Annotated in this window: 54 protein-coding genes and 1 tRNA gene (2 of these 55 only partly in view); 27 read left to right on the forward strand and 28 right to left on the reverse strand. The window is 66.8% G+C overall.

The genetic code is table 11. The features are described from left to right. The 3 genes in view from ACX3O0_RS12810 to ACX3O0_RS12820 are tightly spaced (at most 1 nt apart) and all read left to right on the forward strand, a layout consistent with a single transcriptional unit that may run on beyond the window. On the forward strand, positions 1-154 hold the 3' portion of the coding sequence (locus ACX3O0_RS12810) for a class E sortase (protein ID WP_459107959.1). Its footprint begins 614 nt before the window's first position; the window shows 154 of its 768 coding nt (coding positions 615-768); its start codon lies off the left edge, out of view; it ends in the stop codon at positions 152-154. 1 nt (position 155) lies between these two features. Then, entirely contained in the window at positions 156-314 is a 159-nt protein-coding gene (locus ACX3O0_RS12815; protein ID WP_459107960.1) for a hypothetical protein, read from the forward strand. Next, on the forward strand, positions 311-949 hold the full coding sequence (locus tag ACX3O0_RS12820) for an anthranilate synthase component II (RefSeq protein ID WP_459107961.1): 639 nt from the start codon (positions 311-313) through the stop codon (positions 947-949). Before ACX3O0_RS12815 ends, ACX3O0_RS12820 begins: the two co-directional genes overlap by 4 nt. Before the next feature lie 23 nt (positions 950-972). Here the strand turns inward: ACX3O0_RS12820 and pknB are convergent, their stop codons facing one another. The 7 genes from pknB to ACX3O0_RS12855 are packed head-to-tail and all read right to left on the reverse strand — an operon-like array spanning position 973 to position 9,738. Further along, on the reverse strand, positions 973-2,676 hold the full coding sequence (pknB, locus tag ACX3O0_RS12825; RefSeq protein WP_459089459.1) for a Stk1 family PASTA domain-containing Ser/Thr kinase: 1,704 nt from the start codon (positions 2,674-2,676) through the stop codon (positions 973-975). A 54-nt stretch (positions 2,677-2,730) separates the two neighbouring features. Further along, a complete protein-coding gene (locus ACX3O0_RS12830; RefSeq protein ID WP_459107962.1) occupies positions 2,731-4,419 on the reverse strand; it encodes a protein kinase domain-containing protein in 1,689 nt (562 codons plus the stop codon). Next, positions 4,416-5,858, reverse strand: a complete 1,443-nt coding sequence (locus ACX3O0_RS12835; RefSeq protein ID WP_459089463.1) for a peptidoglycan D,D-transpeptidase FtsI family protein — start codon at positions 5,856-5,858, stop codon at positions 4,416-4,418. Before ACX3O0_RS12835 ends, ACX3O0_RS12830 begins: the two co-directional genes overlap by 4 nt. Positions 5,859-5,878: 20 nt before the next feature. Continuing rightward, complete coding sequence (locus ACX3O0_RS12840) at positions 5,879-7,288, reverse strand: FtsW/RodA/SpoVE family cell cycle protein (RefSeq protein ID WP_459089465.1); 1,410 nt, start codon at positions 7,286-7,288, stop codon at positions 5,879-5,881. Next, a complete protein-coding gene (locus ACX3O0_RS12845) occupies positions 7,275-8,516 on the reverse strand; it encodes a Stp1/IreP family PP2C-type Ser/Thr phosphatase (protein ID WP_459089467.1) in 1,242 nt (413 codons plus the stop codon). The genes ACX3O0_RS12840 and ACX3O0_RS12845 overlap by 14 nt, the downstream gene beginning before the upstream one ends. 4 nt (positions 8,517-8,520) lie before the next feature. Next, complete coding sequence (locus tag ACX3O0_RS12850) at positions 8,521-9,030, reverse strand: FHA domain-containing protein FhaB/FipA (protein ID WP_459089469.1); 510 nt, start codon at positions 9,028-9,030, stop codon at positions 8,521-8,523. Beyond that, positions 9,031-9,738 (reverse strand): FhaA domain-containing protein, encoded by a 708-nt coding sequence (locus tag ACX3O0_RS12855; protein ID WP_459089471.1) that lies wholly within the window; start codon positions 9,736-9,738, stop codon positions 9,031-9,033. Between the two features lie 155 nt (positions 9,739-9,893). On the opposite strand from ACX3O0_RS12855, the gene ACX3O0_RS12860 reads away from it, so the two are divergent. Next, positions 9,894-9,977, forward strand: a tRNA-Leu gene (locus ACX3O0_RS12860). A gap of 154 nt (positions 9,978-10,131) precedes the next feature. Here the strand turns inward: ACX3O0_RS12860 and ACX3O0_RS12865 are convergent. Then, positions 10,132-10,785: a hypothetical protein gene (locus ACX3O0_RS12865; protein ID WP_459089473.1), complete on the reverse strand. Its 654-nt coding sequence runs from the start codon at positions 10,783-10,785 to the stop codon at positions 10,132-10,134. Between the two features lie 102 nt (positions 10,786-10,887). Between ACX3O0_RS12865 and ACX3O0_RS12870 the strand changes: the two genes are divergently transcribed. Then, entirely contained in the window at positions 10,888-11,340 is a 453-nt protein-coding gene (locus ACX3O0_RS12870; RefSeq protein WP_459107963.1) for a CHRD domain-containing protein, read from the forward strand. A 24-nt stretch (positions 11,341-11,364) separates the two neighbouring features. Here ACX3O0_RS12870 and ACX3O0_RS12875 read toward each other — a convergent pair whose 3' ends face one another. Further along, positions 11,365-13,053 carry an ABC-F family ATP-binding cassette domain-containing protein gene (locus tag ACX3O0_RS12875; RefSeq protein WP_459107964.1) on the reverse strand — a complete coding sequence of 563 codons (1,689 nt, stop codon included), beginning with the start codon at positions 13,051-13,053 and terminating at the stop codon, positions 11,365-11,367. Between the two features lie 132 nt (positions 13,054-13,185). On the opposite strand from ACX3O0_RS12875, the gene merB reads away from it, so the two are divergent. Beyond that, on the forward strand, positions 13,186-13,863 hold the full coding sequence (gene merB / locus ACX3O0_RS12880) for an organomercurial lyase (protein WP_459107965.1): 678 nt from the start codon (positions 13,186-13,188) through the stop codon (positions 13,861-13,863). Positions 13,864-13,865: 2 nt separating this feature from the next. On the opposite strand, the gene ACX3O0_RS12885 is transcribed toward merB, so the two are convergent. After that, entirely contained in the window at positions 13,866-14,198 is a 333-nt protein-coding gene (locus ACX3O0_RS12885; protein WP_459107966.1) for a cupin domain-containing protein, read from the reverse strand. Positions 14,199-14,224: 26 nt separating this feature from the next. Further along, entirely contained in the window at positions 14,225-14,581 is a 357-nt protein-coding gene (locus ACX3O0_RS12890; protein WP_459107967.1) for a hypothetical protein, read from the reverse strand. Between the two features lie 146 nt (positions 14,582-14,727). Here ACX3O0_RS12890 and ACX3O0_RS12895 point away from each other — a divergent pair, with 146 nt between their 5' ends. From ACX3O0_RS12895 to ACX3O0_RS12925, 7 genes are all read left to right on the forward strand, one after another. Then, positions 14,728-17,706 carry an FtsX-like permease family protein gene (locus ACX3O0_RS12895; RefSeq protein ID WP_459107968.1) on the forward strand — a complete coding sequence of 993 codons (2,979 nt, stop codon included), beginning with the start codon at positions 14,728-14,730 and terminating at the stop codon, positions 17,704-17,706. Beyond that, entirely contained in the window at positions 17,703-20,468 is a 2,766-nt protein-coding gene (locus tag ACX3O0_RS12900) for an ABC transporter permease (protein ID WP_459107969.1), read from the forward strand. The genes ACX3O0_RS12895 and ACX3O0_RS12900 overlap by 4 nt, the downstream gene beginning before the upstream one ends. Continuing rightward, positions 20,465-21,466 carry an ABC transporter ATP-binding protein gene (locus ACX3O0_RS12905; RefSeq protein WP_459107970.1) on the forward strand — a complete coding sequence of 334 codons (1,002 nt, stop codon included), beginning with the start codon at positions 20,465-20,467 and terminating at the stop codon, positions 21,464-21,466. Before ACX3O0_RS12900 ends, ACX3O0_RS12905 begins: the two co-directional genes overlap by 4 nt. After that, on the forward strand, positions 21,463-22,170 hold the full coding sequence (locus ACX3O0_RS12910) for an ABC transporter ATP-binding protein (protein WP_459107971.1): 708 nt from the start codon (positions 21,463-21,465) through the stop codon (positions 22,168-22,170). Before ACX3O0_RS12905 ends, ACX3O0_RS12910 begins: the two co-directional genes overlap by 4 nt. A 243-nt stretch (positions 22,171-22,413) precedes the next feature. Continuing rightward, positions 22,414-23,472 (forward strand): type III polyketide synthase, encoded by a 1,059-nt coding sequence (locus tag ACX3O0_RS12915; protein WP_459089493.1) that lies wholly within the window; start codon positions 22,414-22,416, stop codon positions 23,470-23,472. Then, positions 23,469-23,984: an isoprenylcysteine carboxyl methyltransferase family protein gene (locus tag ACX3O0_RS12920; protein WP_459089495.1), complete on the forward strand. Its 516-nt coding sequence runs from the start codon at positions 23,469-23,471 to the stop codon at positions 23,982-23,984. The genes ACX3O0_RS12915 and ACX3O0_RS12920 overlap by 4 nt, the downstream gene beginning before the upstream one ends. 10 nt (positions 23,985-23,994) lie before the next feature. Continuing rightward, positions 23,995-25,113: an NAD(P)/FAD-dependent oxidoreductase gene (locus ACX3O0_RS12925; protein WP_459107972.1), complete on the forward strand. Its 1,119-nt coding sequence runs from the start codon at positions 23,995-23,997 to the stop codon at positions 25,111-25,113. A gap of 124 nt (positions 25,114-25,237) precedes the next feature. Here the strand turns inward: ACX3O0_RS12925 and ACX3O0_RS12930 are convergent, their stop codons facing one another. Then, a complete protein-coding gene (locus ACX3O0_RS12930) occupies positions 25,238-26,119 on the reverse strand; it encodes a bile acid:sodium symporter family protein (RefSeq protein ID WP_459107973.1) in 882 nt (293 codons plus the stop codon). 111 nt (positions 26,120-26,230) lie between these two features. Continuing rightward, positions 26,231-26,680: a MarR family winged helix-turn-helix transcriptional regulator gene (locus tag ACX3O0_RS12935; RefSeq protein WP_459107974.1), complete on the reverse strand. Its 450-nt coding sequence runs from the start codon at positions 26,678-26,680 to the stop codon at positions 26,231-26,233. 69 nt (positions 26,681-26,749) lie between these two features. Between ACX3O0_RS12935 and ACX3O0_RS12940 the strand changes: the two genes are divergently transcribed. Further along, positions 26,750-26,965: a hypothetical protein gene (locus ACX3O0_RS12940; protein WP_459107975.1), complete on the forward strand. Its 216-nt coding sequence runs from the start codon at positions 26,750-26,752 to the stop codon at positions 26,963-26,965. 119 nt (positions 26,966-27,084) lie between these two features. On the opposite strand, the gene ACX3O0_RS12945 is transcribed toward ACX3O0_RS12940, so the two are convergent. Together ACX3O0_RS12945 and nucS are read right to left on the reverse strand one after the other, a co-directional pair. Next, positions 27,085-27,741 (reverse strand): HAD hydrolase-like protein, encoded by a 657-nt coding sequence (locus ACX3O0_RS12945; RefSeq protein WP_459089503.1) that lies wholly within the window; start codon positions 27,739-27,741, stop codon positions 27,085-27,087. Positions 27,742-27,767: 26 nt separating this feature from the next. Continuing rightward, on the reverse strand, positions 27,768-28,463 hold the full coding sequence (gene nucS, locus ACX3O0_RS12950; protein WP_459089505.1) for an endonuclease NucS: 696 nt from the start codon (positions 28,461-28,463) through the stop codon (positions 27,768-27,770). A gap of 119 nt (positions 28,464-28,582) precedes the next feature. Here nucS and ACX3O0_RS12955 point away from each other — a divergent pair, with 119 nt between their 5' ends. Next, positions 28,583-29,536 carry a hypothetical protein gene (locus ACX3O0_RS12955; protein ID WP_459107976.1) on the forward strand — a complete coding sequence of 318 codons (954 nt, stop codon included), beginning with the start codon at positions 28,583-28,585 and terminating at the stop codon, positions 29,534-29,536. Positions 29,537-29,895: 359 nt separating this feature from the next. Beyond that, positions 29,896-30,102 carry a dodecin family protein gene (locus ACX3O0_RS12960; RefSeq protein WP_459089509.1) on the forward strand — a complete coding sequence of 69 codons (207 nt, stop codon included), beginning with the start codon at positions 29,896-29,898 and terminating at the stop codon, positions 30,100-30,102. On the opposite strand, the gene ACX3O0_RS12965 is transcribed toward ACX3O0_RS12960, so the two are convergent. Beyond that, positions 30,099-31,319 (reverse strand): MFS transporter, encoded by a 1,221-nt coding sequence (locus ACX3O0_RS12965; protein WP_459107977.1) that lies wholly within the window; start codon positions 31,317-31,319, stop codon positions 30,099-30,101. The two genes, ACX3O0_RS12960 and ACX3O0_RS12965, sit on opposite strands and share 4 nt — an antisense overlap. Before the next feature lie 19 nt (positions 31,320-31,338). Next, positions 31,339-32,658, reverse strand: a complete 1,320-nt coding sequence (locus ACX3O0_RS12970; protein ID WP_459107978.1) for an MATE family efflux transporter — start codon at positions 32,656-32,658, stop codon at positions 31,339-31,341. A 121-nt stretch (positions 32,659-32,779) separates the two neighbouring features. On the opposite strand from ACX3O0_RS12970, the gene ACX3O0_RS12975 reads away from it, so the two are divergent. The 7 genes from ACX3O0_RS12975 to ACX3O0_RS13005 all read left to right on the forward strand — a co-directional run bounded on the left by ACX3O0_RS12975 (position 32,780) and on the right by ACX3O0_RS13005 (position 39,034). Next, positions 32,780-34,816: a M13 family metallopeptidase gene (locus ACX3O0_RS12975; RefSeq protein WP_459107979.1), complete on the forward strand. Its 2,037-nt coding sequence runs from the start codon at positions 32,780-32,782 to the stop codon at positions 34,814-34,816. Beyond that, complete coding sequence (locus tag ACX3O0_RS12980) at positions 34,813-35,718, forward strand: serine hydrolase (protein WP_459089517.1); 906 nt, start codon at positions 34,813-34,815, stop codon at positions 35,716-35,718. The genes ACX3O0_RS12975 and ACX3O0_RS12980 overlap by 4 nt, the downstream gene beginning before the upstream one ends. Before the next feature lie 114 nt (positions 35,719-35,832). Continuing rightward, the gene (locus tag ACX3O0_RS12985) at positions 35,833-36,213 is read left to right on the forward strand and encodes a YtxH domain-containing protein (protein WP_459089519.1); all 381 of its coding nucleotides are present in this window, start codon (positions 35,833-35,835) and stop codon (positions 36,211-36,213) included. Positions 36,214-36,219: 6 nt separating this feature from the next. Further along, positions 36,220-36,618 carry a phage holin family protein gene (locus tag ACX3O0_RS12990; protein WP_459089521.1) on the forward strand — a complete coding sequence of 133 codons (399 nt, stop codon included), beginning with the start codon at positions 36,220-36,222 and terminating at the stop codon, positions 36,616-36,618. Between the two features lie 8 nt (positions 36,619-36,626). Continuing rightward, positions 36,627-36,863, forward strand: coding sequence for a DUF3618 domain-containing protein (locus tag ACX3O0_RS12995; protein WP_459089523.1), 237 nt, complete (start codon positions 36,627-36,629; stop codon positions 36,861-36,863). Between the two features lie 136 nt (positions 36,864-36,999). After that, complete coding sequence (locus ACX3O0_RS13000; protein ID WP_459089525.1) at positions 37,000-37,785, forward strand: uroporphyrinogen-III synthase; 786 nt, start codon at positions 37,000-37,002, stop codon at positions 37,783-37,785. Between the two features lie 7 nt (positions 37,786-37,792). After that, positions 37,793-39,034 (forward strand): FAD-dependent oxidoreductase, encoded by a 1,242-nt coding sequence (locus tag ACX3O0_RS13005; protein WP_459107980.1) that lies wholly within the window; start codon positions 37,793-37,795, stop codon positions 39,032-39,034. A 107-nt stretch (positions 39,035-39,141) separates the two neighbouring features. On the opposite strand, the gene acuI is transcribed toward ACX3O0_RS13005, so the two are convergent. Next, positions 39,142-40,149: an acrylyl-CoA reductase (NADPH) gene (gene acuI, locus ACX3O0_RS13010; protein WP_459107981.1), complete on the reverse strand. Its 1,008-nt coding sequence runs from the start codon at positions 40,147-40,149 to the stop codon at positions 39,142-39,144. Positions 40,150-40,185: 36 nt separating this feature from the next. After that, positions 40,186-41,211: an ATP-dependent 6-phosphofructokinase gene (locus ACX3O0_RS13015; RefSeq protein ID WP_459107982.1), complete on the reverse strand. Its 1,026-nt coding sequence runs from the start codon at positions 41,209-41,211 to the stop codon at positions 40,186-40,188. A gap of 132 nt (positions 41,212-41,343) precedes the next feature. On the opposite strand from ACX3O0_RS13015, the gene ACX3O0_RS13020 reads away from it, so the two are divergent. Next, a complete protein-coding gene (locus tag ACX3O0_RS13020; RefSeq protein WP_459089533.1) occupies positions 41,344-41,697 on the forward strand; it encodes a DUF4190 domain-containing protein in 354 nt (117 codons plus the stop codon). An 82-nt stretch (positions 41,698-41,779) separates the two neighbouring features. On the opposite strand, the gene ACX3O0_RS13025 is transcribed toward ACX3O0_RS13020, so the two are convergent. From ACX3O0_RS13025 to trhO, 5 genes are all read right to left on the reverse strand, one after another. After that, positions 41,780-43,012 (reverse strand): sugar ABC transporter permease, encoded by a 1,233-nt coding sequence (locus ACX3O0_RS13025; protein ID WP_459107983.1) that lies wholly within the window; start codon positions 43,010-43,012, stop codon positions 41,780-41,782. After that, complete coding sequence (locus ACX3O0_RS13030) at positions 43,009-43,815, reverse strand: ATP-binding cassette domain-containing protein (protein WP_459107984.1); 807 nt, start codon at positions 43,813-43,815, stop codon at positions 43,009-43,011. Before ACX3O0_RS13030 ends, ACX3O0_RS13025 begins: the two co-directional genes overlap by 4 nt. A 120-nt stretch (positions 43,816-43,935) precedes the next feature. Continuing rightward, positions 43,936-45,021, reverse strand: coding sequence for an ABC transporter substrate-binding protein (locus ACX3O0_RS13035; protein ID WP_459107985.1), 1,086 nt, complete (start codon positions 45,019-45,021; stop codon positions 43,936-43,938). 142 nt (positions 45,022-45,163) lie between these two features. Beyond that, complete coding sequence (locus ACX3O0_RS13040; RefSeq protein WP_459089541.1) at positions 45,164-46,354, reverse strand: ROK family transcriptional regulator; 1,191 nt, start codon at positions 46,352-46,354, stop codon at positions 45,164-45,166. A 43-nt stretch (positions 46,355-46,397) separates the two neighbouring features. Beyond that, positions 46,398-47,276, reverse strand: a complete 879-nt coding sequence (gene trhO, locus ACX3O0_RS13045; RefSeq protein ID WP_459107986.1) for an oxygen-dependent tRNA uridine(34) hydroxylase TrhO — start codon at positions 47,274-47,276, stop codon at positions 46,398-46,400. Between the two features lie 67 nt (positions 47,277-47,343). Here trhO and ACX3O0_RS13050 point away from each other — a divergent pair, with 67 nt between their 5' ends. Further along, entirely contained in the window at positions 47,344-48,285 is a 942-nt protein-coding gene (locus tag ACX3O0_RS13050) for a DNA-3-methyladenine glycosylase family protein (RefSeq protein WP_459107987.1), read from the forward strand. A gap of 181 nt (positions 48,286-48,466) precedes the next feature. Next, a complete protein-coding gene (locus ACX3O0_RS13055; RefSeq protein WP_459089826.1) occupies positions 48,467-49,009 on the forward strand; it encodes an acyl-CoA thioesterase in 543 nt (180 codons plus the stop codon). On the opposite strand, the gene ACX3O0_RS13060 is transcribed toward ACX3O0_RS13055, so the two are convergent. The 4 genes from ACX3O0_RS13060 to ACX3O0_RS13075 are packed head-to-tail and all read right to left on the reverse strand — an operon-like array spanning position 49,006 to position 53,126. Continuing rightward, a complete protein-coding gene (locus ACX3O0_RS13060) occupies positions 49,006-49,209 on the reverse strand; it encodes a hypothetical protein (RefSeq protein ID WP_459089547.1) in 204 nt (67 codons plus the stop codon). The genes ACX3O0_RS13055 and ACX3O0_RS13060 overlap by 4 nt on opposite strands. Positions 49,210-49,218: 9 nt before the next feature. Further along, positions 49,219-50,580 (reverse strand): FAD-binding oxidoreductase, encoded by a 1,362-nt coding sequence (locus tag ACX3O0_RS13065; RefSeq protein ID WP_459107988.1) that lies wholly within the window; start codon positions 50,578-50,580, stop codon positions 49,219-49,221. A 38-nt stretch (positions 50,581-50,618) separates the two neighbouring features. Then, entirely contained in the window at positions 50,619-52,214 is a 1,596-nt protein-coding gene (locus ACX3O0_RS13070) for a phytoene desaturase family protein (RefSeq protein ID WP_459089551.1), read from the reverse strand. A 21-nt stretch (positions 52,215-52,235) separates the two neighbouring features. Beyond that, positions 52,236-53,126 carry a LysR substrate-binding domain-containing protein gene (locus ACX3O0_RS13075; RefSeq protein ID WP_459108481.1) on the reverse strand — a complete coding sequence of 297 codons (891 nt, stop codon included), beginning with the start codon at positions 53,124-53,126 and terminating at the stop codon, positions 52,236-52,238. A gap of 122 nt (positions 53,127-53,248) precedes the next feature. On the opposite strand from ACX3O0_RS13075, the gene ACX3O0_RS13080 reads away from it, so the two are divergent. Next, on the forward strand, positions 53,249-55,503 hold the 5' portion of the coding sequence (locus ACX3O0_RS13080; protein ID WP_459107989.1) for a proline dehydrogenase family protein. 1,243 nt of this gene lie beyond the right edge of the window; the window shows 2,255 of its 3,498 coding nt (coding positions 1-2,255); the start codon lies at positions 53,249-53,251; the stop codon falls past the right edge of the window.

The raw sequence follows: 55,503 nt of genomic DNA on the forward strand, positions 1-55,503 counted from the left end.
AATCGACCCGCTGGACCGGGTGATCACACTCACCAGTTGCAATCCGATGTTCTCCGCCGCTGAACGCATCATCGCGTACGGCGTGTTCGAGCACTGGCAACCGACCTCAGCGGGGATGCCCGCCGAGCTGGCCGAAAAGATCGGGGAGGCCTAGCGTGTACGCCTTCCTCTGGCGACTGCTGCCCGGTCCACTGTGGCTCCGCATCGTGTTGGCCGTCATCCTGATGGCGCTGGTGCTCCTCCTCCTCGTCATGTTCCTCTTTCCCTGGCTGAATTCGTTTGTGAACACCTATGAAGTTACGGTGGAGGAATGACCCGCATCCTCGTCGTCGACAACTACGACAGCTTCGTCTACACGCTGAACGGATACCTTCAGCAGCTGGGTGCGGAAACCGAAGTGGTGAGAAACGACAGCTTCACCGCCGAAGAGATCCCCTCACGCCTGGACGGGTTCGACGGTGTGCTCCTGTCCCCGGGACCGGGCACGCCGGCCAGGGCCGGAGTGTCGATCTCGCTCGTTCGGCACGCCCTCGACAGTGGCCTGCCGCTGCTCGGTGTCTGTCTCGGCCATCAGGCCATCGCCGAAGCCCTGGGCGCGACCGTCACCAATGCCGATGAGCTGATGCACGGCAAGACCTCGGTCGTCACCCATGACGATCCGGAGCTCTTCGCCGGCGTACCGCAGCCGTTCACGGCAACGCGTTACCACTCGCTGGCGGTGGTGGAGGACACCGTGCCGGACACGCTCGTCGTGAACGCCCGCACCACCGGTGGAGTCATCATGGGGTTGCGGCACGTGACGGCGCCGGTGTTCGGCGTGCAATTCCATCCCGAGTCGGTGCTCACCGAAGGCGGCTACCAGCTGCTCGCCAATTGGCTGGCTCTCGCCGGGCTGCCGGAGGCGCGCGATCGGGCGGTCGGGCTGAGCCCGCTTGTCAGCCTGGACTGACAGCAGGTTGCTCAGCCAGGGGTTTACTCACCGCCGGAGCAGTAGGTGAGCGAGATATCGGAACGTTGCGGGTGGTTACCGGGCGCCAGCGACTGACCGGTGACCGTCCCCCCGCTACACTCCTTATCCGCCACCAGGTCGGTGACGTTGAGGCCGATCCCCCTGAGCGTCGAACTCGCGGTGCCGATCGGCTGCCCCTTCACGTCGGGGACTGTCACGTTCCCGCTGGAGACGTACAGCGTGACGGGGTCGCCCTCCTTGACCTGGGTGCCGGCTTCCGGGTCGCTGCGGATGACCGTACCGGCAGGGACCGACGCGTGGTTCTCTTGATTGGTCGCGGCAAAGGTCAGCCCGGCGGCCTCGATCGCTGCTACGGCAGCCTCGGTGGTGAGGTTCACCACCTTGGGGACATCCACTGATTCCTTGCCCTGCGACACATAGACCTTGATGACCTGGCCGTCACCGACCCGGGTTCCTGCCGGCGGGTCGGTCCTGATGATCTCGCCGACAGCGGCATCCGGATCTGGTTCATCGAACCGGCTGGGAACCAGTCCCAGGTCGGCCAGGGTCTGTTCGCCGCTCTCATACTGTGCGCCGACCACCTGCGGCACCTCGATGGAGAGCTTCTCGCCGATGTCGGGCGACGTCAGGTTGGACACCCAGAAGCCGAGGGCGATCAACACAGCGATCATCACGGTGACGCCCGCCCAGATCCAGGCAACCGGAGGCCGGTTCTGGGTCTTCACGGTGCGCTCGCGGCTGTCGGAGGCCAGCTGCCGCATGGTCGCCTCCGAACCGGCGGTCGCGCTGGGGTTGACCCCGAACAGCGTTGAGTTGAAGTCGGCGACCGGAGGAAGCTTGCGGGTTGGGAGCTCGCCCTTTGCGGCTGCCTCCAGGTCGGAGCGGAAGTCGGATGCCGTCTGGAAGCGCTCGAACTTGTCCTTGCTCAAGGCGTGCAGCACGACGGCGTCGAGCGCCGGCGACACCTGGGGGTTCAGCGTGCTCGGGGCCACGGCCGCCTCGCTGATGTGCTGGTAGGCCACGGCGGCCGGGCGCTCGCCGCGGAAGGGCGGACGACCGGTGAGGAGTTCGAACAGTACGACGCCGGTCGAGTACAGGTCGGTGCGGGCGTCAACAGTCTCGCCGCGGGCCTGCTCCGGGGAGAAGTACTGGGCGGTACCGAGCACGGCACTGGTGTCTGCGACGGTTGCCGAGTTGTCGGACACGGCGCGGGCGATGCCGAAGTCCATCACCTTGACCTGGCCGTTTTGCGTGATCATCACGTTGCCGGGCTTGATGTCGCGGTGCACGACCAGGGCGCGGTGGCTGTACTCGAGCGCGGTCAGAACGCCGTCGATGATGCGAACCGCTTCACGAGGCTCGAGCGGGCCGTCGGCGATGATGTCCTTGAGTAGTCGGCCGTCGACGTATTCCATGACGATGAACGGCACCTGGGTCTCGATGCCCATGGAGTCGCGCACGGTTTCTTCGCCGGCGTCGAACACGCGCACGATCGTCGGGTGCGCCATGCGGGCAGCCTTCTGCGCCTCCTCGCGGAACAGCAGGCGGAACTTCGGGTCGGTGGCCAACGATGGCTTGAGCAGCTTGACCGCCACCCGGCGGCCAAGCCGGGAATCGGTGCCGACATGGACATCCGCCATGCCGCCACGGCCGATGAGCGCACCAACCTGATACCTGCCGGCCAGCAGCCGAGTATCTTCAGTCACATTGGTCTCCAGGTCGCACGGCAACAGCCCTGCAAGCTTAGTAGGTCAGGTCGGCTACTCGCCGTCGGGCGGCGGCGTCTCCTCAGTAACGGCAGTGGTCGCCGGGTCGGAGGGCGGGGATGCCGTTCCGGAGCATTCGGCGAGGTAGGTGAAGGTCACCGTGCCCGGGCCGGTGGGTCGCACCTGCAATTGCTGCACGCCCGGCGGGATGAAACCACCGTTGGTGAAGCCTTCCATGGTGGCTCCGGTGACGGTCGCCCGGTAGGCGGTGCGGGTCGTCCCAGGAGGGCAGCCCTCATAGATCGGCCAGGACGCCGTGAAGGTGGTTGTACCGTCGGTGAACTCGAACTCGGCCGGCATGGATGCGGTTGCCGGCTTGGAGGGTGGTGGGATATTCGTCCAGAAGTAGACGTCGATCGTGCTGCCCTTGGGGATGGCCGGGCCGGTCGGGTTGATCCGCTGCACCAGGCCCTGGTTGTTGGGGTCCGTGGCGATGTCGCCGTCGAGCGCGTTCATGTTCAGTTCGAGCTCGTCGAGCAGCGCCTGAGCCTGCTCGCGGTTCAGGCCGATGAAGTCCTCCGCATTCACGGCAACGGTGTTGCTCGCCGTGGTGGGTGGTGGCGTCGTCGCGGTCTGGCCCCTGGTGGTGGTCTCGCGTGGTTCGACCTCGTCATCCGGTGAGACGACCAGCGCGATGATGGTGCCGATGAGCACCACCAGCAGGATGCCGATGAGTGCGATGAGCGGCCAGGTCCACGGGCTCCTGGTCTTCGACTCTGTCGGTTTCGTGGCGACGTTTCCGGTTGCCCCGTCGTTGATGGATGACAGCACCCGGGTGGCCTGCGTGGCACCAGCGGCTGCGCCGAGCCCGAGCAGCGCGCCGGTTCCACCGATTCCGGGGACGGCAGCGGATGCCCCGGCAACGTCACCGCGGCGCAGCGATTGTGCCGCGCGGGCCAGGTGGGCGGCGGAGGCCGGCCGTTCGGCCGGTGACTTCGAGATGCACGAGTAGACCAGGTTGCGGACCGGCTCGGAGACGGTGGATGGCAGCTCCGGCGCCTGGTCGTTGATCTGGGCCATCGCGATGGCAACCTGCGACTCGCCGGTGAACGGGCGTCGGCCGGCCAGCGCCTCATAGGCGACGATGCCCAGCGAGTAGATGTCGGTGCCGGGGGAGGCCGGATGTCCGCTGGCCTGCTCTGGGGACAGGTACTGCACGGTTCCCATCACCTGGCCGGTCGCGGTCAACGGAACCTGGTCGGCGATGCGTGCGATGCCGAAGTCGGTGATCTTGACGCGGCCATCCGGTGTGATCAGCAGGTTGCCGGGCTTGATGTCGCGATGCACCAGGCCGGCCGAGTGGGCGGCGTGCAGTGCTGAGGCCGTTTGCGCCACGATGTCGAGCACGCGGTCGGTAGAGAGTACTCGTTCGCGCTCGAGCACGGCGGAGAGGGCCTCACCGGGAACGAGCTCCATCACCAGGTAGGCGCTGCCCTCCTCCTCGCCGTAGTCGAAGACGTTGGCGATGCCCTCATGGTTGACCAGCGCAGCATGGCGGGCCTCGGCGCGGAAGCGCTCGAGGAAGCCCGGGTCGCCCATGTACTCGTCTTTGAGGATCTTGATGGCGACGGTGCGCCCGATCACCAGGTCGGTCGCCTGCCAGACCTCGCCCATGCCCCCGATCGCCACTCGTGACGACAGTTGGTACCGTCCACCGAAAGTGAGGCCACTCGTGGGTCTCATTTGCTCAGCACCGCCTCAATGACTTTTCTCGCGATCGGCGACGCGACGCTGTCGCCGAAACCTTCTTCTTGGTTTTCGACGACCACGGCAATCGCAATCTGTGGGTCGCTGGCAGGGGCGAATCCGGTAAACCACAGGGTGTTCGCGCTGCCTTCACTGTTCTGTGCTGTACCGGTCTTTCCACCGACTTCGACTCCGCTTATTCTTGCAGAACTGGCGGCCCCATTGCTCACGTTGTTGACCATCATCGCGGCGACGGTTGCGGCGGTCTGAGCGCTGATCGGCTCACTGAACACCTCTTCCTGGAATGGCTCGATGACGGTCAGGTCAGGGGCGATCACGCTCTCGATGAGGGTGGGCTGCATGAGCACGCCACCATTGGCGATCGCCGCAGTCGTCATCGCGATCTGCAGCGGCGTTACCCGAACGTTGGATTGGCCGAACGACGAGAGCATCAATTGCGGCGCGTCCATTCCCTTCGGGTAGTTGCTGGCGGATGCCGTCATCGGTACCTGGATGCGCTGGCCGTACCCGAAAGCATCCGCGTACTCGGCGATGACGTCTTCGCCGAGGGCGGCGCCGATCTGGGCGAAGGGAATGTTGCAGGAGAGGCGGAACGCGTCGGCGAGGGTCACTTCAGGTGTGCCACCGCAGGTGGAGCGGCCGGCGTTGTAGATGACCGAGGACGACAGCGGCAGTTGCAGCGAGGGCGGGTTGGGGACGGTGGTCTCCGGGGTGAACTGGCCGCTGTCGAGTGCCGCCGAAGCGACCAACGCCTTGAACACGGAACCCGGATGGTAGAGATCACCGGAAATCGTCCGGTTGAAGAGCGGATCTCCCGGCGCTTCAAGGAGCTGGTTGTAGGTGTCGATCACCGACGAGGTGTCGTGACTGGCAAGCAGGTTCGGGTCGTAGGAGGGCTTCGACACCATGGCGATGATGGCGCCGGTTTTCGGATTGATGGCGATGACGGCACCGGTGTGGTCGCCCAGCGCATCCCAGGCCGCCTGCTGCGCGACCGGGTCGATGGTCAGTTCGACGGCGGCACCCTTGGGGCTCTTGCCGGTCAGGATGGAGTTGATGTGGTCGAGGAACTGGCTGTCAGCGGTTCCGCTGAGCACCTCGTTCATGGAGCCCTCAACCCCGGCGTTGCCCTGGTTCAGCGTGAAGTAACCGGTGACGGCGGCATAGAGCTCGGGGTTCGTGTAGGTGCGGAGGAACTTGAAGTCATCGTCCACTGGTACCGAGTGCGCGATCGGAGCACCGTCGACCAGCAGTGGGCCACGTTCGGCCGAGAAGCTGTCATACAGGGTGCGCACGTTGCGGCTGTCAGCCCGCAGGTTGTCTTCCTGGAACACCGTGATGATGGAACCGGATGTCAGGAGTGCCACGAACATCAGGAGGACCGCGACACTGACCCGCTTCAGTTCCTTGTTCATTCCGCCGCTCACCTCGCTCATCAGCCGACCACCAGCCGAGGTTGGTTGCGGAGGCTGTCGGACAGTCTCAACAGCACCGCGACAATGATCCAGTTGGCGACCAGCGCCGAACCGCCTGCGGCCAGGAATGGTGTGGTCAGCCCGGTGAGCGGAATGACGCGCGTGACGCCGCCGATCACGATGAAGACCTGCAGTGCGACGACGAAGGACAGGCCGACGGCGAGAAGGCGGCCGAAGTCATCCTGGCCGGCGAAGCCGATGCGGAATCCGCGAGACACGAACAGCAGGTACAGGGCGAGGATCGCGAAGAGCCCTGCGAGCCCGAGCTCCTCGCCGAGGCTGGCGATGATGAAGTCGCTCTGGGCTACCGGAACAAGGTCGGGCCTGCCCTGGCCGAGTCCGGTGCCGACGAGCCCTCCGTTGGCGAGGCCGAACAGCCCCTGCACCATTTGAAAGCTGCCACCCATGGCGTCGTTGAACGGGTCGAGCCATCCGTCGATCCTGGTCTGGACGTGGCTGAACGTTTGGCTGGCGATCAGCGCGCCACCGGCGAAGAGCACGAGGCCGATCGCGATCCAGCTGCCGCGGCCGGTCGCGACGTAGAGCACCACCAGGAAGAGGCCGAAGTAGAGCAGCGACGTGCCGAGGTCGCGCTGGAAGATGAGGACGGCCATCGAGGCGGCCCAGATGACGAGGATCGGCCCGAGGTCACGCACTCGGGGGAACCGCATCCCCAGGAACTTCTTTCCCACCAGGGAGAGCGAGTCACGGCTTTCGACCAGGTAGGCCGCGAAGAAGACGGCGAGGCAGAGCTTCGCCAGCTCGCCAGGCTGGAAGGTGAAGCCGCCGACCCTGATCCACAGCTGGGCGCCGAACTGTTCGTGGCCGATGAAGGGAAGCATCGGCAGGAGGAGGAGCACGATGCCGGTGAACATGGCGACGTAGCGGTAACGCGCGAGAACACGATGGTTGCGGATGAGCAGGATCACCGCGAGGGCGACAGCGATGGCGAGACCGGTCCAGGCGATCTGGCGGATGCCCGCGGCATCCCAGCCGGCGTCTCCGTAGGCGATGTCGATGCGATAGATCTCGGCGATGCCAAGCCCGTTGAGAACGGTGGCGATGGGCAGCAGGAACGGGTCCGCCTCTTTGGCGACGAAACGCAACGCGACGTGCATTCCGAGCACCAGCACCGCGAGCCCGCCGCCCAGCACGAGCAGGCTGCTGTCGACCTCACCCTGGGCGCCCAATTGCACCAGGACCATGGCGGCACCGTTGATCGCGCACGCGAACAGCAACAGCACGAGCTCCCGGTTGCGGAGGCGCGCTGGCACGCGGAGCTTCAGCTTGATCGACTGGGTGAAGGTGTTGCGCTCCGGCGTCGCCCCAGCCGCCACCGGTGCGGTGCGCGCGTTGCTACCGGCTGACATTGGCCAACCGCTTCACAATGTCGCGGGCATCCTCGAGGTTGTCAGCAGTGATGGTCTCTTCGACCTGCTGTCGCTCGAAGGGTGAAAGCTCGTTCAGCTGGATGCTCGTCACCTCGTAGACGCTCGACAGCTTGATCGGCCCGATGTCCTGCTGCACGCCCTTGAAGATCGCGATCGTGTACCCGTTGGGCCCGACGAAGTAGTGGGTCTGCGTCCAGCGGTAACCGGCTACCAGCAGGGTCACCAGCAGGGCGATGACCAGCGCGATGGCAACCAGCCAGGTTATGCGCCGGCGGCGATGCCTGCGGCGGTCCTCGGCGATGAGTTCCTGCAGGTACTCGTCGGACTCCGGTTCGAAGTGGCTGTCCTCGTGCAGCGTGGACTTGAGCGGGTGCAGCAGCAGCGTGGGCAGGCGCAGCGGCTTTCGCACGATCGCGGCCTCGAACGAGAGCGGCTCGGCGGCCGACCCGACCAATTTCGGCGGTGACATGGCCGAACTCGGGTCGTCGCCGATGTCGACGATGACCACAGTGACGTTGTCTGGCGCCCCCTGGTCGAGAGCATCCTTGACCAGGCGGCTCGCGGCGGCATCCGGATCTGCCACCGACTTCAGCGCAGTCATGATCTTGTCATCGGAGACGTAACTGCTGAGCCCGTCGGAGCAGAGCAACCAGCGATCCCCAGGCTGGGTGTCGATCACGGTGGTGTCGATCTCCGGGGAGGCGTCGACGTCGCCGAGCACGCGCATGAGCACTGACCGGCGCGGGTGCACCGCGGCCTCCTCCGCCGTGATGCGTCCGCTGTCGACGAGTCGCTGCACGAACGTGTGGTCTGCGGTGATCTGCTCCAGTTTGCCGGAGCGGAAACGGTAGATGCGGGAGTCGCCGATGTGTGCCAGCGCGAGCTTGTCGCCCAGGCGGAGGACGGCGCTGACGGTGGTGCCCATTCCGGTCAGTTCCGGATGCTCGAACACGGTCTCGGCGATGAGCGAGTTAGCGGCCAGTAGTGCCGACTGCAGGGCGAACTCGGCATCGTGCGGGGAGGCGAACGACTTGTCGACCTCGACAACGCGTTTGATGGCGATAGCGGATGCGACATCCCCGCCGGCGTGGCCACCCATGCCGTCGGCCACCACGAAGAGGTTGGTGCCCGCGTAGCCGGAGTCCTGGTTGTTGGCGCGGATCTTCCCGACGTGCGAAACCGCCGCACTCCTGCCCGTGGTGGCCATTCAGCTACCGCCGAAGCTCGAAGGTGGTCGTTCCAATTTTGATTGGAGTGTTCAGCGGCACCGGCGTCGGCGCGTTGACCCGGTTGCCGTTCAGGAACGTGCCGTTGGTGGAGTCCAGGTCCTGGATGACCCACTCGTCACCCCAGAGCACCAGTCGCGCGTGATGCGTCGAGGTGTAGTCGTCCCGGATGACCAGGCCGCTCTCGCTGGACCGGCCGATGGTCAGCGGCTCATTGCTGATCGGGAGTTCGAGGCCCTCCTTGGCGCCGGACGTGATCACCAGTCGGCTGGTCGTCGCCGAGGTTGCGGCCGGAGCCGAATTGGCTGGGACGGATGCGACCGGGCGAGGCGCAGCATCCGCCGCCGGCATTGGGGCCGCCGCCTTCTGCTCGGGGAGTCGGCGGGCGCGCTCGCCGAAAAGGTCGGAGCGCAGCGCGTAGACGACGGAGAAGATGAAGGCCCAGAGCAGCAGCAGGAAGCCGAACTTCAGCAACAGGAGGGTCAGTGCGCTCATCTACCGGCCTTCCCCACGTTCGGTGCTGGTCGGGTCGACGGGTGTCGCCTGGGCCAGCACTCGGAACACAATACGGGTTCTGCCGATGGAGATCACCGAATCGGTGGGCAGCGGGGCGCGGGTGATGCGGGCCCCGTTCAGTTCTGAGCCGTTGGTGGAGCCCAGGTCGTTGACCTCGGCGCGGCTGCCGTCCCAGAGGATTTCGACGTGTTTGCGGGAGATTCCAGTGTCGTCCACCGTGATGTCCGCATCGTGGCCGCGACCGATCACCGTGCGGGAACGGGTGATCGGGTGGCGCTTGCCGTTGATGTCCAGCACGGGCGTCCAGGTGACGGCACCCTTCACGTTCTCGGAATCGACCTGGATCATGCCCTCACTGAGCGACGCATCCTGGCTGAGCTTGATCGATATGCCGCCGGCGAACTGGTAGTGCTGGGCTGCGGCGTGCTGTTGCACCAGTTGGGTCAGCTCATCGATGAGGGTGTCGCCCAGTCCGGTCATCCGCTGATAATCGGTTTGTCCGAGGCGCACGACGAAGCGGTTGGGGACCAGGATGCGGTCACGCGCGACGACAGCGGCGTTCGTGTCGAGTTCGCGCCGAAGTGCGCTGGTGATCTCGATCGGCTGGAGACCACTCTTGAAGGTCTTGGCGAAGGCGCCGTTGACCGCCTTCTCCAGACCTTTCTCGAAGCTGTCCAGTAGTCCCAAGGATCTCCCTTTGCACCAGTCGGGTGACTATGACGATGTTAGCCGGTGGGCCCGAACCGCGGCATGAGCCTACCGAATGTCCTCCTAATGGATGACATCGACCCGTCGGGGCGACGATTAAAGAGGTCTCCTGCTGTGATAATCTCGCTAGGTCTGCGCGAGTGGCGAAATTGGCAGACGCGCACGGTTCAGGTCCGTGTGCCCGTGAGGGCATGGGGGTTCAAGTCCCCCCTCGCGCACCGAAATGGATTGTTCCCAGAACTGGCAGGATTGGTTCTCGGAACTATCCGAAAAAGTGAAGGCCACCGGGTTTCCGGTGGCCTTTGCTGGTTTTCTGTTGCTTTCGCCCGACAACCTGCTCTCCGCGTGATGCTCTCTCCGTCACGGAGGGCCTCAGCCGTGCAGTCCACTGGGAGACTGCGGGCACTTCTCTTCGAGCTTCGGCGAGAACCGGTCGACGCTGTTGTACGGGAACCACCGCTCCGCGTCATCCGCCTCCAGGAAGCTGGACAAGCTGGGAGCGTCGGCAACACTGACGTCCTCCCCCTCAAGGCACGGACTGAGGACGTTCACGTAATAGTCGTAGAGGTACTCCAGCTGCGCCTCGTTCAACGGCTGGCTGTACTTCGGATGCACCGGGTACTTCGCGCCGCAGGTGTAATGCGCCAGTTCGGCCGGCTCCGCCTGCTCATTCGCATACGACATCTCGATGCCGCCATCCGCTGATGCGGTTGCTTCGAAACCCATCCCGGTAAGGCACTCGGCGATCGCCTCCGGCCACTCCTCCGGAGTCACGAACCGGATGCGCTCGATCTCACCAAGTACGGCATCCGGAAACCTGCTGAGCAGGTCGGCCCGCCGGGACTCGAGCTGGATCTCGACCAGGCGATCCGCTTCATCCGCCGACAGCTCCGGGATCCCGAACTTGTTGTGCTCTATGGATGCCTGAGTCGTGCAACCAGCGCCGCCCCACATCACCCCGGAGAGGAGCAGTAGGCAGAGCGATGCGCGAAGAACGAGGTTCTGCTTATCGCGAGAAATCCCCATGGGCACACGCTAGCGGTTGAGGTTCGAGCGCACCCTTGTGCCGCACCGTTACGCGGCGTACCGTTCCTCCCGTTGGGGGACTCTCACCGTTGGAGGACCAAAATGAACACCGCACATCGCCTCAGCATCCGTGCAGTTGCCGTCCTGGGAGCTGTCCTGGCACTCACCGCCATCGATCTGACTGCCGCAAACGCCGTGAAGGGCGGCGTACCGGCGATCCCGCTGAACACGGAGCAGGAAACGACCGGTTCGAACACCGGCGCGAGTGGCTTCATCAGCTACACGATCGAGGGCGATCAGTTCTGTTACATGCTCAGCGCGCGTGACCTCTCTGAACCAGCCGTTGCGGCACACATCCATGTCGGACCGCGTAACGTCGCCGGACCGATCGTGATCCCGCTCATGGTCGGCACAGGAACCGACTGGACAGTAGATGCGTGCACCACCGCTGATGTCGGGCTGCTTGAAGCGGTCGCCGCAGACCCTGGCGCCTACTACGTGAACGTGCACACCCCGACCTTCCCGGGTGGGGAGATTCGGGGTCAACTCAAGTAGCTGATTCCCGTAGCTGACCTTCAGTTATCGGTTGCGCACCACCCGCTGCTCGTCCCAGACCGGCGCATCCGACTCGTAGACCTCGCCGTTCGAGCCGAAGACCAGGAAGCGGTCGAACCCGCGCGCGAACCAGCGGTCGTGCGTGACCGCGATGACGGTTCCCTCGAAGCCTTCGAGTCCCTCCTCCAGCGCTTCCGCCGAAACCAGGTCGAGGTTGTCGGTCGGTTCGTCGAGCAATAGCAGTGTTGCACCGGACAGTTCCAGCAGCAGGATCTGCAGCCGCGCCTGCTGACCGCCGGACAGCGACTCGAATACCTGCTCGGCGGCGCCGGCCAGGCCGTAGCGGTCGAGCGCCCGGCTGGCTGCCTCCCGGGCCATCCCGTCACGGTGGTCGTCACCGCGGTGCAGGATGTCCAGCAGCGTTCGGCCGATCAACTCGGGGTGATCGTGTGCCTGCGCGAACCAGCCGGGCTGTACCCGTGCCCCCAGCTTGGCGGTGCCGTTGTGCTCCACCGGTGTCAGGATCTGGGCAGCGGATGCCAGGTGGCCGGCCGTGACATCCGGATCGGTTCCGCCTTGGGCCAGCAACCGCAGGAAGTGCGACTTGCCGGAGCCGTTCGAGCCGAGCACCGCGATGCGCTCGCCGAACCAGAGCTCGGCGTCGAACGGCTTCATCAGACCGGTCAGTTCCAGCTGGGTGCAGACGACGGCGCGGCGCCCGGTTCTGGCGCCCCGCAGTCGCATCTTCACGTTCTGGTCCTTCGGCCGCTCCTGCGGCGGGCCGACCGCCTCGAACTTGGCCAGGCGCGTCTGGGCGGCACGGTAGCGGGACGCCATATCGGAGTTGTACTTGGCCTGCTGGCCGAGACGCACCACCAGTGCCCGGAGCTTGACCCGCTCCTCGTCCCAGCGTCGGCGCAGCTCATCGAGACGGTCCATCCGGTCGCTTCGGGCGTCGTGATAGGTGGCGAAGCTGCCGCCGTGGGTCCAGGTGTCGTTGCCGGCAGCACCGACCTCGAGTGTGATGATGTGGGTGGCTGCGCGCGCCAGCAACTCCCGGTCGTGGGAGACCAGCAGCACCGTTTTCGGGCTTTCGAGCAGCGTGTCCTCGAGCCAGCGTTTGGTCGGAACGTCGAGATAGTTGTCGGGCTCGTCCAGCAGTAGCACTTGCTCCGGGCCGCGGAAGAGAGCTTCAAGCACGAGTCGCTTCTGCTCGCCGCCGGACAGTGTGTTCACGCGACGCCACTGGGCCTTGTCGAAGGAGAGCCCGAGGGCAGCCTGGCAGCAGGTGTCCCAGACGACCTCGTGGTCGTAACCACCGGCATCCGCGTACTCCGCCAATCGGTTCGCGTAAGCCATCTGGGTGCGTTCGACGTCGTTCTCCAGGAGCGCCAGCTCCGCCCGGTCGACGGCGAGGGCGGCAGCCTTCACGCGGGCCGGGGCCACCGAGATCAGCAGGTCGCGAACTGTCGAGTCGTCGCGCACGTGCCCGACGAACTGGTCCATCACGCCGAGACCACCGTCGACGGCGATGGTTCCGGAGTCAGGAATCAGCTCGCCTCGGATGAGGCGCATCAGGGTCGACTTGCCCGCACCGTTCGCCCCGATGAGAGCTCCGGTCGCACCCTCTCCGACGCGGAACGAGACCTCGTCCAGCAGCACGCGGCCGTCGCTCAACGAGAAGGAGACGTCGCTGACGTCGATGTAACCCACAGTGAATGCCTGACGATCGGGAAGCCCCGGATGGGGCGCCCGCGGGGTGGCGAGCCGATCAGTTTACAGCGCAGCCGTGGCTTCGCCGAAGACTTTCTGTCCATGAGGGGATGAAGGGCGCACAATATCCCTATGGCTGACCTGAGCAGCACCGCAGAGACCGTTCGTCTCGCCATCTATCGCACGTTCGCGAGCACGGGCCGCGCCCTCGACCAGGAGGAGATAGCAGCCCAAACAGGTCTTGAACCGGCGCAGACGGTTGCCGCCTTCCGCGAGCTCGCAGATACCCGCCACGTGGTGCTCGACACTAACGGGAGGATCGTGATGGCGCACCCGTTCGCGGCCATCAACCTTCACTTCTCGGTGATGGGCGAGAACACCATCTGGTGGGGCGGATGCGCGTGGGACTCCTTCGCCATCCCGCACCTGGTCCCGGGCGAGCCGAGCGTACTGGTCGCCACGACCTGCCCGGCTTGCGGAACTGCACACGCCTGGACGGTGACGTCGGATGCGCCGCCCGAAGGCGACCAGGTGGCCCATTTTCTGGTACCGACGGCCCACATCTGGGACGACGTGGTGCACACCTGTTCGAATCAGCGGATCTTCTGCAACGAGACCTGCGTGGAAAACTGGCTCAGCACATCCGGAAACCAGCGCGGTTCGGTGTTCGACCTGGCAACGCTCTGGCGGCTGGCGCAGGGTTGGTACGCCGGTCGCCTGGATTCGCCGTACCGACGTCGCGAACCGGTCGAGGCGCACGAGTACTTTCGGCAAGTGGGGCTTTGCGGCGAATTCTGGGGGCTCGACTAACGCTACGGCAGTTTCGCCACCGTGAGGAGGATGGCCGAATCCTCGATCGCCTCGATGCTGTGCTGGCCCTCCGGCACGATCAGGTGGTCACCGGCCATGCCCGGCCAGGACGTGGCGCCCGCGGTCAGGGTGATCCGCCCACGCAGCACGTAGAGGGTCGCCTCTCCGGGGTTCTGATGCTCGGACATCGTTTGGCCGGCAGCCAGCGCCATCACGGTTTGGCGCAGGGCGCGTTCGTGCCCGCCATAGACCGTGCGCGCGCTTCGGCCGCTCGAGGAACGCAGCGCATCCTCCAGCAACTCCCGGGAAAGCGCGGTCAGCGATGTTTTCTGCATGCGCCCACTATCCTCCGCTTGCGTGCCTATCCCCAGAAGACGGCGATGCAGATGTTGACCAGGGTGAGGCCGGCGACGCTGAGCAGTACCCAGTTCGCGACCTTCTCCTTCTTCCGGTAGATGAAGGCGAGCACCATGATGACGATCACGACGGCGAACTTCACGCCGATCTTTGCGTTGTCGATGTCACCGAGGTCCGCCATCTGGATCACCCCGACCAGCAGCACACCGGTGACCAGCTGGGTGAGCGCACCGTGGAAGATCGCAGCGTTGATCTTGCCTGCACCGGCCTTGAGCGCGGGAACCTGGGCGATCACCCCTCCGAGCAGCGACGCCATGCCGACGAAGTGGAGCACAAGAAGCACGTTCCGCAGGATTTCCATGCCGACAGGCTACCCGCATCCGCCACCGCGCGAGCGGGGCCAGCCGCAGCCGGCCGCGACCGTGACCGGTACGCTGACTCACTGACGGGGCAAATTGATGCCGTCGCGCCGGCCAGCGTCGTCAACGGTACCGGGAGGTAGTACCTGTGGGTGTAGCCCGACTCGTCGTCAGGCGCTCACGCACGCGGGGCAACCTGCTCCTCTCCCTTTTCGCCGTGGTGGCGATCGTCGCCTTCCTGTTGGCCGGGATGATCGGCTACCTGAGCGGAACCGCGGATGCCGCAGTGCGGGAGACTCTGAGCGTCGGCCCGGCTAAGGCGGTGTCAACCCAGCTGAGCAGCCGCCTGGCCAGTGACAGCGACCAGCAGGCGGATGCCACCCGGCAGCTGATCGATGACGCGTTCACCGACGTGGAGGTCGCGGTGCACCGCACGGTGCGGAGCAACCCGGCGAAGGCGTCCATCGGCGAAGAGGCCCCCGAGCTGATCCTCATGGCCGACGCTGAGCTTCCCGAGCACGCAACCGTCGTCGACGGCGCCTGGCCCAGTCCGCGGGAAGGGGCAGTGCCGACGGCTGTTCAGGCTTCCGCGGCGGACGCGCTGGGTATCGGGGTCGGGGACAGCTTCACCGTCGAAGGGCTGGAGTTCGTGGTCGAGGCGACCTGGCTCCCCGACGACGCGACCGACCCGTACTGGTTCTCCGATCCAGCCGTCGCCTCCGGCCTGGACCGGCTCAGTTATGGCCCGGTCGTGACCTTCGAGGGCGCGCTGGCCGAACTGCCGGTGCGCAGCTATGCCCGGTGGACGATCGTGCCCACCGATGCGGCTCTCACAGCGGCGGGACTACCCGCGCTGGCAAGCGCGCTCGATGAGCTTGCGCTGCGGGTCGAGCGCGCCGACGGCGAGCAGAACATCGAGCTGTCGGGCTCACTCGGGGAGCGGGTTGACCTGGTGCAACGCAGCCTGGGGGTTGCGAGTGCGCTCGTCACCGTTCCGGCCGTGCTCGTCATCGTGATCGGCCTCATCACCCTCGCACAGCTGGCGCGGTTGCTGGTGGCGGTGCGCCGCGGCGAGACGGCGCTGTTGCGGGCTCGCGGCGCATCCGTCACCCAGCTGACTGTCGTCTCGCTTGCCGAGGCTGTGGCAGTCATCGTTCCGGGCGGCGCTGTCGGCCTGACGGCGGTGGTGCTCCTGCTGGGGTCGGGGCTGGTCCCGGTGAACGGTGCCGCGATGACAGCGGCCGCCTGGCCGATCGCGCTCGCCGTTGTCGGGTCCGCCGCGTTGGTGTGCGGTGTGGTGGGCTGGCGGGCGGCGGTGGTCGGTGCGGGGCCGGTACACGGCGATTCCGGTCGCACGCGCGCCTCCGTCACAATCGGCGCAGCCGTCCTGGTGCTGGTGGCGGCCGGGGTATCGCTCTGGCAGTTCAAGCTTTACGGGTCCCCCCTCACTGTCGGGCAGGACGGCGTCACCCGGGTCGACCCGCTCACCGTCGTCGCCCCGGCCCTGCTGCTGCTGGCCCTCGCCATGGTAGGACTCCTCGCGTTCGGCCCGGTCGCTCGCCTGCTTGAGCGGTGGGGAACCCAGGGCCGGGGCATCCTTCCCGCACTCCCCACCCGTCAGGTGGCGAGGCGGGCTCCGGTGTTCGGGGTCGCCCTGCTGCTCGTCATCCTCGCCGTGAGCGGCACCACTCTGACCGCCGCCTATTCGCAGACCTGGGCTACGGCCAGCGCGACGGCTGGGCAGTTGAGCAACGGCGCGGATGTCCGCGTGCAGCTCAGCCCGCCGCCCACCGTCGAGCGGTCCGGTTTCCGGGTGAGCGCCGTGCCGTACCTGCGGCTGAGCGGGGCGGATGATGCTGCCACGGTGCTCAGGACGCCGGTGCGGATCGGCGACGACACCGTCGGTCTGACGGCCGTGGCTGCCGTCAGGATGCCGGGGGTGATGCTGCCGGTGGCGGGATCCTTCGACCCGGCGCTGGTCGCATCCGCCCTGCAGGCCGAACGGACCGGATTCCAGCTGGGAGCTGCGGGCGAACTGCCGTTGACGGTGCAGGTGAGCAGCCCTCCCGGCCAGGAGGTCGGCCTGGTGGAGGTGTTCGCCTGGCTTGAGGACGCTGACGGTTCCCTCACGCTTCTCTCTCTCGGAAGCACTCCGGTCGCCGACGCCGCCCCAACCACCCTGACCGCGGTCGTGCCGGAGGGCAGGGCGGGGGAGTGGACGGTGCTCGCCGTCGAAGCCGCGCTTTCGGCGGCGGACGGCGCTCGCGGCATCGAGGTCGCCGTGAGCGGGCTCGACCAGCGTTACGCGCTGGCCCTGTCCTCCACCGAGCCGACCGACCGGGCGATCACCTACGCTGAGCTGCCCACCCTGCCGGTGGTCGTGACGGAGGCGCTGGCCTCCCGCCTGAGCCTCGAGGATGGAAGCACGATGAGGGCGCGCATCCCGAGCACCGCCAGCGCAGTGGAGGCCATCGTTGCCGGAACGACCCCGGCCATACCGGCTGCTGACGGAGGTCTCGGCATGATCGCCGACCTGCCGACATTGAACCGCTACCTCCTGCAGCGCAGCGAGCGGATGCCACAGCCGGCCGAAGTCTGGATCAGCACCACCGACGGCACGCGGCTTGTGGATGGAGCCATCTCGGTCAGCACCACCTCGGCGACGGTCACCACGCCCGGTGATGGTTCCGGCGACCGCGTCATCGCCCCGGCGCTCGTCGGACTGTGGTGGGGCACCGCCGGCGCACTGCTCCTCGCCGCGATCGCCGTGCTCGCGATCACCAGCACCTTCGCACGGGATCGGCGGGACGAGGTCATGGTGCTGCGCGCGCTCGGGATGTCGAGTTCCGAACAGGGTCGAAACCGGCTGATGGAATTGGTGAGCGTGGTGGGAGCGGCGCTGGTGACCGGCGTCATCACCGGACTGATCGCATCCGCCCTCACCGTCGGGGAGTTGGCGACCACGGCTGCCGGCGCTTCGGTACCGGTCTCGCTTCGATTCGACGTGCTCGGGTGGGTTGCTCTCCTCTTCGCTTTGGTCGCCGTTCTGGTAACCATCTCAACCGGTTACGCCGGTTCGGTGTCTCGCCAGGCGCGCGACACCGAGTACCGGGCGGGCGCCGCATGAGTCGGCGCAGGCTGAGCGCCGGGCACCTGCTGTGGCGGCACGCGACGGCCGGGACCGGCGCCTCCGTCACCGTCGCCGTCGTGGTCTTCGTGCTCGCCGGAATCGCCGTCGGAGTGCCCCGAGCCATCCAGCTTCTCGTCACCGACAGTGTTCAACACGAAGTGACCTCGCTGCCGGTCACCACTCGCGACCTCGTCGGCCAGGCGTTTGGCGGGCCCGTGATCGGGGCCTCCGCCGACCCTGCAGGCAGCCCCTTCGAGCCGGAGGTCGACGCGGTCTGGGGCTCCCTCGAAGACGGCCTCACCGACGTGCGGAACGCGATGCCCGAGGTGGTGGAACGCGCCGTGGGCGAAGTGCAGTACGCCGTCACCCTCGCGCCGAACCGGGCCATCGCCGAGCGCGACGGCGCGCCGGATACCGAGATCTCGCTCGGGTTCGACCCCCGGTTGCTCGACCACGTGAGCGTCACCAGCGGCGAAATGCCGGAAGCCATGACCGCGGATGTGCCAAACGACGAGCCGACCGGAATCCTCCTCTCCGAGATCATCGCTGAGCGGATGGAATGGACGCCGGGAGAAGTGCGCGAGCTGCGAACCCCGAACGGAACCCAGCCGCTCGAGCTGACCGGAACCTTCGCGGCGCACGACGACGACGACCCGTATTGGCAGCACGTTGCCGCGTCTCTCCGGCCATCCATCGAGATCATTGGACTGGCACCGCCCGTGGTGATCGGGGTCGGGTTCGCGCATCCGGCATCGTGGCAACACGTGGTGCCGTTCAGTGCGGGCGCGCAGCTGCAGGCGTGGTTCCCCCTGGAGGCGGATGCCGTCACCGCCGGCAACGCGGCGGCCTTCTCGCAGGGGGTGCGCGAGTTCACCAGGAACGCCCACCGCGTGGGGGATCCGACACTCGACGACGGGTGGTTCGGCCGGTACACCACCGTCCCGGTGTTCGAGCTGCCCTTCAGCACGCGGGTCACCAACGCGCTGGATGATGCGATTGCGTCCACCTCGGCCACGAGTGCCGTGCTGGCCATGCTGGCATCCGGACCGATCGGCGTTGCGGTCGCCGTGCTGCTGCTCGGTACCCGGCTGGTCACCGACCGGCGCAACACCGGACTGCAACTGGCGGCCGCCCGCGGAGCGTCGCCAGGCCAATTGCGGGCGACGCTGGCGGTGGAAGGCCTGGGTATCGGCGTCCCGGCCGGCGTTCTCGGTGCTGTCGTCGGATCGATGCTCGTCCCCGGGCCGCCCCAGCCGGTGACGCTGGTGCTGGCCGCGCTGGTCGCTGCGCTTCCGGCCGTGCTGCTCGCCACGACGCCGGTCGTGTCGGGGATGCGCCGCGTACGAGCGGACCTCGGCCCGCGTGCGACCGGACCATGGCGGTGGATCCTCGAAGTGCTCGTGCTGGCCGCCGCCGGCCTCTCAACCTTCCTGCTGCTGCGCCGAGGGCTCACCACCGCGGCCGGCACGGTGACAGTCGATCCCTTGCTGGCGGCCGTGCCGTTGCTGCTCGCCCTCGCCACCTGTGTCGTCGTGATGCGGGTCTACCCGCTCCCGCTGGCGGCGATCGCGCGCTGGGCGGCGCGCCGCCCGGGACTCACCGCCTTCCTCGGGGCGGCGCGCGGAGTCCGCGACCCGGCCTCAGGTTTGGCGCCCATCCTCGCGATGGTGGTCGGCGTATCCGTCGCCGTCTTCTCCGGCGCCATGCTCAGCACCGTGAACGCCGGCGTCGAACACTCCGCCCGAGCATCCGTCGGTGCGGACCTCCTGGTCAGTTCGCAGGCGATCACCGCTGAGCAGGCGGATGCGATCGAAGCCATCGACGGCGTCGTCGCCACAGCTCAGGTGTACGCCGAGGTGCGGGTGACCCTCACCCACGACGGTGCGCGGGACTACCTCACCGCGATCGTCGTCGACGCGGCCCAATTGGCGGCGGTGCAACAAGGGAAGCCCGGCTCGATCGAGGGCCTGGACCTGTTGCACGGTCAAGGGGAGCGGGTGCCGGTGATCGCATCGAAGGCAGTCGCGGACCTGCTGGGCGGTTCGGCTGACGCCAGTGGCGATGCCGAGATCGATGGTGCCGCCATCGAGGTGGTCGGGGCGGCGCCGACCGACGGTCCGATGAGCGACCGTCGCGCCTGGGTGATCGTCGACCGGACCAACGCTGAAAAACTGGTCGGCACCATCTACTCGCCGTCGCGGGTGTTCGTGGGTCTCGATGAGCAGGCATCCGCCACCCAGGTGCGCGATGACATCCGCTCCCTTGTGCAGGCCAGTGCCACCGTGTCCATTCCGGAACAGGTGGTGGACGAGCTGAGGTCTAACCCGGTCGTGACCGGGCTGCAGTCGGCGCTGATCGCGGCGCTGGTGCTGGTCAGCTTTCTCTGCACCGTTGCCGTCGTCATGACCCTGGCGCGAGGGGCGGCCGGGCGCGACAGACTGCTGTCCATGCTGCGAACGCTCGGGTTGGGCCGGCGTTCGGGAACAGCCATCGTGGCGTGGGAGCTCGCACCGATGACCGTCGTGGCGCTGATCGCCGGCACCGCACTGGGAGTCGCGCTGCCCTGGATCGTGCTCGCCGGCGTGGACCTGATCCTGTTCACCGGAGGGTCGCAGCAGCCAGCCGTCGTCATCGACCCTCTGCTGACGGCGCTGCTGACCGGCGGGTTCGTGCTGCTGGTGCTCGTGGCGACGGTCATCGCCGTCGTGACCGCGCGGCGAACCGACCCCGCGACAGCGCTGAGAACGATTGAGGAATGAGAGTGGACATTGTGGCTGAAGAACCAGACATCCTCTGCACCGACCTGGTGCGCATATTCACGGCGCAGGGAGTCGAGGTGCAGGCGCTCCAGGGCCTGAACCTGCGAGTCGAGCGCGGCGAGATGGTCGCCCTGGTTGGAGCATCCGGATCAGGAAAGTCGACGCTGCTGACAATCCTCTCCGGGCTGGACACCCCGACGGCCGGCGCCGCGATGGTTGCCGGCCACGACCTGCTGACCATGGGACGGCGTGAGCGCCTGGAGTTCCAGCGGCACAGTGTCGGGTTCGTCTGGCAGCAGACCTCGCGCAACCTCCTGCCGTACCTGACGGCGGCCGAAAACGTGGCGATGGCGATGATCCTCGCCGGATCCATGCCGGCGAGGCAGCGGGAGACGCAAGTGGATGAGCTGCTGACCCTGCTGGGCGTCGGCGACTGTGCGGACAGGCGGCCGGCCGAACTCTCGGGCGGGCAGCAGCAACGCGTCGCCATCGCCGTCGCCATCGCGAACTCGCCGAAAGTGCTGCTGGCGGACGAGCCGACCGGTGAGCTGGACGACGCTGCCAGCGTGCAGGTGCTGGAGGCCATGCGCACCGTCAACGAACAGCGTGGCGTCACCGTGCTGATCGTCACCCACGACGCCACGGTGTCGAACCACGTGCGGCGCACGATCCAGATTCGGGATGGCCGAACCTCCACCGAGGTGCTGCGCCGCCAGCACGTCGACCAGCACGGGGAGGAGCACACCGTGGCCGAGGAGTTCGCCGTGCTCGACCGGGTTGGGCGGATGCAGCTGCCGGCCGACTTCATGGCCGACCTCAGCCTGCGAGACAAGGTGCGACTGGCGCTGGAGACCGACCACGTCGGCGTGTGGCCCGGCGACACTGCTGCCAAAAGCCCCGCTGCCAAGAACCCTGGTGGTGGCACCGCTGGAACAGGCAGGCGCTCCGCCGGCAGGCACGCCGCGGCACCGGAGAGCACGGACGGAGACCAGTCATGACCGAGGCAATGTTGACGGAGGCGGTGCTGTCCGAGGCGGTGCTGCGAGCGGCATCCGTCAGTCGCGTGTTCAGAAGAGCAGGTGGCGACGTTCACGCCTGCACCGACGTCAGCCTGGAGGTGAGGGCCGGCGAATTGCTGGTAGTGCGCGGACCGTCCGGATCGGGCAAGACCACCCTCCTGAACCTGCTCGGCGGGCTCGACGCCCCCACCTCGGGCAGCGTCTGGGTGGGCGGCGTCGACCTCACCGCAATGAGTGAGGACGAGCTGCTCTCCCTGCGCCGCAATCGGCTCGGGTATGTGTTCCAGTCGTTCGGGCTCATCCCGGTGTTGTCGGCCGCCGAGAACGTCGAGGTTCCACTGCGCATCCAGGGGATGGAGCCGCGAACGCGCGATGCCCGGGTCACCGAGATGCTCGAGCTCGTCGGCCTCGGTGAGCACGCGGCCCAGCGACCGTACGAGCTGTCTGGCGGACAGCAGCAACGGGTGGGGATCGCCCGGGCGCTCGCGGCTGGGCCGCAGATCCTCCTGGCGGACGAGCCGACCGGGCAACTCGACAGTGGCACGGCGGCGACCGTCATGGACCTGATCGGCGAACTGGTGCACTCGCAGGGGGTCGCAGCTGTCGTCGCGACCCACGACCCGCTGCTCATCGACCGCGCCGACCGCGTCATCGAGCTGCACGACGGGCGCATCGCCTCCTGAGCCGGCCTGCTCCCGAGACATCCGTTCCCTGAGCTCAGCGAAGGGGCCCGCGAGTAGGGCCATAGTGCGGGTCGTTCGCCGCGCGCACCCGCATAACGCCCCGTCTCGCGCGCGAGAATGCGTTCTGTGCGCGTAACCTATTCAGCCGGTTACCCGCTGTTGGAACGCCGTTACAGCGAGTAGCACGTGATTCCACCCAACACCATCCGCCGCCTTCAGGGTGGGCGTGCTAGTTTCGCCCCCATGAGCCGTATCGCGGCGGTTGCGCCAGTCTTGCCAGAGCACAGCTACACGCAGGAAACGATCACGGCTGAGCTCGCGTCGCTGATCGCGCCGTCCGACAATCGCCGTAGCGTGCTCGAGCGGATGCACGCGTCCACCCGCATCGGAACGAGGCACACCGCGCTGCCGCTCGAGCGGTATCGCACCCTGGGGTCCTTCGGTGAGGCAAACGACATCTTCATTGAGGTGGCAATCGAGCTGGGTGAGCGGGCGGTGCGCACGGCGTTGGCGGATGCCGGACTCACGCCGCGGGATGTCGACTACATCCTGTTCACCACGGTCACCGGAATCGCCGCACCCTCGATCGACGGCCTGCTGGTCTCGCGTCTCGGATTGCGATCGGACGTCAAGCGGATGCCGTCGTTCGGCCTCGGGTGCGTGGCCGGGGCATCCGGAATCGCCAGGGTGCACGACTACCTGGCCGGTCATCCCACTGAGGTGGGGGTGCTGCTGTCGGTGGAATTGTGCTCGCTGACCCTGCAACGCGGAGACGAGACCATGGCCAACTTCGTGGCCAGCGGCATCTTCGGCGACGGGGCGGCCGCCGTGGTCATGGTGGGGGATCAGCGGAGCGAGCCAGGGCCGGCGGTGATCGCGACCCGCAGTTCCTACTATCCGGAAACGCACGACGTGATCGGCTGGAAAATGCGGGCGAGCGGGTTCGAGATCGTGCTGAGCGCCGGAGTCGCGGATGTGATCGAACGCTACTTCCCGGTGGACGTGACCGGCTTCCTTGCCGACAACTCGCTGACTATCGGCGAGGTGGACCACTGGATCGCGCATCCGGGTGGACCGCGGGTGCTTGAGGCGTTCGGGCAGGCGCTCGACCTGCCCGACAGCGCGTTCCAGCCGAGCTGGGACTCGCTGGCCAGAGTGGGGAACCTCTCCTCCTCGTCGGTGCTGCACGTGCTGGCCGACACGCATCCGGACAGTGCACATCCGGACAGTGGATCGTGCGGGCTCCTCTTCGCGCTCGGCCCGGGCGTCAGCGCCGAATTCGTGCTGCTGGAGTGGATGTGATCGCGTACCTCGCGCTCATCCTCGCCACCGGTGTGGAGCGCCTGGTAGAACTGGTCATCTCGGCGCGCAACGCCCGCGCCGCTTTCGCCCGCGGCGGCCAAGAGTTCGGGCGAGCGCACTTCCCGTGGATGGTCGCGCTGCACACCGGACTGCTGGTCGCCAGCTTCCTGGAGGCCTGGCTGCTCGAGCGGCCCTTCCTGCCGTGGCTCGGCTGGCCGATGCTCGCCCTGGTCGTGCTCAGCCAGGCGCTGCGCTACTGGTGCATCACCGCGCTCGGCCCGCAGTGGAACACCAGGGTCATCGTGGTGCCGGGCGCCGGCGCGGTGACGCGCGGACCGTACCGGTGGTTGCGGCACCCGAACTACGTCGCCGTCGTCATCGAGGGGTTCGCCCTGCCGCTGGTCCACTCATCGTGGATCACCGCCGCCGCGTTCACCGTGCTCAATGCGGTGCTGTTGCTCGGGTTCCGCATCCCGGTCGAAGAGCGCGCGCTGGCAACGCTGACCCGATGAGCGCAGGCGGATGATCGACGTCGTCATTGTCGGCGGCGGGCCGGTCGGCCTCGCTGCGGCGATCGAGGCGAGGCTGGCCGGGCTCAGCGCTGCGGTCATCGAGCCGCGAACGGGCCCGATCGACAAGGCTTGCGGCGAGGGGCTCATGCCCGGCGCGCTGCCGCTGCTCGACAGGCTCGGGGTGCATCCGGCCGGGCATCCGCTGCTCGGTGTCGGCTACTACGCTGCCGCCCACCCGCACCGCAGCTCCACCAAAGTGCCCGTTCCGGTCAGTAGTGCCCCGCGCAACGGGAACAATCCGCCGGAACGGGCACTAATGCGGAGCGTGGAGCATCTTTTCTTGAGTGGGAACGGGCTTGGCGTCCGGCGCACAGTGCTCCACGAGGCGCTCTCCGAGCGCGCGGCCCTGCTCGGCGTAGACCTCATTTCAGGGCGGGCGGATGCGATTGAGCAGCACGAAGACTCGGTCACCGTGGCCGTCGGCTCGAACCGCATCGAGGCGCGCTGGCTGTTCGGATGCGACGGCCTGCACTCGAGCGTCGCACGGCTGGTGGGTCTCGCCAGGCCGGCGCGGCCCGGCGACAGGAGGTACGGCATCCGCCAGCACTTCGCCCTGGCTCCGTGGACCAGCCTGATCGAAGTGCACTACGGCCCAACCGCGGAACTATATGTGACGCCGGTCGCGGCCGACCTGGTGGGCATCGCGATGCTCGCGCCCCAGGGCACCTCGTTCGACGCCGCCCTCGCCGCCGTCCCAGACATTGCCGATCGGCTGGTCGGGGCTGCCGTTGCCAGCGAGCGGCGGGGAGCCGGGCCCTTCCGCCAGCGCACCCGGACTCGCACTGCCGGAAGGGTGCTGCTGGTGGGGGATGCGTCCGGTTACGTCGACGCGCTGACTGGTGAGGGGCTTCGGCTCGGGTTCGCACAGGCATCCGCTGCCGTCGTCAGCGTGGTGGACGGCCGCCCGCAGCGGTACGAGGGGGAGTGGAGGCGGGTGACCCGTGACTTCCGCGCACTCACCACCGGGCTCGTCGCCTGGGCGGATTCACCACTGCGCGGAACGCTGGTGCCGACCGCCGCACGCCTGCCCGGCGTCTTCGGTGCCGTGGTCGAGCGTCTCGCCCGCTGACCCTCAGCAAACGTGCCGCTCTCGCGGTGGGCGACGCACCTTCACCCGAGTCGGGGCATTGTGTGGGAACGCACAGCGTCGAACAGCAGATTGGCCCGACTCGCGTAGGTGAGACCGAGCCTGTCTACGCGGAGACCGCGTCGGGGACCGTCATGCGCGAGCGACCGAGCACGAAGAACCCGAAGGCGGCCGCGACGAAGAACATGAGCACGCCGTACACCGCGGCCGGCAGCGAGAGCTCCAGGCTTCCGAGCACGGACTGGGCGATGACGATGGCGAGTGTGGCGTTGTGGATGCCGATCTCGAAACCGCTGGCGATCGCCTGCGACCGGCCGACCTTGAACATGAGTGGCGCCAGGTAGCCGACGGTGAGGCTGATCACGCAGAACAGAACGGTGATGAGGGCGAGCATCGCGAAGTTGGCGACCAGGATCTCCCGGTTGGAGATGACGGCGCCGGCGATCACCACGACCAGGATGATGACCGAGGCGATGCGCACCGGCTTGTCCATGGCAGCCGCGAATTTCGGCTTCCACTTGCGGATCAGCATGCCCAGCAGCACCGGCAGCAGCACGATGGCGAACACTTCGAGCGTCTTCGACAATTGCAGGCCCACTTGGTCACCACCGGGCATGAAATAGGCGATCGCCAGGTTGGCGATGATCGGCAGCGTGACGACGGCGATCACCGAGTTGATGGCGGTGAGGCTGATGTTGAGCGCCACGTCTCCGCGGAACAAGTGACTGTAGAGGTTCGCTGTGGTGCCGCCGGGTGAGGCGGCGAGCAGCATCATCCCCACCGCCAGCACTGGGGGCAGCTGGAACGCGAGCACCAGGCCGAAGCAGAGGGCGGGCAGCACGATGAGCTGGCAGACCAAGGCGATGAATACGGCTTTCGGATGCTTCCCCACCCGAGCGAAGTTGGCCACCGTGAGGGTGAGGCCGAGCCCCAGCATGATGATTCCGAGGGCGACGGGGAGACCGATGGTGGTCAGCGCTGAGTCCATCCGCTCAGTGTGGCGGAAATCGGTACCGTCGTGCCACCGCAACACGGAGCGATAGTGGCCGTTCCGGAGAGATGTGCCCCGCGGAACGGGTGCATCCCTCCGGAACGGGCACTATTGGGGGCGGGTGGCGGCGGCGAGCACGACGTGCAGGATGTCGCGCAGCTTCTCAAGGTCGGTGATCGGCACCCCGAGCCGCTCGATGATCTGCGCCGGCACCTTCTCGGCTTCCGCACGGAGTTCAGTCCCGGCAGCGGTCAATGTCACCGCGAGCGCGCGTTCGTCGCTCTCACTGCGGGCGCGCGTGATCAACCCGGCAGCTTCCAGCCGCTTGAGCAGTGGGGACAGCGTCGCGGGTTCCAGGTGCAGGGCGTGCGCGATGTCGGCGACGGTTCGTGGGTTGCGCTCCCAGAGTGCGAGCATCACCAGGTATTGCGGATGCGTGAGCCCGAGTGGCTCGAGTACCGGACGGTAGAGGCCGATGACGCTGCGCGAGGTCGCCGCGAGGGCGTAGCAGACCTGCATGTCGAGGGAGAGCGGATCGCGAGCGGTCATGGTGGTCATGGATCCAGTCTAGCCAATTCAGTTAGTGTGCGTATGATTAGTGTGCGAACTAATTAGGAGCGAGACGGAATGAACGACCAGCGGAAACCGAACTGGGCAGACAAGCTCAACGCACTGCTGGTCCCGTACATCGGCCCGCCGCCGCTCGGCCCCTACGGCGAGGCTCCGCTGCCGCCGACCCGGCTGTCGGCATGCCCGATGTGCGGGGTCGTCATGTCGGCACACGAAGTCGAGCGCCGAGACGGTCGCCCGACCAAGCTGCACTGCCCGGTCCCGGCTGCCTAGCGCAGAGCCCGTCCCATCTGTCAACAGGACCGATCATCCGACGCGCCGTCGCCCCAGCGCGCTCGTCGGCGTGTCACCGAATCCGTCCTGTTGACGGAGGCATCAGGAGAGGCAGCGGCCTATGGCAGCAGCAACGGGATGAGTTCGCCCGGCGAGGAGACGACCGCGATCGAGCCCTCCTGCTCAGCGAGCGATCCGTAGCCCCAGTCCACAAAAATGGCCGGTACGTCGTTCGCGGCCGCGCCCTCGATATCGTGCTTCCGGTCGCCGATCATGACCGGGTTGCTGAGGTCGGCCCCGATCATCCGGAACCTGGTGAGCGCCTCTTCGATGACGTCCTTCTTGGCGCTGCGGATCTCGTCGATCGACGAGCCGGCGATCACCCGGAAATATTGCGTCAGGTTGGCGTTGTCGAGAATGACGGATGCCGGGAACTCCGGCTTCGAGGTGGCCAGCGACAGCGGGATACCGCTTTCGTGGATGGAGCGCAGAACGGAGCCGATCCCCTCGAACACCGGGCTGGTCTGCGTGCCGTGGTCGAGGTAGTGCTTGCGGTAGATGGCGAGCGCCTGCGCAGATTCGATCGGCGTCATCCCCGCGTAGTCGCGGAAAGCATCGAGGATCGGCGGGCCCACGTAGGCGAGCAGTTCTTCGGCCGATGGAACCGGCCGGCCCAGTTTCTCGAACATGTAGCTGAGCGACGCGGTGATTCCGGGTGCGGAGTCGGCGATCGTCCCATCGAGGTCGAACAGGATGCAGGTCCACGGCTTCTTCATTGTGCCTCGAGCCTACTTAAGGAGCGTCAGAACAGGCGCAGGTGGCTGTCATCGAGGCCGCGCATCTCGTCGTAGTCGAGGGTGATGCAGCGGATGCCGCGGTCCAGTGCCAGCGTTCGTGCCTGCGGTTTGATCTCCTGTGCCGCGAAGACACCCGCCACCGGGGCCAGGCGCGGGTCGCGGTTCATCAGTTCGAGGTAGCGGGTGAGCTGCTCGACCCCGTCGATGTCGCCGCGCCGCTTGATCTCCACCGCGACACTGCCGCCGGAAGCATCCGTCGCCAGGATGTCGACCGGGCCGATCGCGGTCATGTATTCGCGGCGCACCAGGCGGTAGCCGTCGCCGAGCACCTCGATCTGCTCGGCGAGCAGCTTCTGCAGGTGTGCTTCGACGCCGTCCTTCTGCAGGCCGGGGTCGATGCCCAGCTCGTGGGTGCTGTCGTGAAGAATCTCGTGGATGGAGATGACCAGCAGGTCGGCGGTCTTCGCCTGGGTGACCTTCCAGATTTCGGCGACGCCGGCATCCGCCTGCTCAGACTCCGGCTCGATCGTGGCGAAAGTACAGGGCGGGCTCATCCAGTTGAGCGGCTTGTACGACAGCGAGTCGGAGTGCACCAGCACGCTGCCGTCCGCTTTCAGCAGCAGCAGCCGGGTGGCAAGGGGAAGGTGCGCACTGAGGCGGCCCGCGTAGTCGACGGAGCAGCGGGCAATGACAAGTCTCACTTCTCTAGGGTATGGGTTCGGCCCGGCCTCGAGTGATGGGGACAGCATCGGAGCAGGCCGCGATCAATGCCCACATCAGGGGTCAGCTCCGACCTGCTGGTGTTGGCTAGGTTGTGGACATGACCATTACGGGGCCGAGGGTGTCTTCGGGCAGCTTCGATGAGCTTGCTCGCGACCTCCAACGCATGCGGCTGGAGGCCGGGGCGGTGTCCTACACGGAGTTGGCGACGCGCATCACTCAGCTCCGTGAGTCCCAAGGCATGAGCGAGGCGGCGGCGAAAGTTGCCCGGTCGTCGGTTTACGACGTGTTCCGGCCGGGTCGAAAGCGAGTGAACGCCGAGCTGGTCGGAGAGATTGTCCTCGCGCTCGGGCGCGGCGAGGACGAGGCGACGGCCTGGCGTCTGAGGACAGCCGCCGCACGGGAGGAGGACGTGCAACCCCCGGACGACCGACTCGGTGGTAGCAAGCGGGGCAGGAATGTTGCCCTGGCCGTGGTGCTGTGCGTTGCCGCCGTCGGGCTGAGCCAGTTCATGAACTTCACCGTCAGCGCGCTGCATCTGCCGCTCTACCTCGACATGGTCGGCACCGCCTTCGCTGCCTTCGCGTTCGGGCCGTGGGCGGGCGCGGCGGTTGGAGTGGCGACCAATCTGACCGGCAACCTCATGCACGGGGACTTCAGCGGCTGGGGCTTCGCGTCCGTCCAGGTCGCCGGAGCAGTCATCTGGGGCTATGGCTTACGAGGCTGGTTCGGGCGCAGCCGTTCTCGCTTCCTGTTACTCAATGCTGTGGTCGCGGTCGTCTGCTCGCTGGTGGCCGTGCCGGTCATTCTGCTCTTTTTCGACGGGGTCAGCACCCTGTCTGGTGCCGCTGCGCTCGCAGATGCGGCGCAGCAGCTCGGCAACGGGCTGCTGGCCACGTTGTTCTCGGTCAACATGCTCACTTCCCTCGCGGACAAGCTCATTTCCGGCTATCTCGGGCTGTTCATCGTCTGGGCTCTCGCGCACTACGGGTTCGCCATTACGGACACCGTCCGGGTTCGTTTGGGGTTGGTGCCACCGCGGGTCAAGGGCTGAGTGTCGCGCCTAGGCTTTTGGTGGAGCTCCAACACGTCAGGCTTTCCCGAGGCCCGACTTCCACTAGACCGGAACAGCTGATCCAACGGCTACACCCTTGATTACCCAGGGGAGACCGCGGATCAGCCACCCGATCCGGTCATCGGGGTCTCCGAAGCCTGGGGGCTGAGGCTTCGGAGATTCCCGAGGTGCCGCTGCGGAGCCCGGCGCCGTCATCCTGATGCACCCGAGCGCAGCCATCACGCGCCGCCCTGCAAAGGCTGGGCATTGGATGAGAGCTCGAGCCGGCGCGGAGGCCCGAGCGTACGCTCGAAAATCATCCGCCATCGCGGAGAAATCCACCACTTAGAGGAGGAATCATGGGATCCGTCGCACGAGTAACCACACTCAATATCCGCTCGGAGACAAGTTTCGAGGACGCCGTCAAGATCGGCATCGAGCGCGCACACAAGACTCTCCGGGGAATCTCCGGAGCCTGGGTCAAGGAGCAGAAGGTCGAAGCGGCCGACGGCCAGATCACCGCCTGGTCGGTCGTGCTCGAAGTGACCTTCGTGCTGGATGACTAGGACTTCATCGGCTCGCGGGCGGCGTGCGAGACGGCGCCCGCGGCCACGATGAGCACCAGCACGATCAGCAGGGCATTCAACAGCCCGACCTGCTGACCCAGGAAGCCGATCAGCGGCGGCCCGATCAGGAACGCTGAGTAGCCGATCGTGGCAACCGCGCTGACCCTCGCCGCGGCCGTGCGCGGATCGTCCGCCGCCGCCGACATGCCGGTGGGGAAGCCGAGAGCCGATCCCAGGCCCCACAGGACTACCCCGACCACGGCGATCCAGGCGACCGGGACGAAGATCACGATGAGCAGGCCGATCACCGCGAGGGCAGCGGATGCGCGCAGCACCGGAACGCGTCCGAACCGGTCCAGGATTCTGACGCCCGCGAGACGACCGACGGTCATCGCAGTCACGAAGACGCCGAACACCAGCGCGCCGGTTGACTTGTCCACGCCGTGTCCCTCGACCATGGTGAGCGACAGCCAGTCGTTCGCCGAACCCTCGGCGAAGGCCATGCCGAGCACGATCACGCCGATGAGGAGCGTACGGGGGTCTCGCCAGACGCCGAGGCGTTCCCGCCAGGTAGTGCCGTGGTCTTCATCCGGCGAATCGACTTGCAGCACGTTCTCCGACTGGGTCGACATCACTCCGAGCAATCCGGCGACCACCATTACCGCCGACACCACCGCGGCCTGGACAGCGATCGGCACCTGCGCGAATTCCGCGGCCGCTCCGACCCCAGCCCCGATCATGGTGCCGAAGCTGAAGAAAGCGTGGAAGATCGGCATGATGGTGCGCCCGAGCGCGCGCTCGTTGACGGCACCGGACAGGTTCATGGCGACGTCGCACACCGACATGCCGGCACCGAAAACGGCCAGGCCGGCGAATACCACCCAGAATTGTTGCCCGACGGTGACGCCGACACCGGCCAGCCCCAGGCCCAGGGGGCCGATCACCAGCGACCAGGCCATCGCGCGGCGGGTGCCGAAACTGGCGATCACGTGGCTCGCCGCCAGCAACCCGGTGATCGAGCCGACCGCGATGGCGAAAATGAGCACGCCGATCTGCGCGGTATTGACGTCGAGCGCGTCCTTGACCGCCGGGATGCGGGCCATCCAGCTGGCGATGCCGATGCCGCAGACGGCGAAGATCGCGAAGATCCCGTTGCGCCAGGCGACGACCTGACCGCGGTTGAGTCCAGCGGGGTAGACGGGAGTGGGCGAAGTCACTCTGACAATCGTAGGCGGGTCAGCGTGACCCGGTGACGATCCAGCGGTTGCCTTTCGCCCGCAGGCCGAGGGTCAGTGCACGCGCTCCCATGTAACCGAAGCCGAACGCCACCCAGAGCCAGGCGAGTGCGGCATCCGGTCGGACGGACTCCAACCAGAACAGCAGTGGCACATACGCAGCCAGGTTGAGCGCACCGGTGATCGCCAGGTAGCGGGCGTCGCCCGCCCCGATCAGCACGCCATCGAGCACGAACACATAACCGGCGAGCGGGATGCCGGCAGCCATGATGTACAAGGTGACGGTGACCGCGCTCCGTACCGCGGCATCCGAGGTGAACACGGGAGCGGCCACCGGCGCCAACGCGGCGATGACCACGCCGAGCAGCAGGCCGAAGAGCAGACCGTGCTGGATGAGGCGTCTGGTGATGGCCGCGACCCGGTCGACGGCGGATGCGCCCAGTCCGTGCCCGATGAGCGCCTGGCCGGCGATCGCGAGGGCATCGAGGATGAATGCCAGCGTTGCGAAGATCGTCATCGCGATCTGCAGCGCCGCCAACTCGGTCACGCCGAAGTCGGTCGCGACGAAGACGGTGGCGAGCATCGCCGCCCGCAGGCTGGCGGTCCTGGCGAGCAGCCACATCCCGGTTCCCGCAGCGGCGCTGACACCGCGGAGCCCAGGCCGCAGGCTCGCGCCGGTCGCGGATGCTGCGCGCACGGCCATGACGATGTAGACGATCGCCATCGCCCACTGGGCGATGATCGTGCCGACCGCGGAGCCGGCGATGCCCCAGCCGAAGCCGTAAATGAAGATCGCGTTGAGCGCGATGTTCGCGCCGAAGCCGCAAACGGCGACGACCAGCGGAGTCCGGGTGTCCTGCAGCCCTCGCAGCAGGCCGTTCGCGGCGATTACGATCAGCATGCCCGGGATGCCCCAGAGGGAGATGCTGAGATAGGTGTTGGCGGCCGTCGTCACGTCGGGCGCGGCGCCGAATACGGCCACCAGCCACTCGCTGGTGGGGATCCCGACGATCATGAGTGCGACACCGATCAGCAGCGCGAGCCACATGCCGTCGATTCCGGCACGGATGGCGCCTCCCCGGTCGCCGGAACCCAACCGCCGGGCGACAGCCGGCGTGGTCGCATAGGCGAGGAAGATCAGCAGGCCGATCGCGGTCTGCAGGATGGCGCTCGCGATGCTCAGGCCGGCCAACGGCGCCGCGCCGAGGTGGCCGACCATCGCGGTGTCGGTCAGGAGAAAAAGAGGTTCGGCTACGAGCGCCCCGAGCGCGGGTACGGCCAACCGCAGGATGTCGCGGTCAAGTTCTCTGGAGATGCCCAAAACCTTACCCGAGATGCCAGAAATTGGCGTTCCCGTGGCCGGGGAAGCCCATTTATCGGCACCCCAGGGAATGGGGGAGACCGGGCTGCGAGCGCACATCGGGGGAGCATAGGCTGGGAGCATGAGCGCCGATCCCCAGCTGACTTCCGGTATCCAGACCGACGAACTCGACCCGAACATCCGCCCGCAGGACGACCTGTTCCGCCACGTCAACGGGAAGTGGATCGACCGCACCGAGATTCCGTCCGACAAGGCCAGGTATGGCTCGTTCTACGTGCTCGCGGAGGAGGCCGAGAAGGCTGTTCGCGACATCATCGAGGAAGCACAAACCGCCGCCGAGGGAACCGAGGAGCGCAAGTTCGGCGACCTGTACGCGAGCTTCCTCGACATCGACCGCATCGAGAAACTGGGCGGGGAGCCGCTGGCTCACCTGCTGGCTGAGGTCGACGCGATAAGCACCGTCGACGAACTGCTCTCCACGCTCGGCAGCCTTGAGCGCCAGGGCACCAGCGGGCTGTTCCAGCTCTTCGTCGACAACGACCCGGGCAACCCCGAACGCTACCTGGTGTTCCTCGAGCAGGGCGGAATCGGCCTGCCGGACGAGTCCTACTTCCGCGAGGAGAAGTTCGACGAGGTACGGACCAAGTACCAAGAGTTCCTGGAGCGGATGTTCGACCTCGCGAAGTTGCCGGAGGCATCCGCCAGCGCTCGCCGCGTCTTCGAGCTGGAGAAGCAGATCGCGTCCCACCACTGGGACAATGTGCGCTCCCGCGACAGCGAGGCGACCTACAACCTGATGACCTGGACGGATGTCGCATCGACCGGGGTCACTTCGACACCCTCGACCAGCGGGAGCCTGACTGATGTCAAAACGTCCGAGTTGAACGACTGGCGGAGGGCGCTCGACCCCCCAACCGGCTCATTCGACGAGCTGGTCGTGCGCCAGCCGAGCTTCATCGAGGGTGTTCGCACGCTCTTCGCCGACGAGCACCTCGAAAGCTGGAAAGACTGGCTGCGCTGGCAGGTCATCCGATCATCCGCCCCCTACCTGTCCACAGACTTCGTCGACGCCAACTTCGACTTCTACGGCAAGACCCTGACCGGCACGCCAGAGCTGCGGGCCAGGTGGAAGCGCGGCGTCTCCCTGGTCGAGGGCGCGATGGGCGAGGCGGTCGGCCGCATCTACGTCGACCGGCACTTCTCGCCGACCGCCAAGGCGAGCATGGACGTCCTCGTCGACAACCTGGTCGAGGCGTACCGCCAGAGCATCGCCGGCCTGTCCTGGATGACGGATGCCACCCGCCAGCGCGCCCTCGAGAAGCTGGAGAAGTTCACGCCCAAGATCGGCTTCCCGGTGAAGTGGCGCGACTACTCGACCCTCGAGGTCGACCCCTCAGACCTGATCGCCAACGTGCGGGCGACCAGCGAGTTCGAGTTCCAGCGCGAGCTGGGCAAGATCGGCAAGCCGCTCGACCGCGACGAGTGGTTCATGACCCCGCAGACCATCAACGCGTATTACAACCCGGGGTTCAACGAAATCGTCTTCCCGGCCGCGATCCTGCAGTTCCCGTTCTTCGACGAGACCCGTGATGCGGCCGCCAACTATGGGGCGATCGGCGCGGTCATCGGCCACGAGATCGGTCACGGCTTCGACGACCAGGGCTCCAAGTACGACGGTGACGGTCGCCTCATCGACTGGTGGTCGGCGGATGATCGTGAGGCCTTCGAGAAGCTGACCTCCTCCATGATCGAGCAGTACAACGCGCTGGCGCCGCGGCAGGTTCCCGACCATTTCGTGAACGGCGCGCTCACCATCGGCGAGAACATCGGGGACCTCGGCGGGCTCGGGATCGCCTGGAAGGCGTACCTGATCTCCCTGGACGGTCAGAAGCCGCCGGTGGTGGACACTTCGACGAGCTCAGTACAGGCAGGATCCTTGAGCGGGGCCGAGCGGTTCTTCCTCTCCTGGGCCCAGGCCTGGCAGTTGAAAGCTCGCGACCAGGAGGTCATCCGCCTGCTGTCCATCGACCCGCACTCGCCCAACGAGTTCCGATGCAACCAGATTGTTCGCAATATCGACGCGTTCTATGAGACGTTTGAAGTGACCCCCGATGATGAGCTCTGGCTCGACCCGAACGAGCGTGTGACTATTTGGTGATTCCGACGCGAGATCAGGACAAACGCGAGCGGGTCCGTACCGTCAGGGCGGGCCGCCACCGTGGCGCCGACGGAGCTGAGAGCTTCTCCGGCGGGTTCCACGCGCTCGGAGAGCTCGCCTACCTGGGCGCCCAGGTTTCGGCAAGCGTCATCGACCTGACCACTCGCGCCCAACTGGTTTCCATCGACGATCGCATCGCGCTTCCGACGGCCAGCGTCGGCAAGGTGTTGCTCCTGATCGAGGCATCGGCGAGGATCACCGCGCGCGATTTCGCCGGCTACGGCATCCTCGACAAGACCCCCGGCGACAATGTCGCGGACTCCGGCCTGTGGCGGCACCTTCAGGCGCCTGCCCTTCCGGTAGTCGACCTGGCCACGCTCGTCGGCGCGACCAGCGACAACCTGGCGACGAACGTTCTGCTGCGGGTGATCGGCCTCGAGGCGGTGCGCGCCCGCGCGGAGTCCCTGGGTCTCAAGCGCACCGCCCTTCTCGACCTGGTGCGCAACCGTCGCGGTCCGGATGACGCCCCCCAACTTTCCGTCGGCTCGATGGCAGAACTCGCCTGGCTCTTCGGTGCACTGTCGCGCGGCGAGGTGGTCGACCCGGTGACCAGCCAGCGGGTGCTCGGCTGGCTGTCGCTGAACGCCGACCTCTCCATGGTTGCCAGCGCCTTCGGCCTCGACCCGCTGGCCCACCGAGAGGAGGACCACGGCATCCAGATGGTCAACAAGACGGGAACGGATGCCGGCGTCCGCGCCGAAGCCGGGGTCGTCCGCAGCGCCCGTGCCGGCGTCGCCTACGCGGTGACCGTTCAGTTCGCCGACACCGACCTCCTGGCCCGGTTGCGCGTACTCGACGCGATGCGCACGGTGGGGCGCGACATCCTCGAGTACCTTCACTGAGGCACTTTCGGATCAGCCTGAGAGTTAGCTCCATGCCCGGTGAGGGCGTCGGACACTACGCTTGAATAGCCGTCGAGCGGACGCTCGGCAATAGACGAGGAACAGGAGTAGCTAATGCGAGGCAAAATCCTCATCGTGACCGGGCTGGCCGTTGGATACGTGCTGGGAGCCCGCGCCGGCCGTGAACGCTACGAAGAGATCAAGCGTGCCGCCACCAAGTTCTGGAACGACCCGAGGGTCAAGCAACAGGTCGAGACGGTCGAAGACTTCGCGAAAGACAAGGCGCCTGAGGTGGTCGACTTCATCAGCGACAACGCCAAGAAGGTGGTCTCCCAGGTGCGCTCAGCAACCAAGAAGTCGGATGCCGGCAGCAAGAGCTCGACGGGCGGTACCTCAACGAGCGGCAGCTCCACGAGCGGTACCTCAACGAGCGGCGCGACTGCGGCCGGTGTCAGGAAGAACCCTGGGACGCGTTCGTCAAGCACCTCGAAGTAACCGACCATGACTGAACCGATTCGACCGAAGCGGTCACTGCTCACGCTGCTTACCGACCTGCCCGGCCTGGTCAAGGAGCTCATTGCGGCCGAGATCGACCAGCTCAAGGCCGAGTTGACCCGCAAGTTCACCGCGCTCGGCATCGGGGCGGGCTTGCTCGCCGGAGCCGCCGTCGTAGTGCTCTTCGCGGTCGGGGTGCTGCTGACGGCTGCGATCCTCGCGTTGTCCCTGGTGATGCCGGGCTGGCTGGCTGCGCTACTGGTCGCACTGCTGCTGCTGATCATCGCAGCGATCGTCGGTTGGATCGGATACGTGAAGCTGAAGAGCGGGATGCCACCAATGCCGACCGCGACAATCAACAGCCTCAAGAAAGACCTGAACGTCGTACGCGGCGTCGGAAAGTGAGAGAAGCCATGACCACATCAGATCTGGGTGGAGCCGACATCAGGGCTACCGCCAAGCGGGTGGAGTTGGAAGAGACCCTCGACGAGCTCGAGGACAAGCTGAACGTGCCGAAGCAGGCCGGAATCCTCGCCGACAAGGTGCGGGTGTCGTATGAAGACAACCCGGTGCCGTGGATCATCGGGGCGACGGCGGCGGTCGTTGTTATTGGTGGCTTGATTGCTTGGGCGATTTTCGGGGACGACTGACCTCCCTCGCAGGCTCGGTCGGCGCTGGGGTCGCGTGATCGCTGGCGCGATCACCATAGCTCCACCGCGCGGGACGACTGACCCTCACTGAGCAGTGCTTTTGGCTCTCACGGGCTAGCGGGGCAGTATTGAAGGCATGACTCCGCTCCGCAACACCAAACCACTCGCCGGCTGGCGAGTGCTGGTTCCGCGTGGTGGCGCCTATGGCGAGGTTGTCGCCGCGGCCCTCCGTTCCTACGGTGCGTCACCCGTGGTGGCGCCGATGGTGAACTTCGCCAGCCCCGAAGATGTACCGGCACTCAGCGACGCCCTCTCGCGACTGGCGAAAGGCCACTTCGACTGGGTGGCCGTAACCAGCGCAGCTGTTGTCGACGTGCTGGTCAGTCAGGGGATCACCATTCCGGAGAAGACCAAGGTCGCTGCCGTCGGGGAGACCGCGAACACCGCGCTCACCCTGGCCGGGTACCGGGTCGATTTCGCACCGGAGGCCGACAAGTCGATGCGCGGGCTGTTGAAGGAATGGCCGGAGTCTGAGCGGTCCGGCCGGGTGCTGGTGCCGCAGTCTGACCTGTCGGAGCCGCACCTCCTGGCCGACCTCGCCGAACTCGGCCTCGACATCGAATTCGTCATCGCCTACCGAACCGTGGGGGTTCCCGTCTCGGAGAAAGTGGCGACGGATGTTGCTGACGCCCGCATCCGCGCGGTGCTGGTCAGTTCGGGTTCGGTCGCCAGGCAGGTGCAAGCGCAACTCGCACCGCTGCCCGAGACCATTGTCGTCGCCTGCATCGGCCCGCGAACGGCGTTCGATGCCAGGGCCGCCGGCCTGAGCGTGCACGTCATTGCCGAGGCCCGCACGGCCGACTCCCTGGTCGAGGGCCTCGCGGAGTACGCTGCCCACGAATCACAAGGCGAACGCGACTAGGTAAGCCATGGACACCCGCGACCTCGACACGACGTGTTGCATCGCGGGTGGCGGCCCGGCGGGCCTGATGCTGGGGTTCCTCCTCGCGAAAGCCGGGGTCGATGTCGTCGTGCTGGAGCAACACGCCGACTTCCTGCGCGACTTCCGCGGCGACACCATCCACCCGTCCACCATCGACCTGCTGGGCGAGCTCGGCCTGAAGGATGCGTTCCTGAAGCTGCCGCACAACAAGGTCAAGGGCCTCGACGTCGTGCTCAGCGGCAACCGCATCCAGCCCGTCGACTTCACCAGGTTGCGTGGTGGCACGCGCTTCCTGGCGTTGATGCCGCAGTGGGACTTCCTGAACTTCATCGTCGCCGAGGCGTCGAAGCTGCCGCACTTCAAGCTGATCACCCAGGCGGAGGTCACCGGGCTCCTCCGTGAACGGGATCGCGTCAGAGGCGTCACTGTAGCCACCGGTGACGGAGAGCTGACGGTGCGAGCAGACCTGACGGTGGCGGCGGATGGTCGTGATTCGGTGGTTCGGGAGGCATCCGCTCTCCCGTTGAAGGAGTACGGCGTCGCCGTCGACGTGCTGTGGTTCCACCTCCCGATGACCCGGAAGGAACGCCCGACACTCGCCTACCTCGACAAGAAGTCGATGGTGCTGACGATTCCGCGCGGCGACTACTACCAGGCGGGCATGCTCATCCCGAAGGACGGGTTCCCCGCGTTGAAGAGTGCCGGGCTCCCGGCGTTCCGGCAGCGCGTGGCCGAGACGGCACCCGTGGTCGCCGACGTGGTCGACTCACTCCGGGGCTGGGACCAGGTCAAGCTGCTCTCGGTGCAGGTGAACCGACTGAGCCGGTGGTATCTGCCCGGTTTGCTCTGCATCGGCGACGCCGCCCACGCCATGTCGCCCGCCTTCGGGGTCGGCGTCAACTTCGCGATCCAGGACGCCGTCGCCACCGCCAACCGGCTGGCCGCACCGCTGCGCACCGGCACCCTCACCACGCGGGACCTGGCGGCGGTGCAGCGGCGGCGCGTGCCGCCGGTGCGGGTGATGCAGCCGATCCAGCTTCAGCTGCACAAGAGGATCGCGAACGCCGGGCCGGGGGTGAACCTGCCCCATCCGCTTCCGGCGCGGGTGCGGTTCGTGTTGCACCTGCTGCTGCCGATCGTCCGGCGAGTGGCCGCCCGGGTGGTGGGCCGTGGCATCCGCCCCGAGCGGGTGTCGCCCGAACTGAGGCGCCTCTTCTCGACCCGGTAACTGTTCACCCGTCAGCTGCGGACACGAGTGCACAAGTACCGCGGACGGTTGAGTCCGTAGTTGACGGGTGGGCGCGTCCGTGAACGTGCCGCGCCGGATGCGCGCGGTCAGGTGCGCACGTCGACGACGGTGCGACCACGGATGCGCCCGGCGAGGATGTCGTCGGCGATGCGCCGCGCATCCGCCAGCCCGACCGTCTCGGTGAGGTCGTCCAGCAGGCCGAGGTCCAGGTCGGTCGCGAGGCGTGACCAGGCCTCCTGTCGAATGGCCGCCGGGGCGAACACCGAGTTGATGCCGATCAGGCGCACGCCGCGCAGGATGAACGGCAGGACGGTTGCCGGGAGTTCGTGGCTGGCGGCCAGGCCGCAGGAGGCCACTGCGCCGCCGTAACGTGTCTGGGCGAGAACGTTCGCCAGGGTCGTGCCGCCGACCGAGTCGATCGCGCCCGACCAGCGCTCACCCTGCAGTGGCTTGCCGGGTTCGCTCAGTGAATTGCGGTCGATGATCTCGGTCGCACCCAACCGCCGGAGGTACTCGTGCTGCTCCTGGCGGCCGGTGGAACACACCACGGTGTGCCCGAGGCCGGCGAGCAGCGCAGTGGCGATGCTGCCGACGCCGCCGGCAGCCCCGGTGACGAGAACCTTGCCGTCCGTTGCCCGGCTGCCCAGCGCATCCGCCCGTTCCAGTTCCATGACGGCGAGCATGGCCGTGAACCCTGCGGTGCCGATCGCCGCCGCCTGCCGGGCGGAAAGCCGCTCCGGCAGCCGCACCAGCCAATCGCCGCTCACGCGGGCGCGCTCGGCCAGGCCGCCGTTGTGCGTCTCTCCGATTCCCCAGCCGTTCAGCAACACCTGGTCGCCCGCGCGCCACCGGTCGTCGGATGATTCGGCGACAGTGCCGACCAGGTCGATGCCGGGGATGAGCGGATGCTCGCGGATCACCCCTGGGCGGCCGGCCAGCGCCAGGCCGTCCTTGTAGTTGATGCTGGAGTACTCGACGTCCACCAGCACATCGCCGTCGGCCGATTCCGTACGATCGGCAAGGTCGGCATCCGTCACGTTCACCAGCTGGGAGTCGACGCCGTCGCCGCCCTTGGTCACCATCCATGCGCGCATGGAACCAACCATACGCAGCCGTCCCGTACGAGTCGGTCAGCCGAAGAGGATCGCGGCCTCGTCGTAGCGTTCCTGCGGCACCGTTTTGAGCTTGCCCAGGGCCTCCTCGAACGGGACCGCAATCATGTCGGTGCCGCGCAGGGCGACCATCTGCCCCCACTGCTTGTTCCTGGCCAGGTCGAGCACCGCCATGCCGAGGCGAGTGGCGAGCACGCGGTCGTATGAGGTGGGTGTCCCCCCGCGCTGGATGTGCCCCAGGGTGGTCGCCCGGGTCTCGATTCCGGTGCGTTCTTCGATGACCGGCGCCAGGTGCTCGCCGATGCCACCCAGTCGCGGCCGGCCGAAAGCGTCCAGCCCGCGTTCGTGGTGTGCGTCATCCATGGTGTCGAGAGTGAACCCCTCCGAGACGACGATGAGCGGCGCGCGACCGCGATCGTGGGCGCTGGTGACCCAGCCGATGATCTGGTCCATCGACGTCTTCTGCTCGGGAATCAGGATGGCGTGAGCACCGGATGCCATGCCGGAGTGCAGCGCGATCCAGCCGACGTGCCGGCCCATGACTTCGGCGATCATGCAACGCCCGTGGGAGTCGCCGGTGGTGCGCAGGCGGTCCATGGAGTCCGTGGCGATCTGTACGGCGGTGTCGAACCCGAAGGTGTAGTCCGTCGCCGAGATGTCATTGTCGATCGTCTTCGGCACACCGACGATCTCGAGCCCCTCATCGGAGAGACGCTTGGCGGCGGCGAGAGTACCCTCACCGCCGATCGCGATGATGGACCCGATGTCGTTCCGCTCCATCACCTCGCGGATGCGGTCCGGCCCGCCATTGCCCTCGAACGGGTTGGTGCGTGAGGTACCGAGGATCGTCCCGCCCTGCTTGCTGATGCCCTTGACCTCGTGGCGGCCGAGAGGCACGAGCTCCTCTTCAACGACGCCGCGCCATCCGCCCTTGAAGCCGGCGAATTCCTGACCGTAGAGCTGGTCGCCCTTGAGCACGGCTCCGCGGATGACGGCGTTCAACCCGGGAGCATCTCCGCCGCTGGTCAGGATTCCGATTCTCATGTGTCCATTGTGGTGGAGCCAGGGACAGGGCGCGACTTGGGCGAGGCCAAAACGCCGATTGCTCAGATAGCCCCTGCACCACTACAGTCGTGCCTGCGCGTGTTCGACGCGCCATCCAACTCAGGAGAACACATGACTGAAGCTACACCCGCCCCAGCCCCCAGCGCCGACTACACCGCGCCCGTTGCCGAGAACCCCGGCAAGACGCTCGGCATTGTTGGGCTCGTGCTCGCCTTCATCGCGAACATCGTTGGCCTCATCGTGAGCATCATCGCGCTCAACAAGTCGAAGAAGGCCGGCTACAAGAATGGGCTGGCGCTCGCCGGTATCATTGTCGCCAGCGTCTCGATCGTCATCTCGATCATCGCGGTCATCGCCATCGTCTCCCTGGGTGCGGCCGGCTTCAACGCCATCGCCGAGGCCTGCGCGGGCTACGCGTCGGGTGAAGTGCTCACCGACGGCACCACCACCATCACCTGCCCGTAGTCACGTACAACAGCAACGCCCCGGTGTCAGACACCGGGGCGTTGCTGCGTGAACGGGCCCGTTCGGGTCGGGCCCGTTCGGGTCAGGCCCGACCGTGGATGGCGCGGGAACGCCGCGACAGCGAGTCGATGATCACGGCCAGCAGCAGCACGACGCCGGTCACCATGTAGCGCACCGAGGAGTCGAGGCTCAGGAGGGTCAGCCCACTGGCGATCGACTGGATGACGACGATGCCCAGCACGGCGGACCAGGCGCTGCCGCGTCCACCGAAGAGGCTGGTGCCACCGATCACCGCTGCCGCGATCGCGGTCAGGTTGGTGTCGCCTCCTCCACTGCTCTGGTTGGCCGACGCGAGCCTGGCTGCTGCCAGGATGCCGCCGAGCGCGGCCAGCGAGGTGCTGATGATGAACACCGAGATGTACACCCGGTTCACCCGGATCCCGGCACGCCTGGCCGCCTCGACGTTGCCTCCGACGGCGTAGATGGAGCGTCCCCAGGTGGTGCGGGTGAGTGCGTAGTTCAGCACCACAACGAGCACGATGAACAGCAGGAACATCATCCCGACGCCGCGATTGGTGCCCAGGTACCAGGATCCGACGAGCAGCACCGCGAGCAGCAGTGCGCCACGGATGAAGATTCCGGTCTTCGAGGCCGAGATGAGTCCCGCCTTGTCGCGACGGTTAGCCGTCAGCAGGTTGCTTGCCACATAGCCGCCGGCGGCGAGTGCGGAGAGCACGTACGCCAGCCAGTCCGGAAGGAACATCTGCTGGGCGAACATCACGATCCACGAATCGAACGGGATGTTGATCGACCCCAGCTTGCCGAGCACCCAGAGCTGGATGCCCAGCACGCCGAGAAGGCCGGCCAGCGTGATCACGAAGCTGGGCACGCCGAAGCGGGTATAGAGGAACCCGTACAGCCAGCCGAGGAAGGCGCCGGCACCCAGCGCGGCAATGATCGAGACGATCAACGGCCATCCGAGCTGGGTGAAGGTGACGGCCAGGATGGCGGCCGCGAGCCCCGAGATCGACCCGATGGAGAGGTCGATCTGGGCGAGCAGCAGCACGAGGACGACCCCGAGCGCAATGGTTCCCAGCGCCGCGCACTGCAGGGCGAGGTTGACCAGGTTGGAGCTGGACAGGAAGTTCGGGTTCAGGATCTGGAAGACCGTCCAGATGATGGCCAGGCCGACGACCACGGGAATGGCGCCGAGGTCACCGCCGCGCGTGCGGTTGCGGAAAGCAGCCCAGCTCTCGGCAATGGTCGACCGTTCCGGCCGCACGGAGGGAGCTGTCGGGTTGGTGACGGTGCTCATGAGGTGGCCCCTTCCGGGTTCTGGGCGGATGCCCGGCGGGTGACCGCGTTGTCTGTTGCCCCAGTGATGGCGGCGATGATCTCTTCGTAGCTGACGTCCGGGACCCGGAAGTCACCGTTGTTCTGTCCGAGCCGCAGCACCACGACGCGGTCGGCGACGGCCTGGACATCCGCCATATTGTGGCTGATCAGCACCACCCCGAGACCGCGCTCGCGAAGCCGCTCGATCAGGTTGAGCACCTCAGCCGTCTGCGCGACACCGAGTGCCGCTGTCGGCTCGTCGAGGATCACGATGGACGGGTCGCCGATGAGCGACCGGGCGATGGCCACCGTCTGGCGCTGCCCGCCGGACAGGGAGGCGACGGCCGTGCGAACGGAGGGGATCTTCGCCGAGAGCTGGCGCAGCAGGCTCCACGCTCGCTGCTCCATCTCGACCTCGTCGAGGGCGAAGGTTCCGAGTTCCCGGCCGAGGAACAGGTTGGAGACGACGTCGAGGTTGTCGCACAGGGCGAGATCCTGGAAGACCGTCGCAATGCCGAGGTCGCGCGAGTCGACGGGACTATTGATGGTGACCCGATCACCCAGGTGGGTCATGGTGCCGGAGTCGGCCGGATGCACACCGGCCAGGATTTTCACGAGCGTGGACTTGCCGGCGCCATTGTCGCCGACGATGGCGACGACTTCGCCCTTGTAGATGTCGAGCGACACATCGTCCAGCGCCTGAACGGCACCGAAGCCTTTGCTGATGCCGCGGAGCGAGATGATGAGATCGTCGTCCGGTATGGCCTGGGTTACGGCGGTCATGGTGTTGCCTCTTCCTTGAGCGCTGGTTGGAGTGTGGTCACCGGGCGGTAACGCAAAAGTACAGCCGATCGGGGCGCACAGGTACTGCCCCGATCGACTGCACTGCTTGCATGGTGCCCGCTACTGGATGCCGGCTGCCGCGCAGGCGTCGGCGTACTCGGCGGTGCAGATGTCTGCCACGGTGTAGAAGCCGTCTGCGATCACGGTGTCCATGATGTTGTCGATCGTCACGACGACCGGGTTGAGCAGGGTGGTGGGTACGCCATCCGTGTCAGCCGATTCGCCGGTCAGCGTCTTGCCGTTCAGCAGGTCGATGGCGAGCTGGGCTGCCGTCTCCGCCTCGAGCTTGAGCGCCTTGTAGATCGTCATGAACTGGTCACCGCTGACGATGCGCTGGATGGCCGGAAGCTCGGCATCCTGGCCGGTGACGGGCGGTAGTGGGTCGACTCCGCCGGCCTTCATTGCCGCGATCGCGCCACCACCGGTTCCGTCGTTGGCCGCGTAGACGCCGACGATGCTGTCACCGAACTGGGTGACCTGGCCTGCCATCCACTCCTGTGCCTTGTCCGGGCTCCAGTCTGGGGTGTCGAACTCGGCGACGACGTTGTACGGGCTCGCGTCGATCACGTTGTGCGCGCCCTTCTTGAACAGCGTGGCGTTGTTGTCGGTCGGCGACCCGTTGATCATGACAACGTCACCTTCGGTCACGCCGTCAGCTGCGAGCTTGTCCACGAAGGCCTGGCCCTGCAGCTCGCCGACCTTCTCGTTGTCGAACGAGAGGTAGAAGGCGAGATCGCTGCTGTTGATGAGGCGGTCGTAGGAGATGACCGGAACATCCTGCGCCTTGGCGGATGCGACGATGCTGGCGGCCGCGGACGAATCGACCGGGTCGAGCACCATCACGGCTACACCCTGGGTGAGTGCAGACTCGGCTTGCTGTTGCTGCTTGGCGGGGTCCTGGTCGGCGTTGGAGTAGACGACCTCGCACTCGGGGCACAGCTCGGCGATCTTGGCTTCGAAGATCGGGCGGTCGTAGGCCTCGTAGCGGGTGTTCTTCGACTCCGGCAGCAGCAGGGCGATTTTGCCGGTGGCGGCATCCCCGGTGTCGGACGATGAACCTTCTTGCGGTGCACACGCGGTCAGTGTGCCGGCCGCGAGCAGGAGCGCTGTTGCTACGGTCACCGCTCTCTTGGTGGCGATCTTCATTGAAAAACCTCCGGTCATGGCCGCCCTCGGTGGCGGTGGCATGAGCATGACACTATTCCGTTCTTGGCGTCAAGTCTTGAACTCAAGGTTTTCGGTTCACGACAGCGTCCTTCGCAGGCGGCACTACCGGGCGAGCGGATGCTCAGGGCGCGACAGCGGCGGAATCGCTGGACGTGATGGTGACCCGGTCGACCGCCAGGGCGATCGCCCCGAGCATCTCCGCGCGGGCGCCCAATTGGCTCTGCACAATGTCGGGAACGCTGTCCGGACCGACGATGACTGCCCGTTCCAGGGCATGGCGCATCGGTCCGAGCAGCAGCTCGCCCGCCTGCGACAGCTCGCCGCCCACCACCAGCCGGGAGGGGTCGACGATGTTGCAGAGGTTGGCCGCGGCGACCCCGATGTGGCGTCCGGCATCCGCTATCGCACGAATGCATTTCGGGTCGCCGGCGATCGCCCGAACCACGATGTCGTGCAGCTTAAGGCCGCGATGGTTGCCGCGGAGGGACTCGATGAGCGCCGGGCCGCCGACGTAGGTTTCGAGGCATCCGCGGTTGCCGCAGCGACACAGCGGACCGTTCTCGTCGATGGTGAAATGACCGAACTCCCCGGCGCTGCCGTTGTGCCCGCGAAACACCTTGCCGTTGATGATCAGGCCGGCGCCGATACCGTCGTCGATGCTGAGATAGACGGCGTTCTCTTTGCCGCGCAGGGCGCCGGAACGGAACTCGGCCCGAGCGCCGAGGTTGGCGTTGTTGTCCACGAAGACCGGGCGCTTCAGCCGACGCTCCATCACCTCGGCGACCGGAACGGCATCCCAGCCGCGCATGATGCCGGTGCGTGAAATGGTTCCGGTGCGAAGGTTGATCGGCGCGGGCAGGGCGACGCCGACGGCAAGCACCTCGCCCATGGTGGCGTCGACGGAGTCCAGCATGTCGGCGATGAGCCTCGACGTGCGGTTCAGTTCGTTGTCGGCGCGATGGTCCTTGGCCAGCGGCAGGTGGTGCTCCGCGACCACGGTGTGGGCGACATCCGCCAGCGCCACCCGCAGGTGCCTGGTCGAGAAGTGGATGCCGGCCACCAGCCCCAGGGCGCGGGCGAGAGTCACGTGCTGGGCGCGGCGGCCGCTGCGCGTGCTCGGGGTGGTGTTCAGGACGCCGGAGGTCGACAGCTCCTTGACGATGTTCGACACCGTGGCCGGGGAGAGGCCGGTAGCACCGGCGAGCTCGACCTGGGTCAGCCCTCCGTGCCGCTTCACGGCATCGACGATTCGCGCGCGGTTGGCTTCACGAAGTGAAGTCTGCGACCCCGGAGTCGCCCGCTTAGTGCTCACAGGATCAAGATACAGGTGCGGACGGGCGACCGCGCCACCCGGTTCAGGAAACCAGGGTCAGCGGATGCTCGGTGCAGGCCGTCTCTGCAGCGTGCTGCTCGCAGACCACCAGCTGGGTGCGGCAACCCAGGTCGTGGCAGTTCTGCATGTGGCTGGTGGGCGCTGCGCAGCGGTAGCAGCGCCCGATCACGGCAGCATCTGAACTGAAATCGACCGCCATCCGCCCGTCGAAAACGTAGAGCGATCCCTGCCACAGCCCTGAGTCCGCGAACTTCTCGCCGTAGCGGGCGATGCCGCCGTCGAGCTGGTAGACCTCGTTGAAACCACGCTTGATCATCAGGCTCGACAGCACTTCGCAGCGGATGCCGCCGGTGCAGTAGGTGACCACCGGCTGGTCCTTGAGATGGTCGTATGCGCCGCTGTCCAGTTCAGCGATGAACTCGCGGGTGTTGCTGACCGGCGGGACCACAGCATCCGCGAACCGGCCGATCTCGGCCTCGAAAGCGTTGCGTCCGTCGAAGAAGGTGACGTCCTTCTCGGCGACCAGCTCGTGGAGTTGTTCGGGAGTGAGCCTCATGCCGCCGCCGACCACACCATTCTCGTCGACCTGCAGTTCACCGGGCGCCCCGAAGCTGACCAACTCGTCGCGAACGCGCACGCTCAACCGGGGGAAGTCGTCGCCGCCGCCGTCGCTCCACTTGACGTCGAGGTTCTTGAACGGTGGATACTCCCGCGTCTTGCGCAGGTACTTCTTCACAGCAGGCAGGTCGCCGCCGACCGTCCCGTTGATGCCGTCCTTCGAGATCAGGATGCGTCCGCCCAGCCCGAGCGACTCGCACAGGTCGCGCTGCCACAGCCGGATCGCCTCGGGGTCGGCGAGCGGGGTGAAGATGTAATAGAGCAGGATCTTGGGGATGGCCACCGCCCAATTGTATTTTGCGCTCGCCCTCACATCCTGAGCGACCGGAGCTGCCCGTAGTCTTCTGGGGATGGATGCTGTAGCCGAGACCCGGAGCGAGGTCACCGACCGCGCGCTGCCGGTGCGCACTCGCTACGCACCGCCGCATCCGATCGATCTCGCCCAGACGCTCGCGCCGCTGTTCCGCAGCGCGCGCAACCCGGCATGCCAGCGGGACTCCGCAGGGGTCTGGCTCATCCAACGCACACCGGAAGGGCCGGCGACACTGCGATTGACGCAGGGGCAGCACGAGGTCGATGCCGTGGCTTGGGGTGCTGGAGCGCAGTGGGCCATCGACCGGGTTCCGCGATTGCTGGGGGCAGACGACGACTGGAGCGATTTCGACGTCTCCACGAACGCATTCCTCGCGGATGCCCGACGCAGGTCGCCTGGTCTCCAACTGCTGCGCACCGCCCTGGTGCTGGAGGCGCTGATCCCCGCCGTGATCGAGCAGAAGGTGACCACGGTCGAGGCCTGGCGCGCGTGGCGCCAACTCCTCATGGCCCATGGTGAGCCGGCGCCCGGCCCCGCCCCCGATGGCATGCGGGTGTTCCCGACCGCCGACGCCTGGCGGATGATCCCGTCCTGGGAGTGGCACCGGGCCGGTGTCGATCCGCGCCGCAGCAGAACGGCGCTCGCCGTCGCATCCGTTGCCACCGCCATCGAGCGGGTCACCGTGACGGACGCGAATGCCCGGCTGCAGTCCCTCGCCGGCGTCGGCCCGTGGACCGCCGCCGAGACCAGCCAGCGCGCGCACGGCCACCCCGACCTGGTGAGCGTCGGCGACTACCACCTGCCCTCGATCGTCGGCTGGGCGCTGATCGGCAAGCCGGTCGACGATGACGGGATGCTCGAACTGCTGCAGCCGTGGGCCGGTCACCGGCAACGCGTGATGCGGTTGATCCTGGCGAGCGGGTTCCACAAGCCACGCCGGGGCCCGCGCATCACCATCCAGGATCACCGCCGGCACTGAGCCCGGCCCCACCCGTCAGCTGCGGACACGCCCGCATGCGGGGCCGGTACAGCTGGGTCCGCAACTGACGGGTGAGGGTTGTTTCGTCCAAGGAGCCCAGCCCAGGGCATCCGCAAGTTTGTAGACCAGCGACAGCGGATGCGCTCCCGTGCTGGAGATGGTCTAGCGTTGCGGCGTGCATATGCTGTTTCGAACCATCCTGCTCTGGATCAAGAGCCACTGGGGGCCACGCTTCAACGTCCACGACGTCGGCCGGCTGACATTGCGGGTGTTGCCGACCGACCTCGACGTCAACAACCACGTCAACAACGGCGTCTACTTCTCGTTGATGGACCTGGGGCGTTTCGACCTGCTCCATCGGTCCGGCGCCTGGGCGACCATGATGAAGAACGGTTTCTATCCGGTCGTGGCGAGTGAGACGATCACCTTCCGCAAATCGCTGGCGCCGTGGCAGCGTTACGTGCTCGAGTCGAAGATCGTCGGCTACGACGAGAAGGCCGTCTACCTGGAGCAGCGCTTCGTCGTTGACGGTGAGATCTATGCGCAGGGGTACATTCGCGGGCGCTTCCTGAAGAAGAGCGGAGGCACCGTCTCGCTGGCAGAGCTGGCGCAGATGCTGGATGTCGACCTGTCCGAGGTAACCCTGCCCAGCTGGCTGGCCGAGTGGGCTGACGATGTCGCGATGCCCTCGACGAGGGAAGAAGCCCCGAGCGTCTGGGACTAGTCGTTCGTGATGTCCGGGTCGGGAACTTCGCTCGGCGGATGCGGATCCTGCTTCAGCGACGTGTCGTCTTCGTCAACCTCAGCAGTTGTACCGTCTGGTCCGACCGTGAAGATCTTGTCGGCGGCGCGCTTGGTCGCAGCGGCGGCTTCAGGGTCCCACGCGGCCGTGTCTCCCTGATTGGCGTAAGGATCAAACGTCATACAGAGGAGTTAAGCACTGCTCGGACCGAAGGTAAAGAGCCGGGCCGGGTCGTACAGTGCCCTCGCAGCTTGCAGCCGGGCATGAATTTCGCGCGGCCAGGCTGCGGCGAACGCCTCGGGAGTGGAGGTATCGGCGGCGAAATTGATGGCCGTCTCCTCAGAGACCCAGGGGCGGATGCTGTCGGTCAGTTCGTTCGCGAACGCCGGAATCACCTGATCGAAGAGAGCAGGGTTCGGCACCCCGATCATGGTGAAGGTGAACGCGGATGCCCGACCGCCCGCCGCGGAGCTACCCGCAACATCCACTGCAGTAGCGGCACCCAGGTGCCGTAACTCGACGCCGAGGAGAGGCGACGTGGTGCCCGGGCCGACTCGTGCAAGCAACTGTGTGGCGAACCCACCATCGATGGCGTTCAGCAGCATGCCGCTGCTCCACCCCGGACCCGGTTCTTCAGGGTCGTTGTGGATCTGCCCGAGGGCCGCGGTACTGAGCGGCGCTATGGCGTCGATCATCGTCGGGGCAAGGGCTCGCAGCGGGGCGGCGAGGAGTTCGCCATCATCCGGATCCCCTGGGTAGGCGAAGCGCAGACTGAGCACCCGACGTCCGCGGAGCGGGGGAGGTACCTGTTCGAAGTCCGGGAAGTTGAGGATGGCAACGGAGGTGGTGACGTCATCTGCTGCGACGCTGGTCCACTCGATCCAGCCGCGGAGAGCCGCCTCGATGTGTTCTTCGGCAAAGAACAGCGACCCGGCGTAGATGGCCTCCAGCTGTACCAGCTCGAGTTGCATGCGAGTGACCACTCCGAGCCCGCCCTTGCCTCCGCGAAGCGCCCAGAACAGTTCGGCGTTCTCGGTGTCGTTCGCGACGACGGTCTCGCCGGTTGCCATGACGACCTCGAAACCGCGCACGTAATCGGAGGTTATTCCGTGGCTGCGGGACAGTGGACCGAGCCCTCCTCCGAGGGTGTATCCAACTGCGCCGACGGTCACCGATGAGCCGGGGATTGCCGTCAGCCCGAGCGGCGTGACGATGGCTTGCACCGTGCGCCAGGTTGCGCCTGCGCCGATGGATGCGATGCGTGAGCCGGCGTCAACCGTCACCTCGTCGAGTCGTCGGGTGGTCAGCAGCATGCCGTCGGTGATGGCGTGATGGGCGCCGTGCCCGGTTGCCTGCACGCGAACCGGCAGCCCCATTGCCGCGGCGAAGCGCACCGCCTCGGAAACGTCGCGGACGCTGGTCACCCCGACCACCACATCCGGACTGTGTGCGATGGCGAGGTTCGACCCGGACACTTCTTCGGTGAAACCGGGGTCTTCGGGCGTCAGCACCGGGCCGACCACGACGTCGCGGAGCGGCTGAAAAGAAATCATGGTCCGAGGCTAGACCCACCCCTCCGACATCCGGAGGGTCACCCCTGCTCGAGCACCGCCATGGCGGCGTTGTGGCCGCCCAGCCCGCTCACTCCGCCACCGCGCTGGGCGCCGGCACCGCAGATGAGGATGTTGTCCCAGCCGGATGCGACGCCCCACCGCTCGGCCGGAGTGGCCTGGGGCGCATCGTCCTCCACGAACGGCCAGGACAGTGGCCCGTGGAAGATGTTTCCTCCGGGGAGACCGATGGCGTGCTCCAGGTCGTGCGTGGTCTTTGCCTCGATGCACGGCCTGCCGGAGGCATCGGTGAGCAGCAGCGGTTCGATCGGCTCAGCCAGAACCGAGTTCAGCGATGCCAGCGCCGCGGCCTGCAATTCGTCCCGCCCGGCCGTGAGGCGGCTCGGCGCATGGAGGGCGAACAGGGTGAGGGTGTGTGCGCCACTGGCCTGGAGCTCTGGCGAGAGGATGCTCGGGTCGGCCAGCGTGTGGCAGTAGATCTCGGCCGGAAGGGGGTTCGGAACGGAACCCGTCGCCGCCATGTCGTACGCGGACTGGAGTTGCGACCACGACTCGTTGATGTGGAAGGTTCCGCCGAAAGCAGCCTCCGGGCTGACGCCGTCACGCAGGCGCGGCAACCGGGAGAGCAGGAGGTTGACCTTGAGCTGGGCGCCCTCCGGTTTGGTGGGGTCAAGGCTGGTCGAGCTCGTCGAGCGTTGTACTGAGCTTGTCGAAGTGACCCCGGTACCGGCTTCGGCGCGCTCGACCAGCTGAGCCAGCGTCCACGGTGCCACGTTCGACAGGATGGTGCCCGCGCCCACCCGCTTCTCGCCGTCAGGTGTGGTGTACCGCACCTCGCCGTCCGGTGTGACCGAGGTGACTTGCGCATCCGTCACCAGCGTTGCCCCGGCCAGCCGCGCTGCCCGCGCCAGCTCGCCGCTGACCACGCCCATCCCGCCGATCGGGAGGTCCCAATCGCCGGTCTCGCCACCGATCACGTGGTACAGGAAGCACCGATTGGCCGCGAGGGTGTCGTCGAGGTTGGCGGCGAAGGTGCCGATCAGCGCATCCGTCAGCACGACGCCGCGCACCAGGTCGCCTGCGAAGGTATCGCGGATGACTTCACCCACCGGCCGCTCGATGAAGGCGTTCCAGAGGCGGTCATCAGCGACGGCCGCGCGTGCCTCCCTGCGGGTGAGTAACGGGTCGCACACAGTCGGGAAGAGCGCCCGCGCGAGACGGGCGGTGTCGTCGTAGAACGGTCCCCAGGCGGCGAAGTCGGCCGATGCCCCGATGCTGGCGAAGCTCGCCGCGGTCGCCTCGGGGTCGCCGTGGTCGATGAGCAGGCCTCGGTCGGTGCCGGGCAGCGGCGTATAGGAGGAGTAGCGGCGCCGCTGCAGCCGCACGTCGAGCTTCAGGTCGCGGATGATGCGTTGCGGCAGGAGGCTCACCAGGTATGAGTAGCGCGACAGGCGTGCGTCCACTCCCTCGAACACCTGCGAAGACACGGCCGCCCCGCCCAGCACATCCTGCTTCTCGAGAACGATCACGCGCTTTCCGGCGGAGGCGAGGTAGGCCGCTGCGGTGAGGCCATTGTGGCCGCCGCCGACGATGGCGACATCAAAGAGGTCAGACATGGTTCGAGACTAGTGACTGGGTCAATTCGAGAGAAAACCGACCGACTCCTGCAACACCTCGCGGCAGGCGATGATCGTCGACTGGCCGGCACTCGCGGCGCGCACCGAGGTTAACACGGTTCTCTGCGGTGCACCATCCAGGTCGACCAGGTCGATGCTCGGCGTCCGACCGGCCCAGACCAGGTCCGGGAGGATCGCGACCGCGTTGCCGGATTCGATCAAGCGGATGTGCGCCTGCAGGTCGGCAGTCTCGAACCGCACATCCGGCTCGAAGCCGGCAACCCGGCAGAGCTGCTCCGACCAGTGACGGGAGGCGGTTCCCCGAGGCTCCATCACCCAGGGAATGGCCGACGCCTCCTCAATGGAGCGGATGCCACTGGCCGGCGCGGCACCCAGCCGCAAGCTGTCGAAACAGAGCACTTCCCGGTCGAGCTCAGGAAGCCGCCTGGCCGAGTGGCCGGGGTATTCCTCGGCGATCACCAGGTCGAAGTCCCGGGCCCACACCGAGGCGAGCGCGCTCTCCGGTTCCCGCTGGGTGACCTCCACGCGGAGGTCGGGGTAGCGCGCCGCGAGGGCCGTGAGCGCCTGGGGAACTATGCCGAGGGCAGCGGATTGGAAGACCGCCAGCCGCACCGTCCCGGAGATCGCAGCGAGCGAGGCGTTCATCTCCGACTCCATTAGCTCGAGTCGTTCCAGCAGCTGGGTCGTGTGCTTCACCAGGATTTCGGCCTGAGCGGTCAGCTGCACGCGACGCCCGACGGGGACCAGCAACTGCACCCCTGCCTCCTTCTCCAGGAGGGCAAGCTGCTGTGAGACTGCAGAGGGGCTGTAGGCGAGCGCTTCGGCGACGGCGGCCAGCGTTCCGCGATTCTTGAGCTCCCGGAGCAGTCGAAGCCGGCGAAGATCGAGCACGAGCATCCATTCATCAATAAAACTGCACGATATCCTGCATAAGAAGTCACTTCATCTTATGTTCCGGCTGCTCCACACTAGAGGAGCCCCCTCTCCCAGACCGACAAGGTACGTTTTTGAGCATGCCCACCAGCACAACCAGCCAGAGCCCTCGACCCCAGGAACTGGCGGACGAGACGATTGCCACCGTTCGTCGCTGGTTGGCAGAAGCAGCCGACCCGGCAAGCGGCGGCGGAAAACGGGACGTCTCGGCTGAGCGCCTGGCCGGGGTGCTGAAAGACCCGGACGGCCTCGCCTTCACCATCGGGTTCGTCGACCGGGTGGTCCGCCCGCACGACCTTCGCGTTGCCGGCCACAACCTGGAGATCGTTTCCCGACGGGTACCGCGCTTTCTGCCCTGGTATCTGCGGATCGCCATCCAGCTGGCTGGAGGGTTCGCGCCATTGCTTCCCTGGCCGATCGTGCCCATCGCCCGGTGGGTGTTCCGCGGGATGGTGAGCCATCTGGTGCTCGATGCGACCCCGAAACAGCTCGACAAGCACCTGGCCAGGCTGCGGAGCGACGGCGCGCGCCTCAATCTGAACCTCCTCGGCGAAGCAGTACTCGGCATTGAGGAGGCCGACCGCCGCCTGGCCAACACGCGCGAACTGCTCGCCCGGGACGACGTCGACTACGTGTCCATCAAGGTGTCTGCCGTCTCCGGCAAGCTGGGCATGTGGGCTTACGACGAAACCGTTCAGCGGGTGATCGCCCGCCTGACGCCGCTCTATGAGCAGGCTGCGGCATCCGCTTCGACCAAGTTCATCAACCTCGACATGGAGGAGTTCCACGACCTCGACCTCACCATTGCGGTGTTCAAGGGACTGCTCGACCAACCGAGACTCCACAAACTGGAGGCCGGCATCGTCTTGCAGGCATACCTGCCCGACGCCCTCCGCGCGCTGCAGGACCTCACCGAGTGGGCCACCCGACGACGCGCCGACGGTGGTGCCAGCATCAAGGTCCGGCTGGTCAAGGGTGCCAACCTGGCGATGGAACGGGTGGATGCCATCAGGCACGGCTGGCCGCTGGCGACCGCCCGGAGCAAGCAGGAGGCGGACACCAACTACAAGCGCGTGCTGAACTGGGCGCTGACGCCGGAACGCACCGACTCCGTTCGCCTCGGCGTTGCCAGCCACAACCTCTTCGATGTGGCGTTCGCCTGGCTGCTGGCCAAGCAGCGCCGGGTCGAGCGCCGGGTCGAGTTCGAGATGCTGCTCGGGATGGCGCAGGCCCAGGCCGCGGTCGTGAAGAAGGACGTCGGCCCCATCCTGCTGTACACGCCGGTGGTCCGGCCGAGCGAGTTCAACGCCGCCATCGCCTACCTGATCCGGCGGCTGGAGGAAAACGCAAGCCCCGACAACTTCATGTCCGCCGTGTTCGAACTGGCCGACGACGAGCGGATGTTCGAGCGTGAGAAGCAGCGCTTCCTCGCCTCCCTGAAGGAGGTCGACGACGTGGTGCCGCCGTCCAACCGCGTGCAGAACCGCCTGAACCCGTCGCTGCCTGAGCTCACGTCTCGCGCCGATGCCTTCGCCAACACCCCGGACACCGACCCGTCGATCGCCGCCAACCGGGTGTGGGGACGGCAACTGCTTGAGCGCGCGCGCCACTCGACGCTGGGTACTGACACCATCCGGGCATCCGCCATCTCCACGGCCGACCAGGTGCAGGAACTCGTCACCAGAACCGTCCAGGCCGGCGAAGCCTGGGGAGCGAAGGGTGCCGACGCTCGGGCCGAGGTTCTGCACGAGGTGGGCGACGTGCTCGCCGCCTATCGCGGCCGCCTCATCGAGGTGCTCGTCAGCGAGAGCGGAATGACGATTTCAGAAGCGGATGCCGAGGCCAGCGCCGCCATCGACTTCGCCCACTACTACGCCGAGCTGGCGCGCGAACTCGAGTCGGTGGAGAACGCCCTGTTCGTTCCGTCCAGGCTCACGGTGGTCGTCCCTGCCGCCGTCGCCGGGATGGCCGGACTGGCCGGCACGGCACTCGGCGCGCTCGCCGCGGGAAGCGCGGTCATCCTGAAGCCGGCTCCGCTGAACCAGCGACTGTCCGCCGTGCTCGCGGAAGCGCTCTGGGAGGCGGGGGTGCAGCCGGAGTTGCTGGCGGTGGCCACGACCGGAACCCCGGAGCTGCGCGAGACGCTGGTCACGCATCCGAACGTCGACCGCGTGCTGTTCAGCGGGAGCGCCGAAACTGTGCGGCAGCTTCGCGCAGCCCGACCCGACCTCAGGCTTCATGGAGACCTCGGCGGCAGCAACGCCATCATCGTGACATCCAGCGCCGACATCGACCTTGCCGTCGGCGACATCGTGAAGAGCGCGTTCACCCACGC

It is taken from the genome of Homoserinimonas sp. A447, assembly GCF_054489325.1.

Excerpts from the sequence above, each read along its gene's own strand:
- ACX3O0_RS12820 (WP_459107961.1), top strand. The coding sequence starts at position 311 with ATGACCCGCATCCTCGTCGTCGACAACTACGACAGCTTCGTCTACACG.
- ACX3O0_RS12830 (WP_459107962.1), bottom strand. The coding sequence starts at position 4,419 with ATGAGACCCACGAGTGGCCTCACTTTCGGTGGACGGTACCAACTGTCG.
- ACX3O0_RS12835 (WP_459089463.1), bottom strand. The coding sequence starts at position 5,858 with ATGAACAAGGAACTGAAGCGGGTCAGTGTCGCGGTCCTCCTGATGTTC.
- ACX3O0_RS12840 (WP_459089465.1), bottom strand. The coding sequence starts at position 7,288 with ATGTCAGCCGGTAGCAACGCGCGCACCGCACCGGTGGCGGCTGGGGCG.
- ACX3O0_RS12845 (WP_459089467.1), bottom strand. The coding sequence starts at position 8,516 with ATGGCCACCACGGGCAGGAGTGCGGCGGTTTCGCACGTCGGGAAGATC.
- ACX3O0_RS12850 (WP_459089469.1), bottom strand. The coding sequence starts at position 9,030 with ATGAGCGCACTGACCCTCCTGTTGCTGAAGTTCGGCTTCCTGCTGCTG.
- ACX3O0_RS12865 (WP_459089473.1), bottom strand. The coding sequence starts at position 10,785 with ATGGGGATTTCTCGCGATAAGCAGAACCTCGTTCTTCGCGCATCGCTC.
- ACX3O0_RS12870 (WP_459107963.1), top strand. The coding sequence starts at position 10,888 with ATGAACACCGCACATCGCCTCAGCATCCGTGCAGTTGCCGTCCTGGGA.
- merB (WP_459107965.1), top strand. The coding sequence starts at position 13,186 with ATGGCTGACCTGAGCAGCACCGCAGAGACCGTTCGTCTCGCCATCTAT.
- ACX3O0_RS12885 (WP_459107966.1), bottom strand. The coding sequence starts at position 14,198 with ATGCAGAAAACATCGCTGACCGCGCTTTCCCGGGAGTTGCTGGAGGAT.
- ACX3O0_RS12890 (WP_459107967.1), bottom strand. The coding sequence starts at position 14,581 with ATGGAAATCCTGCGGAACGTGCTTCTTGTGCTCCACTTCGTCGGCATG.
- ACX3O0_RS12900 (WP_459107969.1), top strand. The coding sequence starts at position 17,703 with ATGAGTCGGCGCAGGCTGAGCGCCGGGCACCTGCTGTGGCGGCACGCG.
- ACX3O0_RS12905 (WP_459107970.1), top strand. The coding sequence starts at position 20,465 with ATGAGAGTGGACATTGTGGCTGAAGAACCAGACATCCTCTGCACCGAC.
- ACX3O0_RS12910 (WP_459107971.1), top strand. The coding sequence starts at position 21,463 with ATGACCGAGGCAATGTTGACGGAGGCGGTGCTGTCCGAGGCGGTGCTG.
- ACX3O0_RS12915 (WP_459089493.1), top strand. The coding sequence starts at position 22,414 with ATGAGCCGTATCGCGGCGGTTGCGCCAGTCTTGCCAGAGCACAGCTAC.
- ACX3O0_RS12925 (WP_459107972.1), top strand. The coding sequence starts at position 23,995 with ATGATCGACGTCGTCATTGTCGGCGGCGGGCCGGTCGGCCTCGCTGCG.
- ACX3O0_RS12930 (WP_459107973.1), bottom strand. The coding sequence starts at position 26,119 with ATGGACTCAGCGCTGACCACCATCGGTCTCCCCGTCGCCCTCGGAATC.
- ACX3O0_RS12935 (WP_459107974.1), bottom strand. The coding sequence starts at position 26,680 with ATGACCACCATGACCGCTCGCGATCCGCTCTCCCTCGACATGCAGGTC.
- ACX3O0_RS12940 (WP_459107975.1), top strand. The coding sequence starts at position 26,750 with ATGAACGACCAGCGGAAACCGAACTGGGCAGACAAGCTCAACGCACTG.
- ACX3O0_RS12945 (WP_459089503.1), bottom strand. The coding sequence starts at position 27,741 with ATGAAGAAGCCGTGGACCTGCATCCTGTTCGACCTCGATGGGACGATC.
- ACX3O0_RS12955 (WP_459107976.1), top strand. The coding sequence starts at position 28,583 with ATGACCATTACGGGGCCGAGGGTGTCTTCGGGCAGCTTCGATGAGCTT.
- ACX3O0_RS12960 (WP_459089509.1), top strand. The coding sequence starts at position 29,896 with ATGGGATCCGTCGCACGAGTAACCACACTCAATATCCGCTCGGAGACA.
- ACX3O0_RS12975 (WP_459107979.1), top strand. The coding sequence starts at position 32,780 with ATGAGCGCCGATCCCCAGCTGACTTCCGGTATCCAGACCGACGAACTC.
- ACX3O0_RS12985 (WP_459089519.1), top strand. The coding sequence starts at position 35,833 with ATGCGAGGCAAAATCCTCATCGTGACCGGGCTGGCCGTTGGATACGTG.
- ACX3O0_RS12990 (WP_459089521.1), top strand. The coding sequence starts at position 36,220 with ATGACTGAACCGATTCGACCGAAGCGGTCACTGCTCACGCTGCTTACC.
- ACX3O0_RS12995 (WP_459089523.1), top strand. The coding sequence starts at position 36,627 with ATGACCACATCAGATCTGGGTGGAGCCGACATCAGGGCTACCGCCAAG.
- ACX3O0_RS13000 (WP_459089525.1), top strand. The coding sequence starts at position 37,000 with ATGACTCCGCTCCGCAACACCAAACCACTCGCCGGCTGGCGAGTGCTG.
- ACX3O0_RS13005 (WP_459107980.1), top strand. The coding sequence starts at position 37,793 with ATGGACACCCGCGACCTCGACACGACGTGTTGCATCGCGGGTGGCGGC.
- acuI (WP_459107981.1), bottom strand. The coding sequence starts at position 40,149 with ATGCGCGCATGGATGGTGACCAAGGGCGGCGACGGCGTCGACTCCCAG.
- ACX3O0_RS13015 (WP_459107982.1), bottom strand. The coding sequence starts at position 41,211 with ATGAGAATCGGAATCCTGACCAGCGGCGGAGATGCTCCCGGGTTGAAC.
- ACX3O0_RS13020 (WP_459089533.1), top strand. The coding sequence starts at position 41,344 with ATGACTGAAGCTACACCCGCCCCAGCCCCCAGCGCCGACTACACCGCG.
- ACX3O0_RS13025 (WP_459107983.1), bottom strand. The coding sequence starts at position 43,012 with ATGAGCACCGTCACCAACCCGACAGCTCCCTCCGTGCGGCCGGAACGG.
- ACX3O0_RS13030 (WP_459107984.1), bottom strand. The coding sequence starts at position 43,815 with ATGACCGCCGTAACCCAGGCCATACCGGACGACGATCTCATCATCTCG.
- ACX3O0_RS13035 (WP_459107985.1), bottom strand. The coding sequence starts at position 45,021 with ATGAAGATCGCCACCAAGAGAGCGGTGACCGTAGCAACAGCGCTCCTG.
- ACX3O0_RS13050 (WP_459107987.1), top strand. The coding sequence starts at position 47,344 with ATGGATGCTGTAGCCGAGACCCGGAGCGAGGTCACCGACCGCGCGCTG.
- ACX3O0_RS13055 (WP_459089826.1), top strand. The coding sequence starts at position 48,467 with ATGCTGTTTCGAACCATCCTGCTCTGGATCAAGAGCCACTGGGGGCCA.
- ACX3O0_RS13060 (WP_459089547.1), bottom strand. The coding sequence starts at position 49,209 with ATGACGTTTGATCCTTACGCCAATCAGGGAGACACGGCCGCGTGGGAC.
- ACX3O0_RS13065 (WP_459107988.1), bottom strand. The coding sequence starts at position 50,580 with ATGATTTCTTTTCAGCCGCTCCGCGACGTCGTGGTCGGCCCGGTGCTG.
- ACX3O0_RS13070 (WP_459089551.1), bottom strand. The coding sequence starts at position 52,214 with ATGTCTGACCTCTTTGATGTCGCCATCGTCGGCGGCGGCCACAATGGC.